Raw genomic sequence first — 55,135 nt, 5'->3', positions numbered from 1 at the left:
GCCACCATCGCCGCCATGAAGATGGCCGGCGCCGACGAGATCTACCTCCTCGGCGGCGTGCAGGCCGTGGCCGCCATGGCCGTCGGCACCGAGACGATCGAGCCGGTCAACATGATCGCCGGCCCCGGCAACGCCTACGTCGCCGAGGCGAAGCGCCAGCTGTTCGGCGAGGTCGGCATCGACCTGTTCGCCGGGCCCACCGAGATCCTCATCGTCGCCGACGAGCACGCCGACCCCTTCTTCACCGCGGTCGACCTGCTCTCCCAGGCCGAGCACGGCCCCGACTCCCCCGCGGTGCTCGTGACGACCTCGCAGAAGCTCGCCGAAGAGGTCATGGACTGGATCGAGAAGATCCTCCCCGGCATGCCGACCCGCGACTACGCCGGTCCCGCCTGGCGCGACTGGGGTCAGGTCATCGTGGCCGACGACCTCGACGAGGCGTACCGCATCGCCGACGACTTCGCGTTCGAGCACGTGCAGATCTTCACCGAGAACCCCCGCGAGGCCCTCACCAAGATGCACGACTACGGCGCGCTCTTCCTCGGCGAGAACACCTGCGTCTCCTACGGCGACAAGGTGATCGGCACGAACCACGTGCTGCCGACGCTCGGCGCCGCCCGGTACACCGGCGGCCTCTGGGTCGGCAAGTACCTGCGCACCGTCACCTACCAGGAGGTGCAGAACACGGAGTCGTCGGCCGAGCTCGGCACCGTCTGCGGTCGGGCCGCTCGCGTCGAGCTCTTCGAGGGCCACGCCCGCTCCGGCGACGCCCGCGCCTGGCGTCACGCCGGCAAGGAGTTCGCCTGGATCGAAGACAGCCAGGCGGCGTTCGCGGAATCGCGATGACCGACCTCACTGGTCGCACGGCCGTGGTGACCGGCGGCGGCAGCGGGCTCGGAGCGGCCATCGCCCGCTCGCTGCACGCCGCCGGCGCCGACGTCGTGCTGGTCGGCCGTGACGAGACGAAGCTCGGCGCCGTGGCATCCGCTCTCGGTTCGCGAGCCCGTGGCTTGGTGTGCGATGTCTCGGATGCCGCCTCCGTCGACGCTCTGCGCGACGCGCTCGGCGACACGGAGGTGTCGATCCTCGTGAACAACGCCGGCATCCCCGGCCCGGTCGCGGCGCTCACCGACATCGACGTCGACGACTGGGACGAGGTGTTCGCCGTGAACGTGCGCGGCACCTTCCTGCTCTGCAAGGCGCTGCTGCCCGGCATGATCGCGCGGGGCGACGGCGACGTCATCAACATCGCGTCGGTGTCGGGCAAGCGCCCGCTCGCCCATCGCACCCCGTACTGCGCGTCGAAGATGGCCGTGATCGGACTGACATCGACCCTGGCGTTCGAGGTCGGTCCGGCGGGTGTGCGCGTGAACTCGCTCTCTCCCGGCCCGGTGCAGGGACCACGGATGGAGCGGAACTTCCGGCTCGAGGCGGAACGCTCCGGCACGACCATCGACGACGCCGAGCAGGTGTTCGTCTCGCGCGCCGCGCTCGGACGCATGGTCACCGAGGAGGAGGTCGGTGCCGCGGTCCTCGCGATGCTGGCGATGCCCGGGATGTGCGGGGCCGACGTCGACCTCTCCGCCGGTATGGTCGCCTGATGACGTCTTTGCGTGCGCGTGCTCTGGCCGGAGACAAGCTGCTCGGCGCCCTGCTGCGGATGCCGGCGGAAGAGCTCGTCGAGATGCTCGCGGTCGCCGAGTTCGACTTCGTGCTCATCGACTGCGAGCACGGCCCGGCCGACATCACCGCCCTCCGCAACCACATCGCTCTTGCGGCGGCGCACGGCGTGCCGGTGATCGTGCGGGTCGGCGAGAACGACCGGGGTCAGATCCTGCGGGTGCTCGACCAGGGCGCCGAGGGCATCCTCGCCCCGCACCTCGACACCGCGGCGGATGCCGCCGCTCTCGTCGACGCGTCGCTGTATCCGCCGGTCGGCAACCGCGGCTTCGCGACCTACAGCCGTGCCGGTCGCTTCGGCGAGGTCGATCCCGCCGAGCACCTCACCTGGTACCTCGAGAACACGCTGGTGCTCGGCATGATCGAGTCGGCGGGCGGTGTGGCCGACGTCGAGGCGATCGTCGCGACGCCGCGGCTCGACGGCATCATGGTGGGTCCGGCGGATCTCGCCGCGAGCTCCGGGCCCGACGACCAGTCGGTGCCCGACGCCATCGCCGCCGTGCACAGCGCGCTGGCTGCGGCGGGCTCGCTGCGGATGGACATCGTCGGCACGCGCACGGCGGCCGAAGCGTCCTTCGCCGCCGGCGCCGACCTCGTCGTCTACAACCTGGCGTCGTCGCTCATGCGGCACCTGCGCGACCTGGCGTCGCCGGAGCGCTGAGCCGCCGGCATCCGCTCACCAGCGTCCGCGCACGGCATCTATCCGCGTCCGGAGGAGTTCTCGCTGTTGGGCGGATGCTGACGCCGCAGGTCTCCGCCCATGACGGAGTCCTCCTCCAGAGGGCGTGAGCCGCGCGGGAGCTCAGCGCTTCCAGATGTCCCGGTAGACCGGGAGGAAGGCGAGCAGCGCGGCGAGCACCGTCCCCACGGAGAGGATCGGCAGGGCGGGCTCCATGATCCAGGGCGAGTTCGAGCTCAGGCCCATGCCCATCACCATCCAGGCTCCGAGCGTGCCGGCGATGAGCAGCACGACGAATGTGAGCGTGATCCGCTGCGTGAGGGGCGAGATGTCGCTGCGTGCGAGTGACGGCAGGAAGAGCAGCGCCCCGATGATGACCACGATCAGCACGATGAAGGCGACACCGAACGGGGCATCCCCGGAGGAGACCTCGCCCGACTCGTCCGGGCCGAGGAGTCCTCCGACGAGCCCGAAGAGGTTCACGGTCTGCTCCTCGCCATCGACCTTGTCGGTGACGAACGGCACCAGCAGGCCCAGCACGAGCAGGATCTCGGTGACGATGACCGGGAAGACGAGCACCGCCGCCTCCAGCGCACGCACCCTTCGCTCGAGCAGCCGCTGAGCCGCTTCGGTCGTGGTTCCCGTGGCATCCTGCGTCATGATTCCGCCCCCTTGTTCTGGCGAGTGTACCGATCTCGCGCGCACAGTCTCAGGAGGAGTTCTCCCTGAGGGGCGGATGCTGGCGCCCCAGGGCTCCGCCCAACACCGAGTTCTCCGCCTGACGCGGTGGGCCGAGGGCGTGCCAGCGCCCTCAGCGCCGCGAGGCCCCGGACGCGGCATCCGCCAGCTGCGTCTGCCACGACCGCAGCAGTGAGCCGAAGGCCTGCGGACGCTCGAGCGGCAGCAGGTGTCCGGCATCGAGGGTGACGAGTCGGGCGTCGGGCATCCGCGTGACGATCTCGGTGTGGAAATGCGGCGGAGTGATCACGTCGTCGAGCCCCGACACGACGAGGGTCGGCACAGACAGGCCCGACAGCCGCGCGAGCAGGTCGCCCCGGCTGAGTTGCAGCTGCAACTGCGTCCGCAACCGCGCCTCGCCCGTGGCGTCGCCCATGGCCAGCGTCCGCTCGACGAGTTCGGGGCGCTCGCGCACGGCCTCCTCTCCGAGCAGCGCCGGAAGGATGCTGCGCTGCAGCTCCCGGGCATCCGTCCCGGCGTCGAGCAGCGCGAGCCACTCCTGCCACGCCCCGCGCTGCCCGACGGTCGGCGCCTTGGCGTTCGTCGACACCAGGCAGAGTCCGGCCACACGGTCGGGAGCCGCCAGCGCGAGCGACATCGCCACGATCGCGCCGAGCGAGTGCCCGACGAGCACGAACCGCTCCGGCAACGCGTCGAGCAGCGCCTCGACCTGCAGGGAGATGGTCGGGCGGTCCAGCACAGGCTGGACCGCCCCGTCTAGTCCGGCATCCGCCCACAGATCGGCGGTGCAGTTCATGCCGGCGAGCAGGACCAGCGACACGTCAGCCCTTGACGGCGCCGTCGCTGAGTCCCGCGACGAGATACTTCTGGGCGATGAACGCGATCACGAACACCGGGATCGTGAGCAGCATCGACGCGGCTCCCGCCTGTTGCAGCATCGGCAGGGTCTGCCCGAGCTGGGTGGCGATGAAGACCGGCACGGTCTTCGACGATGTGTCGGTGAGCACGAGCGCGGTCAGGTACTCCTGGAACGCGAACAGGAACACGAAGATGCCGGCGGTCAGGATGCCGGGGCCCATCAGCGGGATCATGACGCGACGCAGCATCCCGATCCTCGTGCAGCCGTCGATCATCGCGGCCTCGTCGAGCTCCTTGGGGATCTCGGCGAAGAAGTTGCGCAGCAGCCAGATCGTGAAGGGCTGATTGATCGCGACCAGGGCGATCGCCAGGGCGAAGGTCGTGTCGTAGATGCCGAGTGCCCGACTGATGTCGTACATCGGCAGCACGACCGCGAAACGCGGCAGCGCACGGAAGATCAGCGCGAGCACCAGCAGGATCGCCGAGACGTAGCTCGGGAACCGCGACAGCGCGTAAGCGGCCGGGATGCCGATCGCGAGGGCGATCACGGTCGACACGACGGCGACGACCAGGGTGTTGACCAGGTAGTCGGCGAAGTACGTGGTCTGCCACAGGTCGACGAACGCCTGCAGCGTCGGCTGGTAGTCCCAGAGCACCGGTGGGTTGGAGAACGCGACGTCGGTGGGCTTGGTCACCGAGAGGGTCATCCAGATGAACGGGCTGAGCACGACGATGCAGAGGATGCCGAGCAGCAGACCGGTGATGTACGGCGGGCGGTTGACCCCGCGACGCTTGCGCTTCGGTGCACCCTTGGTGACGATGGCCCTCGTCGAGAGTTCTGCGGAGGTGAGACTCATCGTTCGGCCTTCGCTTCCTTGAAGATGCCCCGGATGAACGGGATCAGCATGATGAGGATCAGGAGGATGGTGAGCACGTTGATCGCACTGCCGAGACCGAGGTTCTCGGCCCCGTCGGCGAATGCCACCGAGTAGACGTAGAGCATGATCGACTCGTTCCCGATGTTCTGCGCCTGTGGCGACAGCGGGATCAGGTTGTCGAACATGCGCAGCACGTCCATGATCGTGATCAGCGTCACGAAGCCGAGCACCCCGCGGATGGTCGGGATGATCACGTTGATGTGCGTCTGGAAGCCGTTGGCGCCGTCGATCTTGGCGGCCTCCTTCAGCTCGTTCGGAACTCCCTGGAGCCCCGCGAGGATGATGAGCATCGCGAACGGCAGCATGTGCCACACGGTGTTCGCGATGACGAGGATCGCGTTCGGCACCTGGTCGGTGAACCAGAGCACCTGCGAGCCGCCGAAGAAGCCGATCAGCCGGTTCACGACTCCGCCGAAGTTGTCGTCGAAGAGCCACGAGAACGCGACGGCGCCGACGAGGTTCGGCAGCACGTACGAGACGAGCATGATGCCGAGGACCAGCGGGCGGGATGTGGTGATGCGGTTGATGCCGGTGGCGATGATGTAGCCGAACACCAGCAGGATCGCGGTGGTGACCACGGTGACGGCCACCGTGAAGAGGACCGCCTTGTGGAAACGAGGATCCGTCAGAGCGTCGGTGAAGTTCTCCAACCCGACGAACGTGCCGGGTGTGCCGTAGCGGACCTGCTCGAAGCTCCACTGCACCGTGCGCACCAGCGGGAGCACGAGGAGTGCACCCATCACCAGCAGGCTCGGAGCGAAGAGCAGCCAGAATTCGCGTGCCTTCATGTGCGTCCTCCCTTGGACGGACTGTGGCCTGAACTCGCGCTCAGGCCACAGTCATGGACGTCGGTCAGTGGTCAGCCGGCGACCTTCTCGCCGGCGGCCTGCATCTGGGCGAGTCCGTCGTCGACAGACACCTGGCCGTTGAGGATCGAGACCAGGATCGGACGGATCTCGTTCGTGATGTCGGCGATGACCGGCGACACGATCGGCGGCATCGCGCTGGCGATCGAGTCGTTCGCTGCAGCGCCGTAGGGAGAGTTCTTCTCCGTCACCATTCCCTCGCGGGCCGGGTAGGCCGCGGGGACGGATGCCTTCGAGGCGTCTTCGCTGACGGCCGAAGCCATCATCTGGAACAGCATGTCATGGTCGAGCTTCGTGTTGAACGGGATCGACCAGCCGTCGATCGAGAGGCGGTTGTACGAGTACGCCGCATCGTCGGTGAGCTTGGGCGCACCGGCGAAGCCGAACGAGTCGGCGAGCTTCGAGTTCGCGTCGAGCGTGAGGTCGAACATGCGACCGGAGAACATGATCGACATGGCCGCGGTGCCGTTGAACATCTGCTGCTGCACCTTCGGCTGGTCGAAGGTCGTGACCTGCGGGTCCATGTAGGGCTTCAGCGAGAGCATCGCCTCGACGGCCTGCTTGGCCTCGGGGGTGTCGAGCGTGACGTCGCCGTCGGGGTTGACGAAGTCGGCGCCGAGCGAGTTCATCGCACCTTCGAAGCCGGTGGTGACGTCGGCGGTGGCGAGCCACGGCAGCGCGATCGGGTAGTCCATGAGCCCGGCGCCCTTGATGGCCTCGGCGGCGTCGATCATCTCGTCGAACGTGGTGGGGACCTCGAGGCCGAGGTCGTCGAAGATGTCGGTGCGGTACGCCATCACGAACATCTGCGCCTGCATCGGGATCGCGTAGATGTCGCCGTCGTAGGACATGCCCTCGACCATGGACTCGCTGATCTCGTCGAGGCCGTAGTCGGCGGCGTACTTGTCCCAGAGGTCGTTCAGCGGGATGAGCTTCTCTTCTTCACCGAAGCCCGGGATGACGAAGCCGTACGTCTCGATGATGTCGTACGTGCCGGTGTCGCCGGAGAGCGTCGCGGTCGTCTTCGTGACCTGGCCGCCGAAGTCGATCGGGTCGTGCTTCAGCGTCACGTCGTCGGTCGAGCAGCTCGAGACCATCGTGTCGGTGAAGGGGTCGATCGCGGAGGAGTTGTAGGCGAGGACGTTGACCGTCGTCTTGCCTTCGGGTGCCGTGTAGTCACACGTCACCTTCGTCGAGTTCGCGTTGTCAGTGCGGGATCCCGCTCCGCAGCCTGCGAGGGCGACGATGCCCACGGCTGCGATGGCGAGTACCGGCAGTGCTCGATGCTGTGTGTGTCCCATACGGGTGATGGTATACGTATGCAGTCAACTTAGGGAAGCCTATTTTTTGCGAATGTATTCCCTCTGAATACGTATACGTAACGATTCGTCGCGGGCTCTTGCGGGCGATCCCCCGGAACCGGGGCTTGCGGCGGGTTCAGGCCTGCTCGGCGGCTTCCAGCCACCGCAGCCCCGGCATGTTCAGCGAGCTCCTGCCGCCGCGCTCGACCACGACCATGAGCACATCGTCGCAGTTGCGGCAGCGCACGACGTATCCCATCGGCTGACCGTAGACCGCCGCCTGCGCGAGCACGGCCACGTCGCCGCAGCCCGCGCACTGCCCGCGGGCCGTCGTGGGCTCGAACGAGAGGAGGTCGCCGATCGGTCCGGCGAGGACATTGCCGTCGAGAGTGCCCATCAGATCCCTCCGAATCGTTCGGTGCGGACGCGGTCGCTCGCGTGGCCGAGGGCGATCATCGCCCGAGCGACGACCTCCACGAAGCCGTTCGGGCCGCAGATGTAGATCAGCGGCCGGTCCGCGGGCGGCACCGTCGCCTCCGCCAGGTCGTCGGCCGTGAGGCGGCCGGGTGAACGCGACCAGTCCGGTGGCGTCGTCCGCGTGTAGTGCCAGGTCGTCTCGACCGTGGCCGTGGGGGCGGAGAGCTCGTCCGAGAAGAACGCGTCCTCCGGAGAGCGCAACGAGTACAGCAGGCGCATCGGCGCGGCGCTTCCGGACCGCGCGTGCGCTCGTGACATCGCGATGAGCGGGACGACGCCGGAGCCGCCGCCGATCAGCTGCACGGGAGCCATCTCCTGCGGCTTCCACACGAACCATCCGCCGAGGGGTCCGCGGAGCTCGACCGTGTCGCCGATCTCGAGCTCGTCCACGAGGAAGGGCGACACCTCGCCGTCGGGCAGGAGATCGACGGCGAGCTCGATCTCCTCGGATGCCCCGACGCTCGCGATCGAGTAGGAGCGCACGGCCTGGTAGCCGTCGAGCGCGGTCAGCCGCACGTCGACGTGCTGCCCTGCCTCGTTCCCGGGCCAGCCGTCCACGGCGAACACAAGGCTGCGCGCGGTCGGCGTGAGGCCGCGGGCACGAGTGAGCGTGCCGCCGTACCAGCCCGATGCGGGGCTCGTCACGCGTAGCGCTCTTCTCGCCAGGGGTCGCCGTGCATGTTGTAGCCGTTCTGCTCCCAGAAGCCCGGCTCGTCGTCGTCCTGCAGCACGAGGCCGCGGACCCACTTCGCGCTCTTCCAGAAGTAGAGGTGCGGAACGAGCAGCCGTGCCGGCCCGCCGTGCTCGGGGTCCAGCCCGTCCCCGTCGTACTCGTACGCGATCCACGCCTTCCCGTCGAGGATCTCCTCCAGCGGAAGGTTGGTCGTGTACCCGCCGTAGGAGTGCGCCATCACGAAGTCCAGGCTCGTCTCGACATCGGCGAAGAGGGTGTCGAGCGAGACGCCGCGCCACGAGGTGCCGAGCTTGGACCAGCTCGTCACGCAGTGGATGTCGACGGTGATGTCCTCGGCCGGAAGAGCCTGAAGCTCATCCCAGTCCCAGCGGTGCGTCGTTCCGGTCTCGGTGCGGATGAGGAAGTCCCAGTCCGTCGTCTCGACCTGCGGTGTCGGCCCGGCCGACAGCACCGGGAACCCCTCCGTCAGATGCTGACCGGGCGGGAGAGCAGCGTTCTCCTCGCGGCGGCGACCTCCGAAAACAGCCATGGCTTCTCCTTCCGGCGCGACCGGGTCCGTCGCAGACAGCGCTCCGATGTCGATCGCGCAGCGCCACTCCCATTGCTAGCGCTCTGGCGCCGAAATAGCCAGTGGCTTTGCATCGAGCACGGGCGGCACGGTCGCGCTGTGCCGGATCAGGCGCTCATGGCTCGCAGACGGGGACCACGCGAGAGCTCGGCGGAGAGGAGCGGCGAGGTCAGATCGAGCCCGCGGGAGGACGATGCCTCCGCCATCATGGCGGTCAGGAGCTCCCGATCGAGAGCGACCTCGTCGGAGACGTCGAAACGCAGCGGGATCGAGGCGTTGATCCACAGCGTCGCGCTCGTCTTCTCGTGCTCGGGGAGGGTCAGGGCGAATGACTCGCCACGACGGAGCTTCGTGAGGGCGACGGTGCGGACGTGCGCGAGCAGACGGTCGTCCAGTTCGATCGGTTCGGTCGAGCTGGCGTAGTTCATCGTTCCCATGACTGTCCCTTCGATGCGAGAAGTAGTATGAGAAATATATTACTAGTCTAACTAGCTAAATCTCATCTCTCACTCGGGAAGGGAGTCGATCTCCTCCGTGAGACGTCGGAGGAAGCGCGCGACATGGGCCGCCTGATCGTCGGTGAACTCCTCGGCCACGCTCTCGATACGACGCGAGAGCTCGTCGACGGGCGAGTTGATGTCACGGAGGGAAGGACGCAGGATCTTCGATCGGGCGTCGTCCGGATGCGGTGCGACCACGATCTGTCCGCGATCCTGCAACCGCCTGATGAGACTCGTGATGGCCGCGGTACTGACGCCGAGGTGCGCGGCGAGGTCGCCCGGGGTGGCCGGGTAATCGGACGGCGCCTCGACGATGAAGCGCATCGCTGCGCGGTCGGTGTCGTTCGGCGCCCGCATCGCGAGGAGGCGACGCGTGAACTGCGCGTCGGCACGACGGAGATCCTCGACAGTGCGGACGAGGGATGCGTTCGCCACCTGAGTTCGGGTCGTCATCACACTCCTCGCGTCGTTCACGCGTCCATGCTACTCGATCGTCGGATAACGAGATCGTCTAGGAAAGCCGGTGCGACCTGGCGCTCTCGTGCGCGACTCGCGAGCGGGGATGCGATGATGGATTCAGGTCTGCCGTTGGGAAAGGACGCCATGGCTGAGCGAGAAACCTTCGAGGATGCCGGATACATCCGGTATTCCGACATGCTCGACAGGCTCCAGCAGCGGTTCCCCGATATCGCGACCCGGCGCGTCGCCCAGATCGTCGCGGCCGAGATCGACGCCATCACGGGTGGCGTCCCGCCCATCGTGCCGGCGGAGGTCGAGACCGGCGCATCCGAGATGCTGGAGCGCGAGCATCTGCGCGCCCGGCCGGACGGGGAGGTCGCGTGATGCAGCAACCCGAGGAGTTCGGCCGTTCCGGCTACTGGTACCCCGATTCCGAGAGTGCGACCACGGTCGACGTGCTCAACATGCTGCGCCGCTACCGCGGAGCCGAGACGGCGATGCGCGCTCGCACCCGCGTGTCGATGGGCATGAACGAGACCGACCTGCTGGCGCTGCGCTTCCTTCTCCGCGAGCAGAGAGCCGGGCGCATCGTCCGCCCGATCGACATCGCGCGGGCGCTGGACATCTCGACGGCGTCGACGACGACACTGATCGACCGACTGGAGAAGGGCGGACACGCGCGGCGTGAACCGCACCCCACCGACCGGCGCGCCGGTGTCGTCGTTCCGACGACGCACAGCGACGACGAGGTGAAGTCGACGCTCGGCGCCATGCACCGACGGATGCTGACGCTCGTCGACGAGCTCTCCGATCAGGAGCGCGCCGTGGTGACCCGATTCCTGGCGGGCATGACGTCGGCGATCGAAGAGGCCTCCGATCTCGACGAGGAGCTCCGCGACGTCATCCGCTCGCACGAAGAGGACTCGACCGACCGGTAACCGCTCTGGAGACACGGCGAGGGGGAGACGATCGCGGATCGCCTCCCCCTCGCGGTTCACCCGAAGGATCCGTCAGCGCTTGAACGCATCCTTGACGTTCTCGCCGGCCTGCTTCACGTCGGACTTGGCCTGGTCGGCCTTGCCCTCGGCCTCGAGCCGCTCGTTGCCGGTCACCTTGCCTGCGGCCTCCTTCGCCTTGCCGGCGATGTCTTCCGCAGCGTTCTTGATCTTGTCATCGAGTCCCATGGGGGCTCCTCCCTTTTCTTGTCGGCACGAGGAGGCGCATGAGCATGGCGACGAACGGTCCGGAGCGCAAGGGGATGAGCCGCATCCCGGAGCCCTGACCGATGGCGCGGTGCGCGGGCAGCGGAAACGCCGAGTGTTGCTCGGCGATCGCCGTATACGCGTCTTCAGCCGTCGACATGACAACCTCCTCGCGAGAAAGATTACTAGCCTAGCTAGCAATACATCGAACTCGCGATCGACCCTTGACAGCGCGCGGCGTCGCGCCCTATGGGCGACGCTTCTCCAGCGCGAAGCAGAGCAGCACGGCCACCAGCCCCGCCACCGGGGCGATGAGCAGCCCGGCGCGCAGGCTTTCACTGTCGGCGATGTACCCGACGAACGGTGGAGCCAGCAGGAATCCCACACGCAGAAGCCACGACACGATCGTGAGTCCGACGCCGTGTCGGAGCCCGGGCAGCTCGTCGGCCGCGTGCATCGCCGCAGGGATGAGCGTGGCGATGCCGAAGCCCAGGGCGGCGAACCCGAGGATGGTCCCGAGGATGCTGGGGAAGGCGAGCGCGAGCCCCATCCCGGAGGCCGCGATCAGCCCGCCGGCGCCGGCGACGAAGCGCTGACCGAACCGGTCGGTCAGGCCGTCGCCGAGGATGCGGCCGATGAACTGCGCGAGCATGAGGGCGATGAACCCGAGGGGAGCGATCGCGGCGGCTGCCTCGAGCGAGTCTGCGAGGTACAGCGTCGCCCACGAGTTGCCGGCATCCTCGCCCACCGCGCCGGCCATCGCGATCAGGGTCAGGGCCGCGAGCGTGAGGATCGTGCGCAGGCTCGGCCCTCGGCGCACGGCCGCGCGGATCTCGCCGCCGTCGGCGACGGCATCCGTCTCGCCCGCGTCATCCGCCGGCTCCTCGTCGCGACCGGGCAGGCAGAAGCGCAGCGCGCCGATCGCGACGGCGGCGAACACGGTGGTGGAGATCGCGAGATGGATGCCGACGGGCAGACCGACCGCGATCGCGACGGCGGCCATCGCGCCGCCGAGCACCGCGCCGATCGACCAGATCGCGTGGAAGGAGTTGATGATCGAGCGTCCGTACCGGCGCTGCACCCGCAGGCCGTGCGCGTTCTGCGCGACGTCGGTGATGGCGTCGAACGCCCCGGTGAGGAACAGCGCGCCGGCGAACAGCAGCGCCGACGGCGAGAGTCCGGCGAGCAGGTAGCCGATGCTGGTGAGCGCGGTGCCGAACACCGCGAGGCGGCCCGAGCCGAAGCGGCGGATCAGCACGGCGGCCGCGAGACCCGCCACGATCGCCCCGGCGGGGAGTGCGGCGAGCGACAATCCGTAGGCGGTGTTGTCGAGTCCGAGCGCGGCCTTGATCTCGGGGTAACGCGGCAGGATGTTCGCGAATAGCGCGCCGTTCGTCAGGAACAGTGCCGAGACGGCGATGCGGGCGCGGCGTGCCGCGGCATCCGGGCCGGGTCTCGCGGCCGTGGCCGTCTTGTCGCTCGGATCGTCCATCGCGCCCATCCTTCCACGGGCGCCCGACTCTCCGTGATCGGCCTGCTCTGTGGTCGGCCTGATGCCGCGGTCAGAGGCCTTCGGCGATCTCCTTGATCGCCGCGAGACGACGGTCCCACTGCCGCCCGATCGCGTCGAGCTTCGCGGCGGTGGCGGCGAGCTCGGTGCCGATCACCCGGTAGCGCACCTCACGACCGACGGGCACGGGCTCGACGAGCCCGACCTCCTGCAGCACCGCGAGGTGCTTCGCGATGGCCTGACGGCTGACGGGCAGGCGCCCGGCGAGGGCGGATGCCGAGGCATCACCCTCGCCGAGAGCCGTCAGGATGCTCCACCGCGTCTCGTCTGCGAGCGCCGAGAACATCGGGATCAGGGTTCCGGTGGTCATGCGTCGCTCTCGACCGTCTCCGATTCGACGAGCGCGACCATCTTGTCGAGCTCGGCGTCCCAGCCGGTGCGGTGGCTCTCGAGGTTCTCCCGCGGTGCGGAGGTGCGCTCGAAGCCGCTCTCGACGACGGTGAGCTGCGTGCCGCCGTCGACCTCGTCGAGGGTGAACGTGAAGACGGTCGAGGTGCTCTCGTCGATCGCGTCGGGCAGTCCGTCGGCCGCGTCGTCGTTGTTCCACCGGTAGCTGATGAGACGCGGTTCGTCGTAGGCCTCGACCCGCAGCGGGATGACGTCGTAGTCGGGGAAGCTCATCGTGCCCGTCGCGCCGACGCCCGCGCCGTCGAGCACCGTGCGCCCGAACCAGCGGGAGATGTGCTCTGGTTCGGCGACGGCGCGCCAGACCTTGTCGATGGATGCCGCGATGCGGATCGTACGTCGAACCGAGAAGGTCTCCTCGTCGACGACGGAGCCTGCGTTCTCTGTCATGTTGACCATGATGCGTCCTTTCGTCGCGGAGCGGTGGGATCACCACTCATCTGCAATTCAAGAGTTGCACATCGATCTCCGCAATGCAACCCCGTAGTTGCATAAAGTCGGGCGCCCTACATCCCCGACCGGCCGCGCGCCACCCGCTTCTTCCTGTCGCTCCCCCGGCATAGCCTCGACCCATGACCGAGCTCACCCAGCCCACCGGACAGGAAGAGGCGCTGCGCGCCGTTCCCCGCGAAGACGGCACCGCACCCCGCGCCCTCGTGCTCGGAGCGACCGGCTACATCGGCGGTCGCCTGACCCCGCGCCTGCTCAACGCCGGCTACCGGGTGCGGGTGCTGGCGAGAGACGCCGTGCGCGCGGCATCCTTCCCCTGGGGTCCCGACTGCGAGATCGTCGAGGGCTCGGCCGACGATGCGGATGCCGTCGCCGAGGCCGTCGACGACGTCGACGTCGTCTATTACCTGATCCACTCGATGACCGCCGGCAAGGGATTCGAGGAGAGCGACGAGCGCGCCGCGACGACCGTGGCGGAGGCCGCGGCCCGCGCGGGCGTGCACCGGCTGGTCTACCTCGGCGGCCTGCATCCCGACGACGTGAAGCTCTCACCGCACCTGCGCTCGCGCGTCGAGGTCGGAGAGACGTTCCTGCACTCCGGGGTCCCGACGCTCGTCCTCCAGGCCGGTGTCGTGATCGGGTCGGGGTCGGCGTCGTTCGAGATGATCCGGCACCTGACCGACGTGCTGCCGTACATGCCCGCGCCGAAGTGGGTGCGCAACCGCATCCAGCCGATCGCCGTGCGCGACGTGCTGCACTACCTGCTCGGCGCCGCGCGGGTCGACGAGAGCGTGAACCGCGCGGTCGACATCGGCGGCCCCGATGTGCTGCGGTACGGACAGATGATGAACGGGTACGCGGTCGAGGCCGGATTGCGGCAGCGGGCGATCGCGTCGCTGCCCGTGCTCACGCCGTGGCTCGCCTCGCACTGGGTGAACCTCGTGACGCCGGTACCGCGATCGATCGCACGTCCTCTCGTCGCGTCGCTGCAGAACGAGTGCGTGGTGAAGGACCGCACGGTCGACGACCTCATCCCCCGGCCTGACGGCGGACTCACCCCGTACCGCCGCGCGGTCGCCCTCGCCCTCGGCCGCGTCAATGCCGACAACATCGAGACCAGCTGGCAGGACTCCGAGGTCTCGGGAGCACCGAGCGACCCGCTGCCCAGCGACCCCGACTGGGCGGGTCGCACGGTGTTCACCGATGCGCGATCGCTCGAGACGAAGGCATCCGTCGACGATCTGTGGCGCGTGATCATCGGCATCGGCGGAGAGAACGGGTGGTACTCGTCGCCATTCCTCTGGGCCGTGCGCGGGGTGATGGACCGGCTGGTCGGCGGCGTCGGACTGCGGCGTGGGCGACGGAACCGCACCGCGGCGCGCATCGGCGACGCGATCGACTTCTGGCGCGTCGAGGCCGTGTCGCAGCCGCATTCGGGAGACGAGGATGCCGGACTCCTGCGGCTCCGCGCCGAGATGAAGGTGCCCGGCGAGGCGTGGCTCGAGCTGCGGGCGATCGCCGACGGCGCGAGTGCCCGTTACGAGCAGCGGGCGGTGTTCTTCCCGCGCGGACTGAGCGGGCGGCTCTACTGGCTCGCGGTGCTGCCGTTCCACGGCTTCATCTTCGCGGGCATGGCGGCGCGCATCACGGCCGCGGCCGAGACGGGATCAGGTCACGGTCCATCGTGACCCGGGGTAGCCTCCCGACCAGCAGTTGTACCGATCTCCGCCTGCACCAGAGCCGCGAGAACAGGAAACGCCGTCGTCACTGTGCGCCAGAGCAGATCACCGTCGAGCCGATCGTAGTGATGCACGACGAAGTCGCGGCTGCGGGCCGCCTGACGCCACACCGGGTCGGTGAAGCGATCCTGATCCGCGTGCAGGAGGCGCTTCGCGAGCTCGCCGATGCGATTCGACAGCGCTTCGAAGGCCAGGGGGAGAGCGGCATCCTCGTCGAACGCGTCTCGCCCACGATCGACGAGCCGGGCTGCCGCGGCGAGCGTATCGCGAAGATCGCCGAGCCATCGATCCACGCGATCTGCGGAGTTCACAACCTCACCGCATCGTGCAGTATCGCCGCATCGTGTTCCGGATTCAGAGCGGCCGCGCTCACGACGGACACGGGTACCCCCAGCAGCATCTCCATATCGATCTCGAACTGAGCGATATCGAACATCGTCGCTTCCGCGCGCGGAGTGACCAGCAGGTCCACGTCGCTCAGCTCGGTCTGCTCCCCTCGAGCGACGGAGCCGTAGACCTGCACGTCTTCGAGGTGGGATGCTGCGGCCAAGCGTTCGATGAGAGGCCTGAGAGAACGCAACCGGTCGAGTCCGATCACCGTCGGGCTCGCCTTCGTGAGCGCGCGATAGCGATCGAAGGGGAGGAGGGCGGCTTCCGGCCGACGGTGGGATCCGATGATCACCGGCGCGACCGATCCGTCACGGAACGTCGCGATGATGCGTGAGAGGCCGGCTCGCGCATCCGAGACTGAAGTCACTTCCATCGCCACTCCTCAAATCTGTACTGATTATTGTACAGAAATGAGGCCGCGACCGAGAGCTCTGATCGTCGGGCGCGCGGATCGCTGGGCTCAGCGAGACGACCAGCCGGCGTCCCGCAACCGCTCGAACGCGTCCAGCAGCAGGTCCAGCGTGAAGGCGAACTCGAAGTCCTCGTCGCAGCGCCCGGCCGTGACATCGTCTCCGTCCGACGAGGCGAGCGCGATCGTGAGGATGTGCGGGTAGACCGCGCGCACCTGCTCGATCATCTGCGCGCGGAGGGCGGGATCATCGGGCACCGGCAGCGCGTCGTCGTCTTCGAAGGCCTCGGGGCTGAACCCCCAGATGCGGTGGCCGAGGGCGTGCATCGCGTGGTGGGTCAGGTCGGCACTGAATCCGCCCTCAAGGAAGAGTCCCGTCATGTCGTTCATGTACTCGAGCACCGCGGGCGTCCGGGTGCGTCGAGTCTCGATGACCGCGCGCGCCCACTGGTGCCGTGACAGCACGGAGCGCGCCGAGAGGATGCGCGTCCGCAGGGCGTCGCGCCACGGCTCCCCGGTGCCGGCAGGGTCGTACTCGGCGATCAGCAGGTCGATCATCCCGCTGAGCAGATCCTCCTTGTCGGCGACGTGCTTGTAGAGCGCCATGGGCACGACGCCGAGCTCGGCGGCGACGTTCCTCATGCTGACCGCGTCGATCCCGCTCATGTCGGCGAGATCGACAGCGGCACGGAGCACGCGCTCACGCGACACCCGGGTGCGCGGTACGGCAGGCATGCCCCTCCTTCTGCGGTCGCATAGTCGTTGACGGGTTTACACCGTACACCTATGCTCGAAGGCCAGAAGGTATACACCGTACACCTCACGTCGAAGTCAGGATGCTGCCATGAACCCGTCCCGTCGCACCGCCCTGCTCGCCGGCATCCTGTATCTGCTGACCGTCGCGACCTCGATTCCTGCGCTCGCGCTCAAGGAACCCGTCCTCACCGATCCCGCCCTTCTCGACGCGGGAGGCGGTCCGGCATTGAGCGCGGCGGCGGCGCTCGAGGTCGTCATGGCCGTGGCCTGCGTCGGCACAGCCGTCGTGCTGTATCCCGTGCTGCGGCGCGTGAGCGATGGAGCCGCCCTGGGCTTCGTCGCTGCGCGCATCGTCGAAGCCGGCCTGGTGATGGCCGGAGTGATCGGGATGCTGTCGCTCACGGCCCTGCCCACCGAGGAGCGGACCGGCACCCTCGCCGACGTGCTCCGCGCCGTGCACGACAGCGCCTTCCTGTTCGGGCCGGGACTCATCCCCGCGGTGAACGGCCTGCTGCTCGGGTACGTGCTGCTCCGCGCCCGTCTGGTCCCCCGCGTGCTGCCGGTATTGGCGTTCATCGGCGCCCCGCTGCTGGTCACCTCGGCCGGTGCGACACTGTTCGGCGCAGTGGATCAGGTGTCCGGACTCGCCGGTGCCGCGGCCCTGCCGATCGCCGCGTGGGAGATCGGACTCGGGCTGTGGCTCACCTTTCGCGGGTTCCCGCGCGATGTTCCGGAATACGATCTCGCGACTCGGTGAGCGCGGGCGTTGCTCGCCTTGGCCGGCTCCTAACCTCAGCCCATGGCATTCACGACACGTGCAGGAAGGACCGTGGCGATCGGAACGGGAGCGATGACGACTGCCATCGTCTTGAGCGTCTTTTCACTGCTCCTCCTCCTCATCCCCTTCGCCGTTGCCGTGGCTCTGCTCGCGTGGTTCGTGCTGCCCGATGCACGGCCCCTCGTAGAGGAATCCCTCCCCGCCGGACTGACGTTCGCGATCAGCGCCCTCGGCGCACAGATCGTGCTGCGGGCAGGAATGGTCACGTGCTGGCTCGCGGCCTTCGTCGGACCGAAGAACCTCGTCCGCGATCACCTGGCTGCGTCGATCGGATCGCGGACAGCTGCCTTCGCCGCATCCGCCGGGGTGCTCAGCCTCGTGCTGATCGTCGTGATGAGGTTTCCTTTCGGGGAGGCGCGCGGCCCGATCATCATCGTCTTGACCGCCTCCCTTCTCACCCTCGATCTCGCGACGCTCCGAGGCGTGCGCAGGATCTCGCGGACGAGTCGATCCGCCGCGTTCTTCTCAGGCATGTCGGAGAAGGAGAAGAAGGTGGCGGACCGGCCATGGCCCGTACGTCAGCGGCCGAGCTTCGCCGACCCGAGCACCATCGAGTCGATCGACGACGCCTGGCGGTACAGCCGCCGAGCGACGGATGCCGCCGAGCTCCACACCTGGATCGGCGCCGGCATCATCGTCATCTTCACCGCGTTCATCGGCTCGTCGATCTCCGCAAGCTGGGAGGAGCCAGGGCCACTCTCGATGATCTCGGTATATGCCGTTCTCGGGTTCGCCGCCCTCGGCTTCTGGATCCAGCGACGTGCTCGAAGCTATCGATCGCTCGCGAACGAGTTCTCGGTACGCGCCCGGGTCCTGGAGGCCCGGCGAGAGGCAGCCAGCCGGATCGATCAGAAGCCTCAGCGCTCAGCTTCGGGATTGTGGAATCGCCTGCGACGGCGGTTCTTCCGGCGACGCGGCTGAGACCGGCATCCGCAGCAGCAACGGCATCCGCGCGGTCCGCGGCCGCCGTTGGCGGCATCCGCGTACGCCTCGCAAGGAGATGTGCGCTTCCGAAGGACGGAATCACGGATTTCGTCCTTCCGGAGCGCACATGCCCTCCTCGGATGCCGTTCAGCGCGGGCCGCGCCGACCGATCCCCGCGAACGCGGAGTGCAGGAGCGGCAGGGCCGAGACGCAGATCAGCGTGATACCGAGCGGCGGCAGCGGAGCCACGAGCAGCGCGCCACCGACGAGCATCGCGGCGAAGAGCACTCCCGAGGCGATGCGGCGGGCGATGCCCTCGAGGCGGTCGAGGCGGCGCTCCAGGCGCGAGGTGTCGAACGACACGTTGCCGTCGTCGATGCGCGTGATGATGTCGTCGATGCGCTTCGGCAGGCGCATCGTGATGGCCGCGGTCTCCATGGCCTGCTTCGCCATGTCCTGGATGAGGTTGCCCGACTCGTCGCGCAGCAGGCGCCCGGCGTAGGGCTCGGCAGCATCCCACACGTTGAAGGACGGGTCGAGGCCGCTGCACATGCCTGAGGTCAGCGACACGGCGCGGATCAGCAGCAGCATGTTCTCGGGCAGCTGGAGCGGCAGCGAGCGCACCATGTCGCCGAATTCGTCGGCGAAGTCCTTGAACTCGCGCGGATCGACCTTGCTCAGCTCGGCGAAGCCCATGCCGCCGAACCGTCCGAACAGCGCGGTGAGCGCACGCTCGAGCTCATTGGTGTCGGCGGAGGGCAGCAGCACGCCGATCTCCTTCGCCGCAGCCACGAGCCCCCGGCTGTCGCGCCCGGCGACCGCGATGAGGAGAGTGCGGAGGCCGTTGCGCAGACTGTCCGGAACGTCGGCCATCATCCCGAAGTCGATGAAGGTGAGGCGGAAGTTCACCCCGACGGCATCCGGCGTCGCGTTCGGGACGGGCGTCACGAAGATGTTCCCGGGATGCGGATCGGCGTGCACGAAGCTGTGCGTGAAGACCTGGTCGAACATGACCTCGGCGAACACGGCCGCGACCTCGGACGGATCGATGCCCGCGGCACGGAGCGCGTCCGTGTCGTTGATCTTGATCGCGGTGACGTCCGACAGGGTCAGCACGCGGCGGGTCGACCGCTCCCAGACGATCTCGGGAGCGTCGACGCGCGGGTCGTCGACGAAGTTCTCACGGAACCGCTCGGCGCTCGCGGCCTCGTGCAGGTAGTCGATCTCCTCGAGGCTCGTGTGCGCGAACTCCTCGACGAGCGCGGGTGCGTCGACCCGGTCGGCGACGAGCCGCACCCGCGTCAGCCACCTGCCGACCCGGCGGAGCGCCGCGAGGTCGACGGCGACGATCTCATCGATCCCCGGACGCTGCACCTTCACGACGACGTTCTCGAGGCCCGTGTCGGACGCGTCGATCTCCGAGAGCCGGGCGCGATGCGCCTGCCCGAGGGATGCCGCGGCCACCGGAGTCTCATCGAACCAGGCGTAGGCCTGCGACAGCGGCATCCCCAGCTCGGCCTCGGCGACGACGCGGAGGTCGGCGAAGGGCACCGCGGGCACCTCGTCCTGCAACCCCTCGAGCTCTGCCGTGATCTCGGGCGGCAGCACGTCGAGGCGCGACGACATGAACTGGCCGACCTTGATCATGAGGCCGCCCAGTTCGATCGCCAGTACATGGAACCGGCGAGCGAACTTCTGCATGCGCGGACCGCGCGTGCGCTCCGCGATGGACGTCATCCCGAAGCGCGGCAGGACGAGCTCGAACCACCAGATCTTGACGAACTCGCGCGCCGCGAACGACAGGATGCGGCGATAGCGGGCTCGGTGGACGCCTTGTGCCGCAGCATCCGTCATCGGTGGGTCTCCTTCTTCACCCCGGCGTCAGTCCTGGGCGAGGATCGAGTAGAGCTTACGGCGCGCGTCGTCGAGGATGTCGATGGCGCTCTGCACCTGCTCGGGCGAACCGCTCCGGCCGACCGCTGCTGCGGCGCTGGCGAGGTCGACGCCGGCCTTGGGCAGGGCGGTGAAGCGCGGGTCGTTGCGGTGCCCGTCCTTGCCGGCGGTCGGCTCCCACGGAGCCTTCGACTCCGACGACTCGGCGGCCACGGCGCGTCCCGCCTCGGTGAGCGAGTAGGTCTTGCGACCGTTCTGCTCCTCGGCGGAGATGAGGCCCTCGTCGGCCAGCAGCTGCAGGGTCGGGTAGACCGATCCGGCGCTGGGCTTCCACGATCCGCCGCTGCGCTCGGCGATCTCGTTGATGATCTGGTACCCGTGCATCGGCGCCTCGGCGAGCAGCGAGAGAACCGCGGTGCGGACGTCGCCGCGAGCCATGCGCGAGCCGCCGGACGGACGCTGCTCGAAGGACTTGCGGAGCTGGTCCATGGCATCGAAGAGCGCGCCGGCGGGGCCGTTCGCGCCACCGAGGCCGCCGGTGCCGAAGATGTTGCCGAGCGGGTTGTCGGCGTTGCTGCTGCCGGATCCGCCGAAGGGGAATGAGTTGTTCATGATGACCTCCTGGGTCTGCGGTGAACGATAGTCAACGATATATCGTTCAGCCTGGAGGTTGGGTGGGAATTCGCGCAGCACACGCCCGGAGGAAAGGCAATCCCCGTGAAGCTCACAGCCGCAGATGATGCACTCGTGGAGATGTCTCCCTCTGCTGAAGTCCGCCCGCCGTCCGTCCGGGTGAGTGTCGTCGTGCCCGTGTTCAATCCGGGCCCCAGTTTCGACGACCTCATCGCCTCTCTCGAGCGGCAGAGTCTCGATGCATCGCAGTTCGAGGTGCTCCTCTGCGACGACGGCTCCGACGCGCCCACGCAGCAGCGCCTCGAGCAGGTGGCCCGCGCGCATCCGAACGTGCGGGTGCTCGCGCTTCCGCACTCCGGGTGGCCGGGCACGCCGCGAAACGAAGGCGTCGCCGCCGCGCGGGGAGACTACGTGCAGTTCGTCGACCAGGACGACTACCTGTTCGACACCGCTCTCGAGAAGCTCGTCGAGTATGCCGACGCGCACGCATCCGACGTCGTCGTCGGACGGGAGGTCGGGATCGGGCGCCCGCTGCCGTCGCGCATCTTCCGCAAGGACATCCCCGACGCGAAGCTCGGCGAGGATCCCCTGCTCGAGATGCTCACGCCGCACAAGCTCTTCCGCACCGCGTTCCTCCGCGAGAACGGCATCCGCTTCCCCGACGGCCGGGTCCGGCTGGAGGATCACCTCTACGTGATGCAGGCGTACTTCGCGGCCCGCACCATCTCGATCCTGGCGAGCGTGCCCTGCTACGCCTGGGTCAAGCATCCCGGCAGCGCGAGCTCGTCGCGCATCGATCCGGAGAGCTATTTCCCGCACCTCGAAGCGGTGCTCGACATCGTCGAGGAGAACACCGAGACCGGCAGGATGCGGGACCGTCTGCTGCGGCACTGGCTTCGCGGCAAGATCCTGAAGCGACTGAGCGGAAAGCGGATGCTGCGCTATCCGGCCGAGTACCGGACGCGCCTGCTCGACGTGGTGACGCCGCTGGTGGAGACACGGTTCGGCCCGGGCGTCGATGCCGGGCTGGCGTTCCCGCAGCGCATCCGCGTGGCGCTGCTCCGCGCCGGGCGGCGTGACGACCTCGTGCGGTTCGCCGAGTTCGAGGCGGGGTTGAAGGCCCGGGTCGCGGTGACTTCTGCGGAGTGGTCGCGCGGCGGCGGGCTGCATCTCGCGATCAAGACCGCCGTGACGCAGGGCGGCCGGGAGGCCCTCGTGTTCGACGACGAGACGGGGCGCCTCTCCTCGCTGCCTCTGGAGTCGCTCGACGAGTTGCCGCCCGCGGTGCTGGTCGCCGGTCGCGAGCTGCGCAACGACAGGATCGAGGTGTTCCTGGAGGGCGAGAAGCCCGGGACCGAGCGGCGCATCGTGAACGAGAAGCTGCGCGACGGCGGCACGGTCCGCGTGGCCATCGACCCCCTCAAGGTGTTCGGTGGCGAGGGCGCACCCTCGGCGCTGCGATTGACGGCGAAGGTGCGTCGGGCGGGATGGACCTTCGCGGTCCCCGTGACGGCGGATGCCGGTGCGCTCGCGCGCGCCGGGGCGTCTCCGCTGCTCGCGGGAAGCGCGGTCACGATCACCGCCGCCGATGGAGGTGCGGTCGAGGTGCGTCGATCGGGCTCGGGGCGGCTGCGCGACCTCGCCGGCAAGTCCGTGCGCCGGATGCGGCAGCTCGCTCGCGGGTAGCGCCGGCCTGGCGTCAATTCCGAGGCAGGGTCAGGATCTCGGCGCCGTCCGCGGTGATCGCGATGGTGTGCTCGGTGTGGGCGGTGCGGCATCCGGTGGCGCTGCGGAGGGTCCACCCGTCGGCATCCGTCACGAGCTCGTCAGTGTCGGCCATGATCCACGGTTCGAGGGCGAGGAGCAGGCCAGGGCGGAGCTTGTAGCCGCGACCGGGTCGGCCGTCGTTCGCGACGTGCGGATCCTGGTGCATGGTCGAGCCGATGCCGTGACCGCCGAACTCGAGGTTGATCGGGTAGCCCGCAGCGCTCAGCACCGTGCCGATCGCGTCGGAGATGTCGCCGATGCGCGCACCGGGCCGGGCGGCGGCTATGGCGGCGGCGAGCGCGCGCTCGGTCGTGTCGATCATCGCCTCGTCGCGCGGATCGCGGGCCGTGCCCACGATGAAGCTGATCGCGGCGTCGGCCGAGATCCCGCGCAGCGTGACGGCCAGGTCGAGGGTGAGGAGGTCGCCGTCGGCGAGGGCGTAGTCGTGCGGCATGCCGTGCAGGACGGCGTCATTCACGGCCGTGCAGACATAGTGGCCGAAGGGTCCGCGGCCGAAGGACGGCGCGTAGTCGACGTAGCAGGAGACGGCTCCGGCATCTTCGATGAGCTGCTTCGTCCAGCGGTCGAGGTCGAGCAGGTTCACGCCCACGACGGCGCGCTTCTTCAGTGCCTGCAGGATGTCGCCGACGAGCGCGCCGGCGTCTCTCGCACGGGCCAGCTCGGCGTCGTTCAGGATCTCGATCATGTCTTCTTTCGGAGCTTTCGTCGGGAATGCCGATAACTATCCCGGTAATACTATCCCGGGATTAGTATGGGCATCATGATGGTCCGGATGCCGCTCACCCCCGCCGAGGTCGAACGCGGCGAACGCCTCGGCGCCCTGCTGCGACGAGCGCGCGGCGAGCGGTCGATGCTGGCCGTTGCGCTGGACGCCGGCGTCTCTCCGGAGACGCTGCGCAAGATCGAGTCCGGCCGCGTCGCGACGCCCGCGTTCTCGACGATCGCCGCGATCGCCGACGTGCTCGGCATCTCGCTCGACGCCGTGTGGGCCGAGATCGGGGCGGATGCTGCGTCGCGCACGACCGGCCGGCGCATCGCGTCGTAGGGACTATTTCGCGAGAGCCGGCTCACTCGCCTCATCGCGCAGGAGGCTCGGTACCTTCGCATCGATCAGCAGGTACACGAGAGCGAGCACCGCGGCGAGCGCGAGCACCAAGACGGCGTTCACGAGTGGGGAACCGAGGCCGATCTTCGTGACGTCGAGGAACGGATAGGGGTACCAGAGCGAGAACTGGCCCTGGATGAAGATGTAGATCAGCCAGAGGACAGGCAGGATGAACGCCCCGGCGATGGTTCTGGCTGTGAACCGATGGCGCGGACCGAAGAGCAGCCAGCCCAACACCATCGCCCATGGTGATACGTAGTGGAACCCGATCGTCGCCACGAGCGCCCAGCCGGTGAGGTGCACCATCGGCGCCAGGATGATCGCGTAGACGAGCCCGGTGATGGTGATCGCCAGGAGGGCGTTGAGTCGCGCGACCTCCCACCATGGCCCCCCCCGCAGCGGGTTCGCGACGAGGAGCAGGCAGACGATCATCACGACGATGTTGCTCTCGATGGTGAAGAAGCTGAACAGCCTCCACAGTCGGATGCCGATGCTCAGCGAGTCTCCGCTCTCGCCGGAGTTCGCATCCGCACCGCCGGTGAAGAGCAGGGCGATCTGGATGATGAGCGAGCCGAGGATGATGGCCGCGATCGCGCCGTACCACCATCGAGCGGCGGTCTGCAGAGCCGTGTTCTCGCGCTGTGTCATGCCGATATTCTGGCGCAGACGAGGTGCGCTACGACAGAACTGCTCGCAGCACGGGCTCCGCATCCGTGTCGACGACCACGATGCGGCCCGCAGGGAGATCGTCGAGTTCGTCGGGAGACACGAGTACGACCGGCACCCGCACGCCGTAGATCTCGGCCGCCACCAGAGCGCCCGTCACGACGATCGCGTCCCGCGTCTCCAGCAGTAGCGCCGCAGGGGCGACACCCGCGCGGATGAGTTCGGCGAGCACACTCGAGGACGAGCTCGAGCCGCGACCCGCACTCATCGCGAGCACCGCACCCGCGACACTCGCCCCGCGATCGGGGTGATGCCCGTCGATGATGGAGCCGTCCGGGCCGACCCCGCCCCAGAACGAGAGAGGGGCGCGCAGCCGCTGCAGCGGACCCGTCCCGTGTCCCTCCAGGAGCACCTCGCTCATGAGGCCGACCCCTCGAGCACGACGCGTCCGGCTCGAGCCGAGGCGACGCATTCGCGCATCGAGCCGAGCAGCACGTCGACCCCGATGTTCGCGGGCGCGTAGTGCGCCCACTTGCCGGAGTTCGTCATGACGCGTCGCACCCGCGGCGACAGCATGGCCGTGACGTAGGTGCAGGTGTCGACGACGATCCGCACCCCGGCGTCGCGCATCGCCTGGGCCGCACCGTTCTGCTCGGCGAGGGCGAGCTGTGCACGGCTGGTCGAGACGAAGAAGTCGACGTCCGGATGCAGGGGCGTGCCGTCGCGCAGCAGGTCGGCGAGCAACGTGAGCTCGTCGATCGATGCATGCGGAGTGCCGATGCTCACCGCGTCGATGGTGCCGGTCCCGAAAGTCGACAGCTCGCGCCGCGCGGCATCCAGCATGTCGGTCGTCAGCACGTGCGTCTCGTCGGCCGCACCGCCCTGGAGGGCTGCCCGCAGGGTGGGCGCCTCGGGCGTCCTGCCGACGACATGGAAGAGACCGACGCCGCCGGCGGATGCCGCGGCGGCGCCGAGCGCCTTGAGCTGATCCTCCGTCGCGTCGACGCGCAGGCCAAGGAAGACCGGGTTGCGCGTGCCGCTGAGACCGCCGGCGAGATAGCCGAGCGTCGGCCAGAACGTCTCCGCGTCGATCACCGCCGCCGGCAGCGCGGTGCAGTCGACGATCACCTGCCCTCGTCGCGCGGATGTCGCCTGCAGCCCCGAATACGGCGCGCGACCGGTGATCGCGGCCGCGATGTCGAGGAAGTCACCGTACCGGTCGGTGCGCGCCCCGAGCACGCTGTTGGCGAAGACGATCGCGTTCGACTCGGCCCAGGCGACGTGCTCCCCCAACCCCGGCCTGCTCGGCAGCTGATACGGCGCGCACGTCCAGCTGGCGGAGCATCCCATCGCCAGATAAGCCGACATCAGCTCGCGCCCGCCCTGCGCGACGGCACGCTGCTCGTCGGAGTCGGTGCGGACGTAGTGCGGATGCAGCAGATCCATCGAGCCGACGTTGAGCGTGGTGGGAATGCGCACCTTCGCCCCCAGCTCGACGAGCCGGTTCGCGAAGTCGAGGCTGACCTGCCCGTGGAACAGCGCCGAATCGACGTGCGCCGACGTCACCTCGACGAGACGCGGCGCCTGCAGGGTCTTCGCGAGCTGCACGACGACGCGCATCGCGAGCGCGACGGCCTCGCCGTCGACGCCCGCGAGCATCGACTCCTCGTCGGGGGTGAGCTCCAGCGTGGTCGTCTCCGTCATGCCGCGTCGTAGTCGGTGGCCGCCACGAGCCGCTGCGTGTATTCGTGCTGCGGATCGTCGAGGACGGATGCCGTGGCACCCCGCTCCACGATCTCACCTCTGAGCATCACCACGACGTTCTCGGTCACCTGCCGCACCACGCCGAGGTCGTGCGTGATGAAGAGGAGCGAGGTGCCGAGCTCCTCGTTCGCCGATCGGAGGACGGCGAGGATCTGCGCCTGCACGCTGACGTCGAGGGAGGCGACGGGTTCGTCGCACACGATGAGGTCGGGGTTCACCGCCAGCGCGCGGGCGATCGCGACCCGCTGGCGTTCGCCGCCGGACAGCGCCCGCGGACGCCGCGACGCGTACGACGCCGGCAGCCGCACCAGCTCCAGCAGCTCGGCCACCGTGAGCGAGCGCGAGGAACCGGACTTCGACAGCGCCTCGGTGAGGGCACTGCCGACGCTGTGCGCGGGGTTGAGCGAGGTGTAGGGGTCCTGGAACACGCACTGCACCGCCCGGCGCACGGCATGACGGTCGGCGCGGCTCATGTCGGTGTACGAGGTGGCATCCTTCCCGCCCACGATGATGCGTCCCGACGACGGTGTCTCCAGTCCGAGCACGCAACGGGCGAGAGTCGTCTTTCCCGAACCCGATTCACCGATGATGCCGACGCTCTGTCCGCGTTCGACGACCAACGAGGCGTCGATCACCGCCCGCTGACCGGGACGACGGCGCGTGCCGAACGTCTTGCTCAGCGATTCGATCACGAGCGCGGGGACCGTCGAGCTATCAGCGACGACGAGAGCGGGATTGGTCTGCACGGCGAGCTCTTCGCCGATCCGCTCGTCGGAGAGGACCTCGTCGCGGATCTCCTCGATGCGGATGCAGGCGCTCTCGTGATCGGCGTCGATCTCGCGCAGCGGCGGCGAAGCCGCGAGGCACTCCGGGCTCACCCACCGGCATCGGTTCGAGAACGCGCAGTGACCGACCGTGTCCCTGGCCGGCACGATCGAGCCGGGAATGCTCTCCAGCACAGTCAGCCGCTCACGGCTGCTGGGGATCGATCGCAGCAATCCCTCCGTGTAGGGATGGGCCGACCCCGCACGCAGCGCGTCGCCGCTCGCCTTCTCGAGGATGTTCCCCGCATACATCACCATGACCCGGTCGCTGTAGGTGAAGCCGAGCTGCAGATCGTGCGTGACGAGGATGACCGACATCCCGCGCTCCCGCTGGATACGGCGGATGAGGTCGAGGATCGCTCGCTGCGTCGTCGCGTCGAGCGCGGTGGTCGGCTCGTCGGCGATGAGGATCTCGGGGTCTTGCGCCATCGCGGCGGCGAGCGCGATGCGCTGACGCATGCCGCCGGAGAGCTGGAACGGATAGCGGCCGAGCACGCTGTCGTCGGTGATCTGCACCTCGGCGAGCATCCGCCGCACGGTGTCATCGAGATCGCGTCGACGGCGACGTTCGGGGGGCAGCGACTCGACCAGGTGCGTGCGAATCGTCTGCAGCGGATTGAGGATCGTGAAGGGATCCTGCAGCAGGAGCGCCACGTTCTTGCCGCGGATGCCGGCGACCTCGCGCTCCGGTGAGCCGATCAGCTCGCGTCCGCCCACCCGCACCGATCCGGTCGCGAGCACCCCGGCCGGCAGCAGACCCGCGATGGTCCGCACCGTGATCGACTTGCCGCTCCCGGACTCGCCCACCAGACAGAGCGTCTCGCCGCGGTACAGGGTGAGGTCGGTGCCGAACGTGAGCGGTATGCGCTCGCCGTCGCGCTCGAACGAGAGCGACAGGTCGCGCATCTCGGCGACGACCTCGGGCTGGATCATGGTGGTCATCGTGCTCCTCCGTCCTTCGACACCTTGCCGTACCAGCGGTCGGCCGCGAGAGTGGCCGCGAGACCGACGAGGATCAGTGCGATCGAGGGAGCCAGCGACCCCCAGATGTTGAGCTCGAGGATCGAACGGTTCTCGTTGATCATCAGCCCCCAGTCGGGCACGCCCGGAGGGACGCCAAGGCCGAGGAACGACAGCCCGGACAGGCCGACCAGCGCACCGACGAAGCCGAGGAGCAGGTTGGCGACGACCGTCGGCAGCACGTTCGGCAGCACGTGACGGAACGCGATGACCGGCTCGCTCACATCGAGCGTCCGCGCCGCCTCCACGTACGGAAGGGTGCGCTGCACGAGGGTGACGCTGCGCACGATGCGCGCTTCGATGGGCCAGCCGAAAAGGATGAACATCGCCACGGCGACCCAGTAGCCGCCCGAGAAGACGCCGACCACGACGAGGGTGGTCAACAGCGACGGGAACGCCCACACCAGGTCGGTGATGCGCATCAGGAACCCGTCGAGCGCGCCGCCGCGGAAGCCGGCGATGAGGCCGACGACGGTGCCGAGCAGCGTGGCGCCGATCGCCACCGCGACCGCGCCGATGATCGCGGTCTGGCTGCCGGCGATCAGGCGCGACAGCACGTCGCGTCCGAGGTCGTCGGTGCCGAGCAGGTGAGCGGCGCTGGGCGCGGTCGCGCCGAGCACGATATCCTGCGCGGTCGGATCGAGCGGTGTGATCATGGGCCCGATGGCCGCGCACACCCCGGCGATCACGAGCACGACGATGCACGCGACGGTGACGACGGTGATCCTCGGCCGCCGTGCCCGCTCCTTCGCCATCTGGGTGACGATGCGCTGCGTGGTCATCGCTGACCTCCTGCCATGCGGATGCGGGGATCGACCACCGCGTAGAGGATGTCGACGATGAAGTTGAAGACGAAGACGATCGCGGCGAGCAGGATCGCGATGGCCTGCACCACGGGCATGTCCTTCGACTGGATCGACTCGACGAGCAGCGAGCCGAGTCCGGGTATCGAGAAGATGTTCTCGATGAAGACCACGCCGCCGAGGCTGCCGGCGAGCAGCAGCCCGGTGACCGTGAGCACGGGCAGCATGCTGTTGCGGAAGGTGTACGCGCTGAGCACCCGGATCCGGGACAGCCCTCTGGCACGGGCGAAGGTGACGTAGTCGGCGCTCTCGACTCCGAGAACGCTCGCTCGCATCTGCCGCGCGACCACGGCGAACTGCGCGATGGCGAGGGTGATGGCGGGCAGCAGCAGGTGCCACAGCCGATCGGCGAACCCGTTGCCGGCGCCGAAGACGGGGAAGATGCCGAGGGCGATGCCGAAGACGTAGAGCAGGATCGTGGCGGTCGCATAGACGGGGGCCGCGAGGAAGACGACCGACATCCCGCTGATGAGCGCGTCGGCGGCCTTGCCTTGGCGCAGACCTGCGACCATCCCCAGCGGGACGGCGGTGATGAGCACCAGCACGATCGCCATGAGGGCGAGCGTCGCGGAGATCTCTAGCCGTCCGCCGATGACCGTGGTCACGGGCTGGCGCTCGACGATCGACGAGCCGAAGTCACCCGTGATGGCGCCGGTCACCCAGCGCCAGTACTGCGCGATGAACGGGTCGTTGAGATGGAACTGTTCGCGGATGGCCGCCAGGGTCTCGGGGGTCGCGGGCTGCCCTTGCAGGAGGGTGCGCTCCACCGACCCGGGCGCGAGGTAGAGCAGGGCGAAGACGAGCACTGACACCACGAGCAGCAGCGCGACGGTCTGACCGAGCTTTCTGAGGAGATAGAGGGCCACACTGACTTCCTTCTTCTACGTCGGAACCGGGAGACGACGACGGAGCGGGACGCTGTCGCGCCCCGCTCCCTGCCGTCACGGGGCGACGGTGACGCGGTGGATCCAGTCGGCACCGCGCGGCGCGAAGTCCTCGTAGGCCCAGTCGTTCCCGAGTACGAGCAGCTTGTCCTCGGTGTACAGCGGGATGTAGGGGACATTCTCCGCGAGATCCTGCGAGATCGCGACGATCGCCGCCTTGCGCTCGGCCTCGTCGAGGGTCGACGACAGGATCCCGAGGTTCTCGTCGGCGACGGTGCTCGTGTATCCGGCGGTGTTCGAGTCGGTGAACACGTTGCGCAGCGTCTCCCACGGATCGAGCGACCCGTAGCCGGTGTAGATCAGACGCAGGCCCTGCGGCTGATCGATCTGACCGGTCTCGTCGTAGAACTGCTCCGCCGACACCGAGGTCCCGTTGAGCGTGATGCCGATCTCGGCGAGGTCGGCCTGCAGCACCTGGAAGACCACGCTGTCGTACTCGGCGAAGGTGGCGTCGATGGCGAGGCCGTCGGGGTAGGCCGACTGCGCCAGCTCCTTCTTCGCTGCGTCGACGTCGTTGTCGTAGACCTCGATCTCGTCGGTCAGCTCCGCACCGTCTTCACCGAACATCGCCACGAGCTGCGGGCGCGTCATGATGGCATCGGCGGGGTCTCCGTTGCCCTTGAGCTGCGCGGTGACGAGATCGTCCTTCGACACCGCGTAGGCGATCGCCTTACGCAGGTGGACGTCGTCGAACGGCGCTTCCCGCACATCGAGCGAGAGGTACTCCATGCCCAGGCCCGGGGCGAGGGTCGTCGTCACGGCGTCGCTCGACTCGTATCGCTCGGCGTCGGAGAGGCTGGCTTCGAAGGTGCCGTCGATCTGGCCCTGGGTGAGGGCGATCCGCATCGTCTCGGCATCCGTGATGGTCGTGAAGGTGACGGTGTCGGCGGCGGGTGCTTCACCCCAGTAGCCGTCGTACCGGGTGAGCACCGTGTCTCCGGTCTTGGAGTACGACTCCGGCTGGTACGGGCCGGTGGCCATCGTGAGGGCATCGGGATCGCCGAGGCCCTCACCGGCGTCTTCGGCGAACGCCTGCTGCACGATGAAGCCGTTCGAGGCGATCGCGACCGGGAGGAACAGGGGGTCCACCGTGTTCAGCGTGACGGTGACCTCGTTGTCCCCAGTCGCAGTGGCCTCTTCCATGGCGGTGAAGTTGTAGCTGGTGAGGGATGTGTCCTCGGCCACGCGATTGAGCGAGAAGGCGACGTCCTCGGCGGTGAGGGGGTCGCCGTTCCAGAAGGTGACATCGTCGCGGAGCGTGAAGACATAGGTCGTGTCATCCGGCGTCGTCCACGACTCCGCCAGCCACGGCTCGATCTCACCGGTGCGGCTGGCGTGCACGAGGGTCTCGAGCATCGCCGCCTGCACGGTGTAGGAGACGGCGGAGATGGCCTTGGTGTTGTCCAGGCTCTGCGGCGCGGACACCAGCGCCCAGGTGAGCTCTGCGTCGGCCGTCGACTCCGGCGACGAGCCGGAGCAGCTGGACAGCGCGAGGGCTGCGACGATACCGACCGCAGCGATGGCGGAAGCCCTTCGGGCAGGCATTGAGGTTGTCATGAGCAGACGGTAACACGATTGGGTGTAATACCTCACTCTTTTTTTCGAATCATCCAGACCGTTACAGGGCTGCAATATTCCGTGAGAGGCGCGAAATATTCGACGACTAGCGCAGAGAGGGCGCGTCCGTGATACCGTTCGAGGCGTAAGGCCTCACCAGACTGACGGCCTGACGGAGATGTGGAGGACAGGGTGGCCATGACACTCGACTGGTCGGACGCGACGGCGGGCACCGAAGTACGCCAGCAGAGCTATCGCGCACAGGCGGCGGCGATCCTCCGCTCGCAGATCGTGTCCGGACGCCTCGAAGCCGGCACGCTCCTGTCGATCGGCTCGGTCGCCGAGCGCCTGAAGGTGTCGATCACGCCGGTGCGCGAGGCCCTGCACGACCTCGCGAAAGACGGCCTGGTCGAGATGCGGCGTAACCGCGGATTCATCGTGCGGCGTCCCACTCCCGAGGAGCTCGACCAGATCAACGAGGTGCGCGCGCTGCTCGAGATCCCCGCCATCCGCACGATCACCGAACGCGGGCTCATCGAGGACTATGAGCCGCACCGTGAGCTGTGCCTCCGCACCCGCGGCTACGCGATGGCGCGAGACTGGGCATCGTTCGTCGCGACCGACCGCGAGTTCCACCTGGGTCTGCTGCAGGGGCTCGGCAACGACGAGCTCGTCTCTCTCGTCGGAACTCTTCGTGACCGCAGTCGCCTGCTCGGCCTCGACAAGATCGCCGACACCGTCACGTTCGAGCGGTCGCTGCAGGAGCACGACGACCTGATCGAGGCCATGGCCGCCGGTGATTCCGAGCGCGCCGCCGAGATCATGGCCGTGCACATCCGTCACGTCCGCGGCCTCTGGGCGGGCGTGGACGAGGGCGATCAGGCACATGACGCATGATGCCCTCGTCGAGAAGGGCGACCCGCTCACGCTGACGGCGGTCATCTCCGCAGTCCGCGAAGCGTTCATCGACTTCCACCACGGCGACTTCGAGTTGCCGGTGCGCGTCTCGTTCGGCGACGGTCGGATCCTGACCATGCCCGTCCATCACCGGCCGAGCGGCACCGCCGTCGTGAAGGTGTTGCGCATCGAGCCGGACCGCGACCCCGCCATCTCCGGGGTCATCGTCTGGACGGCCGAGAGCGGCGAAGCGGTCTTCGACGCCGCCGAGCTCACCGCCATCCGCACGGGAGCGGCCAGCGGCGTCGCCACCGATCTACTCGCCGCACCGGATGCCGCCGTGATGACGATCATCGGCGCCGGCGCGCAGGCCTATCACCAGGTCGCCGCCGTGCTCGCCGTGCGGCCGATCCGCGAGGTGCGGATCAGCGTGCGCACGCCCTCGCGAGCGGATGCCCTCGTCGCACGGCTGCAGGAGACCCACCCCGACGTGCGGACCACCGTGGTGAACGATCTGGCGCTGGCGCTCCGCGACTCCGACATTCTCACCTGCGCGACCTCGGCGATGACTCCTGTCTTCGACGCGGACGATCTGCCCGCTCGCATCCACATCAACGCGGTCGGCTCGTACCGACTCGACATGCGCGAACTGCCTGCCGAGGCGTTCGCCGACGCCGACGTCGTGATCGACAGCTGGGACGCCGTCCGCGAAGAGGCCGGAGACCTGATGCCGGCGCTCGCGACGGGCCATCTGCACGAGGCCTCCGTCAGCGAACTCGGCGCGCGCCTTTACGACAACACCGGACCGCGCGCGTCGCGGACCATCTTCAAGTCGGTCGGACTCGCGATCCAGGACTGGGCCGCAGCGTCCGTCATGGCCGGGCAGACCGCGACGACCTCTCTGGAGCAGACCGATGACGACCCCTCCTTCCTTCGATGACGTCGCCGCCTGGATCGCCGGCGTCGACGTCGACCACCGCTTCCTGCAGGTCGACGAGATCGACGAGGGCTTCGCGGAGCTCGCGCAGCAGCATCCGTCTTCTGTGCGCACTCGCCGCGTCGGCACCTCGCGACTCGGCGAACCGCTCCTGCTGACGACCGTCGGCGCCGGGTCCCGCGATGCGCTCGTCGTCGCCGGCGTGCACCCCAACGAGGTCACCGGATTCCGGACCGCGGCGAGCCTCGCCCGTCTGGTCGTCGACGACGAACGATTCCGGGCGCGCTACGACTACACCTGGCACTTCCTGCACAACCTCGATCCCGACGGGGCACGCCTCAACGAGACCTGGTTCGACCGACCGGGAGATTTCGAGGCCTACGCGCGGGGGTTCTTCCGGCCCGCACCAGAGGAGCAGCCGGAGTGGACGTTCCCGACCGACTACAAGGACGCCTTCTTCGATCGGATGCTGCCCGAGACGCAGGCGCTCGCACGGGTGATCGACGACATCCGGCCCGAGCTCTACGTGAGTCTCCACAACTCCGAATCCGGCGGCGCCTACTGGTACGTCTCGCACTGGGACGCCCAGCTGCTCGACGACCTGCACCGGGTCTCCGAGACGGCCGGAGTGATCGTCGACCGCGGTGAGGCCGAGTCCCCCCACCTCACCCTCCTGGCTGCCGGGGTCTTCCGCGCCCCGCGGTTCGCGGCCGAGTACGACGCCGCCGAGGCCGCGGGCGAAGACCCTGCCCAGGGGTTCCTCGGCTCCCAGTCGTTGGAGTACGCCGCCGCCCGGGGAGCGGTCACGCTCATTCCGGAGGTGCCCTACTGGAGCCCCGCTGCCCCTTCGACCGCCGAGACCGATGAGTCGCACTCCGCCATGATCGACCGCACCGCCGGCCAGCTGGGAGCGGTCGCGGAGCGCCTCGACGAGCTCCGCATCCGGGTGCGGCCGTCCATGACCGTGGTGTCCCCCTTCTGGCTGGCGGCCGAGGCGTTCCTTCCGTTCCTGGTCGCGGATGCGAAGGCCGACAGCGTCCGCGCCGGCTCGTCGGCATCCGATCGGCCCGCCACGGTCGCCGAGACTGTGAGCCGGGAGACGCGGGTGCGCGGATTCATCCTGCGATACGGCGGGATGTTCCGTCGGGCCCTTCAGGCGCAGGTCGACGCCGGCCTGGCCGATCCCGCCGTGCGCGCGGCGACGGCCGAGGCCACGGCGATCGTCGAGGAGTGGCTGGCGAAGAGCGACCCGGTCGACACCGAGCTGCTGCCCGTCCGTGCGATGGTCGGGCAGCAGCTGGGCTCGATCCTGGTCGTCGCCGACGAGATCGCGCGCCGCCGGGCGTGACGGCGGGAGGCAAAGCGGCAGGAGGCGGACGACGCCAAGAAGGCCGCGCGCGATGCATACGTCGCGTGGAAGGTGGAGCGGACGAGGGAGGACGGCGTGATTCGTTTCGACCCGCGCGAAGACCCGCTCCCCCCGCTCCCACTGTGGGAGGCACGATGGATGCCCAACGAGATTGCTGCTGCGCTCGGCCAGCCAGGCGTGAAGCCGGACGCGCTTCAACTGTTCACCGGCGACCTCACGCTGGAAGAGATTGCCCGATTCGCGCCGTTCGGGGCAACGAACCCGCTTGAGGTGCGTCAGCTCATCGAGGACAACACTCCTGACGCGCTCGCGCAGGTGATGTGGAAAGAATGAAGGCACCGACATCGAAAACTGGAGCGCCCGAGTGAACCGTTTCGCGCAGATATTCCTTTTCCTTCTTGGGTTTGCGGGAATCGTCGTCGGCTTGTGCGTCGGATTGAACAACCCCGTGACGACGATGACGTGCACGATTCCGGCACCAGCGGCTCTCCTCTCGTTCGGGACGGGCACGGACTACCAGTGTTCGTTCTCCGACGGAATCCTGTTCTGGAGTTCATCGGTTATGGCCTCCGGGGCTGTGTTCGTCTCGCTGGCTTTCACTGACATCTGGAAGGACAAGCGCCGACCCAGCGAGAAGTTGCAAGAGCCGGTGACGGAGCAACCAAACATGTTGACCGAGACAAGGCTCGCCGCGATTGAAGGTCAACTTGCGGACGTGGTGCAGAAACTCGTAGATATTGCCAAGTCCTCCCCGAAAGACCTAGAGCCACTCCGAGCGGAGATAGCAAGTCTTGCCGCGGAGGTCGGTTCCATGCCGAGAAGTGGACGAGAGATGCTGTTCGGCAGAAAGCCGAAGGCGAGCACCGCGCCAAGCGCGTCGACCGATACGACGGTCCTACCCACATCACAGCCGGCGGATGTCGTTCGAGCACATCCAGACACCGGCCAGCCCGAGGCATAGCCTCCCATAGACCACACCGGCCCCGACCCGTACGCCTTCCCCCGGTCGGAGCGGCGATAGTAAAACCGTGCGGACTCAGGCAACAAGCTCACCAGCTTGTTTGCGTCCCGCTGTCCGCGCATCGGTATCCTGTTCCAATGACAACGCCCGTCTACATGAGCACGGACATCCCGGACCGGCTTTGGGACGCATCCGCGCGAGAAGCACGTTTTGTCGTCACCAACTACACAAGGACGGATGAACATTCGGTCTTGAAAGTTGCGCTCTCTTTCGGTCTGGCGACGGAGTATCTCATCATGTCGGCCTTGGCATCGCTCGATGTTGCCCTCCTGGCGGACCACACCAGCACCTACTCGAAGTTGGCGCTATCGACGGCCAGGGCGGGTCTAGGCCTCAACATCAAACAGCTCAAGACCGTGAACTACGGAACTGCACTGAAGGTGCTCCTAGAACACCGTCCCTACGTCGTCAACAAAGACGTGGACAGTGTGATGGGCATTAGAAATGCTGCGGCGCACATGGCAATGGGGACTCAGCAGGACAACTCTGATGCGATGTCAGCGTTCCTCAAGGTGGTCGAAGGTCTGCATCGTTATCGTCCAACGCTTGTCGAGGACGACTACTGGGGCGCAGATTGCCTGGATGTCGTTCAGAACCTTCGGGATGAACAAGTCAACCAGCAGAAGGCGGACTTTGACGCGCTCGTATTGGCGGCAAAGACCCGCAAGCAGGCTCTAGACGAGCAGGTGCCCGCGTCGGAACGAGAGCATGTCTACTCGGGTCTAGAGAGCCGACTCGTCGAGGAAGCACAGAAGTGGCCTTCTGAGTCGCGAAGCGCGTCAGAACACCCCTGCCCAGCGTGCGGGCGAACCGGAAGAGTCGGATGGACCCGTCACCTGTGGGATGACTTCGAACAGGTCGCGACTTATGACTCCGTGACGGACGGCTCCGCACCGGCAATCTTGGTCACAGCGGAGCGCGAGGCTACCGACTTCAAGTGCCTCGTCTGTGGGTTCGAGATTGGCAAGAGCGGCATTCATCTTCTGCCGAATCTCGGCGATGTCTGGGTCGTGGAGGAAGAGCGTCACGAACTCAGAGACGATGAGCTATCGGACTATTACGACTCACTCGAAGCTTACGAGCCGGACCCAGACATCTGGCTGGGGGAGCGATGACGGAAGCTCACGAACGACCGCTGGAACGTCATACGAAAAATCAACGCGTTGTCTGACACTTCGCTCACCGCGGAGCGCATTCTCAGCCCTGCATCGCTCCACGCGGTTGCAGAGGTGCGCAGCTCACCGACCTGCCCCGGTATCTATGGGTGGTGGATGAAGAGGGGCGCACTCGACATCCCTGATGCGCCGTACCAGGAAAAGGACGGTCACCAGCTCCTGTATGTGGGCATCTCGCCCAGAAGACCAAGCGCCGCAGGACGTACATCAAAGAGCACTGTGCGAGACCGGCTAGTCACGCATGCAACCAAGGATGCCTCGCGTTCCACGCTGCGGCGCACGCTCGGCGTTCTCCTCGCCGACGACCTTGGACTAACCCTCGGGGTGCACCGCGGACGTGAGCACTACGGGTCTGAGGGGGAAGCACTCATCACCCAATGGCTCGTTGCTAACGCACGCGTCGCTTGGGCGGTAGACCCCGCACCGTGGGAGGCGGAGGAGGAGATGCTCGCGCAGGCGACGCTCGCGCTGAACCTTGATGGCCGTTCCGACGCGTTCGCGAGGTCCATCTCGGACCGAAGAAAGGCGGCCATGGCCGCGGCTCGTGCGGCCGTGAGCTCATGAGCGAAGTCGCTGATGTCACGCTCGCTCTGCTCGGCCGTTTTGCGCTCACGCAGTACGTCATCGACGAAATCGCGAGTCGAGGCAGCGGTGAGGACGCAGCCTTACGCGATGCACTAAGCGGAAGATGGGATGTTGAGAAGGTCATTCAAAAGTGGGAGGCGAGAAATCAGCAGCTCCTTCACCACATGCAGCGGAAGGGCTGGTTTGATGTCAAGACCTGGCATGCGAGCGTCCTCGCTGGAAAACTCAACGACGACATCAGACCGGTCTACTTCGAGTTCTATTGCGAACGCGAGCTAGGTGAGTCCGGCAAGCATCGCGCGTTCGCAGCGAGCTATGAAGAAATACGACGGCTACGCAACTTCGTCGCCCATAACATTTCACTCCGCGCTGCCACTGACCCCGAAAGGCTCGCAGTCGGCTGGTTCCGGGACGAACCGTTCGGACCGTGGCTTGACGCAAATCGCGGCGGACTCGACCTCGCCTTCATGACGAAGGCGTTAGAACTCGCCGACTGGCTCGCGGACGTCGTCCGGTGGACGAGCTGGCGGGCCAGCGGCGGATACTTCCGCGAGAAAGATGTTCGCGGTGTTCCATTCTCGGACGAGAACGAACCGCCCTCGGAGCCTCCCCACACTCTCGGACTACCGTCCTACTCGCCATCTGGCGAAGACTGAGCGCGCCTCCTCGATGTCCCTCACTCAGGCCATTCGAACGTGAACGGGGACTGCGCGCGGAACGCGGTAGTAAGACGCGACGCCACATCAGGTACCAGGCCTTCATCCTTCAAAATCTGCTGCGTCGCGGCGACGATGAGGCACTGAATGAGTTGGTGCGCTTCGAGGTCCGGGTCCATTTGGTCGGGCCGCCCAGAGCCTAAGTGCGAGTTGTCATGCGTTGGAGCGTACTGCCCGGCAAGAGCACCCGACGGGTGCGCATACGCCGTCTCCTGCCGCCACATCGCGTACAGCGACCACGGCTCCGATTCGCTGCCTACAACGGCGGCACGCAGCTTGCGTACCTGCTCCTGGAGTGTTCCCTTCGTAGGAGTATTCAACTCGAACGCATTCATCTCGGCCGGGTCGAACGGCGCTTCCTGGCCTTTCCTCTCCAGATAGGCGAGCGTCTCGTTCGTGTCCTTGCGGTCCGCGTCGAGCATGACGGATGCGGCTGTGTGGCGGTCGGCCTGAGATAAACCACTCAACCAGATGAGGCGGATGGCGGCCTCCAGTACCAGGCGTCGGTTCGGGGCTGCCGAGGACGCCTGACCAGCGCGCGTCAACGTTGCCAAAGCAATGCTCTGCGCGGCAGCCGCGCGGCACAAGCCGACGGCGACCTGCGGCACGAAATCGCGCAGCACTACGTCCGACATGTCCACCGCGAGGACTGCACGAGCGGTTCGTTGAACGATGGCCGCATTCACCAAATGAGGCGACGTGCTTCGCCTTGGGTGGGGTTTGGCTTTCGACCTCTTGCCGCTCATGCCCCAACGTTACCGGCGGGGTCGCGAGGCACTCGGTTGAAGCCTCGCCGGACGAGCATGCTGACGAGTGCGTCGGTGGCTTTCATGGTGAAGTCCACCACGTCAGCCAGTTGGTCAACGTTGGTCTCGACGTTCAGCACTCCGCCGTCGGGTGAATCGACGTGCGTGCGGACTCCGCGCAGCATCACGGTGAGAGTCTGCGCGTGTGTGTACCGCGAGCAGATAGTCCACCAGTAGAAGAAATCATCGCCGTCCCGGCCCAGGTACTCACGTGCCGTGCTCACAACCTTCGTCGGGGCCGCACCCTTCTTCGCGAGCGTGTTGAAGTCGAAACCCATCCGCTCACAGACCCGCTCAATGACCAGCCGTTGCTCCTCGTGCATCCGAGCGGCGGCCTCGTCGACCTCACCAGAGAAGCGACGTATGGGCTTTGACTTCTCCCACTCGTAGATGGCAAGACGGGTTGCGTGCTCGATGCGCTCCTCCCGTCTGTCCGGGCCTAGCACCCAAATCGCTGACGCCGCCGCCTCCAGAACTGCTCGCCACATCGTGTGGTCCGCGTAGATGTAGATGAACGGACGTGGGTCATCGTTGGTTGGGGAGGTCGCGCGGTACCAGGCGCGAATGTGGTCCACGGCTGACGCCACGAATCCCTCCACCACCCGATTAGGGATGTGGTCGCTCCCGGCTGCGTCGGCGTCTCCCTCGGCATCGCCGCCAGGTTCGACACGAGGAGTCGAGTCGAAGTAGAGGTTGACAAAGACCGCGAAACCTTGTCGGGCAAGCAAGATTCGGCGGTCGGCGACGGAGATGACGGGGTCTCCGCTAACGGCCCCGATGCGCTCGACAATGGCTGCTTGCAAGGCGCTTAGCGCGTCGCTCTCGGTAGCCCCGAATCGCCGAACTACCTGAACGTCGCTGCCGTCCAGCGGGCGGACGCGAGCGTGCGCGACGAACGCGCCGCGTGCGCGCAGAGCGTCTGTTGTCGGCGCGACGGCGATGTGGCCGTGGGTACCGGGCTGGAGCGGTGGTCTGGGCACGGTTTCATCATAAACGTGTCCAGGAGCTTGCGGTGGAGACGTTTAATCGATACCGTATCCATTGTGCCAGGAACGCTACTAAAGGTCAGCCCGTTCTGACAGCGGGAACTGCCAGTCCATAAAAACGGGGACGGTCAGACCGAGACAGGAGCGCTGATGCCCGCTGTCTCGCCAGCGTCGATGTACTCCTGAGCCTTGTCGCTCGGCTCGCCGCTCGGGCGGAACAGATACGTCGCGCTCCCCTTCTTCCCGAGGGCACGCCAGGCGTCCGACGTGAACGTGAGTCCGCGAAGGTGACTACTTCCGGGAGGGCTGAGCTTCAGAAGTTCGGACTCTGCGATACCCAGCTCGGCTGCCCTCTCAGGTGACATCGCGAAATATTTATTGTTGCCCGTGACCATGCCGAGGGTGGTGTCTCCCCACGTTTCCAGCGTAGTGAAGTCGCCGCTCTGGAGCAGACCGCTGTAGACGCTGAGCGCATCAGCCGAAAGCAGTGAAGGCGTCCACTTCTCGGCCGGGTCAGTCGGTGTCCAAGTGGTCACAGCGAGCGTCTCGGACAACGCTGCTGCGTTCTGCGCTTGGAAGATAGAGGCGTGCTTAGCGCTCCCCTCCTCATACCCATCCGCGAGTAGGAGGACGACCTCTTCCTGCACCTCAGCGAACACGCGCTCAGTGAAGAGCACCAGGTCCACCCGCGCGAACCTTTCGAAAAGGAAACGGCGCACCTCGGCGGCGTAGTTCACGCTCAGCAACTCCGCGGGAACGACGAGGGCGAGGCGTCCGCCCTTGCGCAACATGAGTGCCGAGTGAACGGTGAACGCGGCCCACGACGAGGCCAGGCCCGACATGTTCACGCCCGCCTGAAGCGCGGCCTCGCGGCTGCGCGTGCGCGCCTCGCCGGAGAAATCTTGGTACCGAATGTAGGGCGGGTTGCCGATGACGGCTGTGTACTTCGGCTCCGGCTTCACCAGGAAGAAGTCACTGGTGAAGATGCGTGGGTCGCCGCCCGCAGCACGCACGAGACGTTCGGCCTCGGCTGCGCTGGCATCGTGTATCTCGACGCCATCCACGCGAGGGGGCACCGTGAGGGTGCCGGTTGCGGCCTGAAGCTCGGTGAGTCGACGAACAGCTTGCGTCAGGAACGCGGCCTCGCCGCACGAAGGTTCGAGGACCAAATCGTCGGCCGAACGGACAGCCCAGTTGGTTGTGAACTCGGCGATGGCGTCGGGGGTGAAGAACGCCCCGCGCGCTTTCCGTAGCGTCGCGGTGTCGGGGACGACGGCAAGGTTCGGACGCATACTCCTATTGTGGGGTGAAGGTCTGACACGGCGGACCAGCGCCGCACCCTCCCATCTGGTGGGGCTACGGTCAGACCGCTACATCTTGTGGGACGGCCTCCGGGAGGAGTTCCGGTCCCATCGCCCACGCGCATCACCGCGCTGGGCGCATGTCATCTCGTACGTGGAAGAGGCCTGGTATCTGAGCGAGTCGTAGCTTCAAGCGCGGCATGATGAGCATATGAAGAGTGACCGCATACTGCCGAGCGACGGTTGGGTCTGTGTAACACACCTCGTTGACCCGTACCTTCGCCAGGACTTGAGCGCTAGTTCCCGCACCACCGACTGCTCGATATGCCCTGCCGAAGGGTCCGATGCTGTCCCGCTGGAACGACTCGCGTCTGTAGTGCTCGCGGCTGCCCGGAAACGCTATGACCACGAGGGCTTCGTTCCCGACATGAAGCAAGTACTCGCCAAGGTTGCGCACAGCGAAGTCGTGGATTCGACGCTCACCGGAGCTGTCACGGATGATGCACTCGAAGTCCTGCTCGCTGAGGTGACATCGCTGATTGTCCCGGCGGGGTCGTGGTACGAAATGTTCGATGAAGGCACAGCTGTGGGGATGCAGTTCTCGTGGCGAGATTTCGACTATCGCGTCAAACATCAGTCTCGATTGTTGATTCCGCCGACAGGTGAGAAGCCCGTCACGGCGCCTGAGTGGAACTACGTCCTGGCGCGGGAGATGCTCGATTTTGCATCCGACAACTGCGAACCTCTGATACTCGCCCCTGGGACGTTGCTTTACCGTGCGCGTATCGAGCGAAACGTTCGGGAGTTGGAAATGCAAGTCCGACGCAATCCGAGCAAAGAGATGGGGCCGCCGCCGCCCGAGTTCGCATCGGCGGGGCGTCTCAGTGCGGCCGGTATGCCCATTCTGTACACGGCGCGCAAGGCGAAGACCGCTTGTGCTGAGGTCGCCTCGCACAGTCCGTACGACGAATGTGTCGTCGCCACTCTTGAGGTCAGGCAGCCGCTTCGGCTTATCGACCTGACTGTCATTCCCGACCTTCCGAGCATCTTTGACCCTGCGTACAGCGACTTCGCGAGCCGTCGCGCCTCCTTCGAGTTCTACCGCGACCGCATGATGGAGTACATCCCCGGCGACGACCGACAGGCAATGGAGTACCTGCCTTCACAACTCCTCACGGAGGCGTTCCGATGGCTAAGCGTCCCCACCATCCATGGCATCGCTTATCCATCGGTGGCTGGCGTTGGCGGAACCAACGTCGCATTGTTCTTCGACGACAACGAGTGGATTACTGAGCCGGGTGAGCGGCCGAACTACCTCGCGTCTCCCAGCAAGCCGAACTCGCACATTCCGGAAGAGTTCGAGTTCAGGGGGGTTCTTGAAGTGCGGCCCGAGTCCGTGAGGCGGTACAAGGTGGAGCGACGCGCCATCATCCACCGAGCACGCTGAAGCGCGGCCTGCGCTTCGTTGAACCTGATAGGTGTGACTATAGGTGTGACCAAAGCATCTTCCGACAGAGAGCGCAACCACAATCCGCAAAAAACGGGGTCAAAACCACGCAGGGCGTCCCGAACGATCGAATCTCCTAGGCTCCACACTGTGTTGAGACAGTAAAGACGAAAACCCTCGGAATCCTTGGATTACCGGGGGTTTTCTGTCATCGGTGGCAGTGCCTGACGAGCAGGCCGAGCGAGCGCAGAAGCCATACGTGGACTACGCCCGAACGTGGAGACGGAGGCCTCAGCCAGACTGTAGTCAAAGGGAAGGAGGAAGCCCGATGGATGGTCTCTCTCGAGCTGGGCCTTCGACCCGGTGAGGCACTTGGCCTCTGCTGGAGCGCCATCACCGGGGTGCTCGATGACGAGCGACCGTTCCTGAGGGTCAAGCGGCAGCTCAAGTGGAAGCCCGCCGCCCACGCTCCTGCGTGCCAGCGCCTCGCGGACGGGAAGCGGTGGTCCTGCGGCAAATCCTCAGCGAGTTGCACTCTCTGGCCGGAAGGCGCTGTCGAGAAGGGTGGCAAGGGTCGCATCTACCTTGAAGAGACGAAGAGGAGCAGCCGCGTGCGTGTGATTCCACTCGCCGAACCGCTCATCACTCTGCTCCGTGAGCAACGCGCGCGACAGGACGAGTGGCGTGAGGCGAACCCGCAGGCGTGGGTGCGCAACGCGTCCGAGAGACCGGACCTCTCGGACCTTGTCTTCACCATGCCAAACGGCGCTCCTCGACGGCAGCAGACCGACTCGAAGGCGTTGGCGGACATCCTCACCAGGTTGGGTGAGAAGGGCATCAGCGCCGAGTTCTCGCCACATGGTGCAAGACACATCGCTATCACCCGCATGGCGTTGGCCGGAATGAACGAAGCGCTCGTTCGTCGAATCGTCGGACACATGGACCAGGCCACGACTGAGCTGTACCTCCACTTGAAGGCGGAAGACAGCCGTGATGCGCTGACAGCCCTCGGTGAGGAGAGCGTGAAGGCCTATCTCGCGATGGAATCTGAACGTGCTGACGATGCACGGCGGGCGAGACGGCGGCGGGCGTCAGCCCGAGACGTGCTGCGCGAGGGCGAGCAGCGTGCGACCGCCCACGCCCGTGCCGCCCAGCGGGGTGAACCCGTAGGGCTTCTTCCGGTTGATCGCCGGACCGCAGATGTCCAGGTGCGCCCAGCGCGGCACGTGCTCGGCCCGCGAGACGAAGTGCTCGAGGAAGAGCGCGGCCGTCAGCATCCCACCCGGCCGGTCGGCCTTGTTCGCGATGTCGGCGACCCGGGAGCGGAGGCCTTCGGCCAGATCGACCGTCAGCGGCATCCGCCAGACCCGCTCATCGGCCGAGGTGGCGAGGCCGGCGAGATCGTGAGCCAGGTTGTCGTCGTTGGCCATCAGGGCGCTGACACGATCGCCGAGCCCGATCTGCTGTGCACCGGTGAGCGTGGCGATGTCGACGACGATGTCGGGATGCTCTGCCGTCGCGGCCACGATCGCGTCGGCCAGCACGAGGCGCCCTTCGGCGTCGGTGTCACGGACCTCGACGGTCGTCCCGTCGAAGAGGGTGATCACGTCACTCGGACGCTGGGACGTTCCGGAAGGCACGTTCTCGGCCAGTGCCATCCAGGCCGTGACGCGGACCGGCAGCCGCAGCCGAGCGCACGCGAGCACCGCCGCCAGCACGGCCGCGGCGCCCGACATGTCGAAGTTCATGTAGTCCTGCTCGGACAGCTTGAGGTTGATGCCGCCCGCGTCATAGGTGATCCCCTTGCCCACGAAGGCGAGGTGGGCGCGGGCAGGAGCCTCGGGGACGTAGTCGACGCGCACGAGCGCGGGCTCGTGCTCGCTGCCCTGACCGACGCCGATCAGTCCGCCGAAGCCCTCCGCGCGCAGCGCGTCGGCATCCCGGATGTGCACGTCGAGACCCTCGGCGCCGGCCAGCTCTTCCGCCACTTTCGCGAACGACGAGGGGTAGAGCAGGTTCGGCGGCAGGTCGATGAGCGTGCGCGCGAGTCTCGTCGAGCGGGCGGCCACGATCGCCGCCGTGACGTCGGCGTCATCCGCCTGCGTGCTTCCGACGATCACGTCGATCTGGACTGTGCGCAAGGTCGACGCATCGGCGCCCGGACGGTGGATGCCGGGATAGGAGTAGCCGCCGAGCAGCGCGCCTTCGATGATGGCCCGCACCTCTGCGGCGGAGTCGACCGGCAGGGCGAAGGTGAGCGCGGCGACCCGGGTCGAGGCGCGTGCGGCCGAGCCGGCGGCGCGTCGCAGGCGAACCGTGGCGTCCGCTGCCGGATCGGCGTCGTCGAGGGCGGTGAGGGTGAAGAAGTCGTAGAGGCTGCCGGCCGGGGCGGCGACGATGACGGCTACGCCTTTCCAGTCTTCGGCGAGCGTCTCCAGCGAACCGGTGAGCGCCTCACGTGTCGCGGGATCGAGTCGCGCATGCGGGTCGACGACCACCGGACGTCCGCTCTCGGCACGGACTCCGATGACGAGACCCCACGGTCCGGTCGGTTGCTCGCCGCCGTCGTCGCCGCCGTCGAGGGTCACGGTCGGCAGGCGGTCCGCCTCGGCGAGGATGTCGAGAAGCGAGGTCATCGTGGTCCGTTCTTTCGAGGGCTGTCGTGGATCATGGCGGTGGCTCCGACCATTCCAGGGAACTCGATCTGGTCGTCGGTGTCCAGCGCGTCCGACTTCGCCGGGCGCTGGGCGATGTAGGCCCCGGCGATGACGGCCACCCCGCCGATGATCTGCGCGGGCCCGAGGTTCTCACCGAGAAGCAGCCAGGCGATCACTGCGGCGAAGACCACCTCGACGTAGGCGATGGCGCCGGCGATGACAGCGGACAGGCGACGCACCGCCGCCCCCTCCAGCAGGAACGCCAGGATCGCGCAGACGATGACCAGCCACAGGAACGGGAGCCAGCCGGAGATCTCAGCGCCGGCCAGCGTGACCGTGCCCCCGATGGCCTGCCACGGCAGCGTCCACGGCAGCGTCACGACGGTGAGCACGCACGCGCCGACGACCGCCCCGGAGGCGGTCATGACCAGCACGTCCGCCGACCCCTTGAGGTCTTCGATGACCAGGAAGTACGCCGCCTGGCACACGGCCGAGCCGAGGCCGGCGAGCACGCCCGACAGGTCGAAGGCGAGACCCGCCCACACCTCGACCACGATCATCAGACCGATCAGCGAGATGATGACGCCGATCGCCGCTGAGCGAGGCACGAACCGCCGGCGCACGAACTTGGTCCAGCCGATGATGAGCAGCGGACCCGAGAACTGCAGCAGCACCGCGACGCCGATGGGCAGGCGTGAGGCTGCGTAGAAGAAGAGCGTCTGCGAGGCGGCCATGCCGATCGCGCCGTAGGCGACCAGCAGCCGCCATGAGGATCGCCAAGCGGCGATGAGCGCTCTGCCCCTCAGCAGCAGGACGACCGGGAGGAGCACCGCGGCGGCGCCGGTGACGCGCAGCCACGAGACGTGCTGGGGCTCGATCCCGGCCTCCATCAAGGTCTTGCCGACCGGCCCGGAGGTTGCGAAGATCGCGCAGGCGACCACCGCGAGAACGAGTCCGACGCGGCGAGTGCTCTGCGCGGTCACGCCCGTGCCGCCGCGCGCACGCGGCTGCCGCGCTCGAGAAGCGGCGCCATCCAGGCCTCGATGTCGTCGATCGTGCGGGGTAGGGCGGCGCTGAGGTTGATCGGGCCGTCATCCGTCGCGACGATGTCGTCTTCGATGCGCACGCCGATCCCGCGGAATTCCTCGGGAACCGACAGGTCGTCGGCCTTGAAGTACAGGCCGGGTTCCACCGTGAACACCATGCCGGGGCGGATGACCGCTCCGCGGTAGTTCTCAGGTCGGGATGCTGCGCAGTCGTGCACGTCGAGTCCGAGGTGGTGGCTCGTGGCGTGCGGCATCCACCGGCGATGATGCTGTCCGTCGTCGGAGAGGGACTCGGCGGCCGTCACGGGAAGGATGCCCCATTCCTCGAGGCGCTGGGCGAGCACCGTGACGGCGGCATCGTGGGGGTCCTGGAACGGGCGCCCGACGACGGCGGCCGTGATGGCGGCATCCGTGGCGTCGAGCACCGCCTGGTAGATCCGCCGCTGCGCGTCGGTGAACGTGCCGGATGCCGGAACCGTGCGGGTGATGTCGGCGGTGTACAAGGTCTCGAGTTCCGCGCCGGCGTCGAGCAGGACGAGATCCGTCGCGCGGACGGGGCCGTCGCAGGCATCCCAGTGCAGCGTGGTGGCGTTGTCGCCGGCGGCGGCCGTCGAGCCGTAGCCGATGTCGTTGGCCTCGGTGCGTGCCCGGCCGAGGAACGCCGCCTCGACGACCCGCTCGCCCCGTGCGACCTCGACGGCGCGGGGAAGGGACTCGACGACGTCTTCGAAGCCGCGGATGGAGATGTCGACGGCCTTCTGCATCTGCGCGATCTCCCACGGAGTCTTCGTCAGACGCAGTTCGTCGAGGGCGGTGGCGAGGGCGCTGTCGAGGGCGCGGTCGAGGTCGCTGTCGAGGTCGCTGTCGTCGGCAGGGTCGCTCGTGCCGTGCAGGCCTTCGGCGGAGAGCAGCTTCTCGACGGCGGGGGCGGCATCCGGCACGACGCGCAGCGGGCGGGCGAGGCCGCGCAGGAAGTCGACGAGTTCGCTGGTCGGCCGCACCGAGATCCCGAGCGCGGCCTCCAGCTCGGGCATCGACGGGCGGCGACCCGTCCAGTACTCGCCCGCGCCGCCGTCGAGGTAGAAGGCCTCGGTGCCCGGGCCCATCGGCTCGCGCTGGAAGAGCACGGTCTCTACCGCGGCGCCGCCCACCACGACGAGCACGGCATCCGCATCGCTGCGCGCGCCGAGACCCGTGAGCTGCGCGAACGACGTGTGCGGACGGAAGACGTAGGTGACGTCGTTGGAGCGGATCTTCGCCGGCCCGCTCGGGATGACGAGAGCCGCGTCGGGGAATCGCTCGGCCAGGTCACGGCGCCGCTCGCCCGCGAGCGCGATCGCGTCGGGGTCGAAGCCCCAGTCCTTCGTGGTCTCGCCCCAGCCCTGCGACATCATCGCCGAGAGGGCGTCGGTCCGGCGGGGATGCGTGCGTCGCGGTGATTCCGGTGATTCCGGTGATTCCTTCGCGGTCTGCTCTTCGCCGTCGGTCTGCTCTTCGCCGTTCTCGCTGAAGATCTCGTCCGTCATGGCACACCTCTCGTCGCACACCTCTGTCGCCGCATGTCGCTTGCTGAGTAAGGTATCACACCTTTATCGCGAATGATCCGCGGTACAAGGCGGTAGGTGCGGCAATACCTCACCACGCGCGGTGAGCGACAGCGGACATGACATGATCTCGAAGACAACCCTGCGTCGAAGGAGTTCCCCATGGCCCACGCCCTCGTCACCGGCAGCTCACGCGGCATCGGTCGTGCCGTCGCGCAGGTCCTCGCCCGGCGGGGAGACCGCGTCGTCGTGCACTACGCCTCGGATCGCGCGGCGGCGGAAGAGACGCTGGCCTCGCTCGACGGCACCGGGCACGCTGTCGTCGGCGGCGACATCGGCGACCCGGCCGAGGCGCAGCGCGTCGTCGTAGAGGCTCTCGCCGCGGTGGGAACGCTCGACATCCTCGTCAACAATGCGGCGGTCGCGCCGAACGAGGCCAACGCTCATCCGGTCGCGTCGACGTCGTACGAGCACTGGCAGGAGTCCTGGGCGCAGATGGTGGCGGTGAATCTGCTCGGGGCGTCGAACGTGACGATGCTCGTCGCGCAGCACCTGATCGAGCGGGGCGCGGGCGGGTCGATCGTGAACGTCGGCTCGCGCGGAGCGTTCCGCGGAGAGGCCGAGCACCCGGCGTATGCCGCGAGCAAGGCCGGGTTGCAGGCGTTCGGGCAGTCGATGGCGCTCGCGCTGGCCCCGCACGGGATCGCGGTGACGTCGGTCGCGCCCGGAGTGATCTCGACCGATCGGCAGACGTCGCTCCTGGACGGCGCGTCGGGCGAGCGGGTCCGAGGTCAGAGCCCCTTCGGCCGGGTCGGGACGCCCGAGGAAGTGGCGGATGCTGTCGCCTACCTCACCTCGCCGCAGTCGACGTGGGCCTCAGGCAGCATCCTCGATCTGAACGGGGCGTCGTACTTCCGCTGATCTCGCAGGCACCGAGACGGCGCGGGGCGGCTCGCCGCCAGTCACGAAGAGCTCGCGCGGGTCCCGCAGGTCGGGCAGCGAGACGATGTCGCGGCCGAAGAGCACGCCGGGGATCCAGCCCAGCAGCACGCGCACCTTGCGGTCCCACGTCGGCACGGCCAGCACGTGGTAGCCACGGTGCATGACCCAGGCGAGGAAGCCCTTCACGACGATCCCGCGCCACTGGAAGATGCCGCGGCCGAGACCGAGGGTAGCGACGACCCCGAGGTTGTGGTGCACGTAGTCGACCGGCTGCCTACCGCGCAAGGTGCGGACGAGGTTCTTCGCCAGCCGTCGCCCCTGCCGCACCGCGTGCTGCGCGTTCGGGACGGTGCGCGCGCCCGCGGCATCCTGCGTCAGGTCGGGAACGGCGGCGTTGTCGCCGGCGCCCCACGCATCCTCGACGACGCGTCGTTCGACGTCGTCGAACACGCGGAGGTCCGCCTGCACGGCCAGCAGGCCGCGCTGATCGATCGGCAAGTCGGTGTGCCGGGCGGTCATCGGATTCGCGGCGTTGCCGGCGGTCCAGATGAGCAGGCCGGTGTCGTATTCCTCGCCCGTGGAGAGCACGATGTGCCGACCCTCGGCTGCGCGGAGCTGGGTGCCGAGATGCACGTGGGCGCCGCGGCGCTCGAGTTCCCGCACGACCCAGGCGCCCGGGCCGTCGCTGACCTCGGGAAGGATGCGCTGTGCCGCCTCGACGAGGTGGAAGTCGAGGTCGGCCGGAGAGAGCATCGGGTACTTGCTCAGTAGGAAGGTGGCCAACGAGAGCAGTTCGCCGAAGACCTCGACGCCCGAGAATCCGCCGCCGACGACGGTGACCGAGAGGGTGCGGCGTCGCTCTTCACCGGGTTCCATGGCGGATGCACGTTCGAACGCACCGAGTAGCGACTCACGTATGGCGACGGCCTCTTCGGCGGATTTGAGGCCGATCGCCTCGTCGAGGATGCCGGGGATCGGGAAGGTGCGGGTGACGGCCCCGGCGGTGACCACGACGATGTCGTAGGGGTATTCCCGGTCCGGTCCGTCGATCGGACGGATCACGGCGACCTTCTCGGCGTGACGCACCTGCACCACGCGTCCGGTGATCACGTTCGTGCGGGTGAGCTTCCGCCGCAGCGACACCGCGACGTGGCGGGGTTCGACCGAGCCTGCCGCGGCTTCGGGGAGGAACGGCTGGTAGGTCATGAACGGTCGGGGCTCGACCACGGTGACCTGCGCTTCGCCCGGACGGAGCTTCTTCTCCAGACCCCAGGCCGTGTAGAAGCCTGCGTAGCCACCGCCGATGATCAGGACGTTCTTCATCTCTCTCTTCTCTCTGCCTTCACTTATCCGACGACGCAGCGCCCTCGAATGTGAGGTCGGATGCCCGATTCTCGAGCTCTCGGAGCTGCTCGCGCTCTTCAGCGTCGAGAGGTTCGAGACGCTGCTCGAAGAACAGGTGCGCGAGCGCGGCGCGCACTCGCTCGCCCGGCATCCGTCGGCCTGTGAGGGCAGGCTTGTCCGTGGTCGAGAGGGCGGGGTTCTCGTCGATGAGCCGCCAGCGCTCGTGCGGGGTGAGGGGCGCGTGGACTTCGACATACTCGCCGCCGGGCAGGCGGACTATGCGGCCGGTCTCGTAGCCGTGCAGCAGGATGTGCCGGTCCTTGCGCTGCAGCGCGATGGCGATGCGGCGAGTCAGGATGAACGCGAGCACGGGACCGGCGATGACGGCGGCCTGGAAGAAGTGGATGGTCGTCTCGAGGCCGATCGAGAAGTGGGTGGCGATCAGGTCTGCGCTCGCGGCGCCCCAGAGCGCGCAATAGAAGACCATCGCGGCGACGCCGATTCCGGTGCGGCCCGGTGCGTTGCGCGGGCGGTCGAGCAGGTGATGTTCGCGGGTGTCCCGGGTGATCCATGCTTCGAGGAACGGGTAGGCGACGATCAGCAGGAGGAAGAGCCCGACGACGGCGAGGGGGACGAGCACGGCGAAGGTCCAGGTGCGTCCGAGCCATTCGACCTCCCAGCCGGGTGGGACGAGGCGCAGGGCGCCGTCGAGGAATCCGGTGTACCAGTCGGGCTGGCTGCCGGCCGAGGCATCACCGGGTGATGACGGTCCGTACGCCCAGATCGGTGCGATCGTGACGGTCGACGAGATGGCGACGAGGAGTCCGCAGACGATGAGGAAGAGTCCGCCGGCGCGGGCGGCCATCTGCGGGAACAGGTGGATGCCGACGACGTTCTGCTCGGTGCGGCCGGGGCCCGCGAACTGCGGCGCGCGGTGGCGGAGCGAGGAGCGGATGCGCAGGACGAGGAAGAGGACGAGGGCGGCCGGGAACACGAGGATGTGCAGCGGGTAGAGGTTCTCGATGATCCGTCCCGGGAACTCGCCGCCGAACAGCAGGCTCGACAGGGTGGTGCCGATGAAGGGGATGCCGAGGACGATTCCCTCGACGATGCGCAGTCCGGTGCCGGAGAGCAGGTCGTCGGGCAGCGCGTAGCCGCTCCAGCCTGCGGCGAGGGCCATCACGAAGACGAGGAACAGCAGCACCCAGCCGGCCCGGCGCGGGCGTCGGAAGGCTCCGGTGAAGAAGCTGACGAGCATCTGCAGGATGAGGGCTGCAGGAAGGAGGAGTCCCGCCCAGTGGTGCGCGTGGCGCATGAGCAGGCCGCCGGGAATCTCGAAGGAGATCGCGAGCGTCGAGGCGTAAGCCTGCGACATCTCGATGCCGACGAGCGGCGGGTAGGTGCCGGCGTAGCGCATCTGCTCGCTGGAGGGGACGTAGACGAACATCAGGAAGATGCCGGTGATGAACAGGACGACAAGGGCGGCCAGGGATACGACGCCGAACAGGTTGGTCCAGTGCAGGGGGATCGATCGGCCGCGGAGGTCGGCGATGACTTTGCTGGCGCGTCGGCCACTCCGGCTCTGACGTACAGCGGTGGACAGTCGTTCGGTGACGGAGACCCGGCGGCCCTCCGTCGTCGCTCTCAGCATCACGTTCTCGTCTCTCTCGGCCCTCACTATGTCGACGATGTCGGGCACACGAATGTGAGGTGCGCGACGGATGTCTTCACCAGCTATGACCGGACAGCCCGCGATTCTGCGACAGATCTGAGCGAGGTATCGAGGAGGTCGGAGCGGAGCGCGTCGCGGCGGCCCGGTTCAGGCGCGGCTGCCGTCGTTGCGGAGGCGATATTCAGGCGCTGCTGCCGTTGTTGCCGAGGCGATATTCAGGCGCTGCTGCCGTTCATATCTTGCGCGATCTGGGTGTCGTCGACGCGTTCATGCGGCGATGTCGAATCGGTGGCGACCGCCGGTGCGGGGTGTGCGGGCGGGGTCGACGTACGCGGGCGGGATGAACCACACCCGGGCAGTCACACCGGTCCCGTCGACCCGGATCTCCCACCCGTTGTCATGGATCCGGTGATGACACGTCTCGCACAGGAGCACCCCGTTGGACAGGTCGGTCGGCCCGTGATCTCTCGTCCACCAGCGGATGTGATGCGCTTTCGTCATCCCGGGTGGGAGCCCGCACATCGCACACCCACAATCCCGTTCGGCCAGGGCCAATCGTTGCGCGCGGGTGAACAAGCGTTTCTCCCTCCCCCAGTCCAATATCTCGCTCTTTCCGCCGCACACCCACGGGATGACCCCGCCGGCGGCGGCCATCCGTCTCGCAGCACCGATGTTCACGGGGTGGTCCATCCCGTCGATGGTCGCGGACCCTGACCCGGACTGCAGGTCATCCAGGGTGAGACGCACCACGACGGTCGCCCCGGCGAGAGGGACCCGGGACTCGCAGTCGAGGACGTGCGCGCAGAACATCGCGAGAGCATCGGCCTGCAGCATCGGTACGGTGCGGCGGTCCGCATCCGGAGCATCCGGGTTCGGGGCATCCTTCCGGGCGGCGAACGCCGCGGACACGTATCCGCGCAACGCGGTCACCACGGGGGCGGCGGTCTCCGCGTCGAGGACCGCGTGCAGGTGCACCATCCCGTCGCGTTCGACGATCGTGCACGACCGCTTCGCCCGGCGTTCCTCATCCTTCGGTTCCACCCCGTCGGGGTCCAACCACGCCTCCGCCCGAGCAATCAACTTCCGGACGTCATCCAACCCCAACCCGGCACACCGAGCCGCCAAGGTTTCTTCCGCCAGGCCGATCCGCTCCACCCCAGCCACCACCCGACACCGATCCAACAACCCCACGATCGACCCCGCGGCAGCGACACTCAACGCCCCCGATGCGAGGGCTTCTCGCAGAACCTCGTAGCGGGCCGGCAGCTTCGCCCCCAACAGGTCCGTCCGTGGCGCGGTCGCCTCCCCCACCCTCACCAACCGCATCGCATCACCCGACGACACGCCCCCGGTCGCGGCGAGCAGTTTCGCCGCCGTCCGGAACCCGTGCTCTTTCGCCAGGCTCCCCGCGCCGAGCTCGGTCCGCGACTCGTACGCGATGCGCGCCGCAACATCCGCATGCGCCGCATCCAACCGGCGCCGCAGCACCCCGATCGCCTGATCCACGGCGATCAACTGCTCCCGCGACAACCCCGTCGCGTCATCCGCGCCCGCCCACACCTGATCGAGGCGGGAGACCGCCTCGATCAGACCAGGGAGCTTCGACATACCCACAGTTTACCCGCAGACCACCCGACATTCGAAGATATGTTCGATGTCATTCCGGCATATCGCGGGAAACCTTAGAGAGGCACGACAGACAGCGTGGAGAGAGTAGCGGGCAGCGCGGAGCGCCCGTCGCTTCGACGTCCGCATCCGCGCACTTCGCGAGCCCCTCATCCCTCGCAGCGGCGAATCCCGCAGCCGACAAGCCGTGTCGTGGCCACCGCTCGCGACATCGGCATCCGTCGCCCCATGACGTCCGCCTCGGCAGCACACCGGATCACCGCACCCACACGACACCGCACCAACGCCGCACTTCGGAGCGCCGGCACCCGCCGCCGCGGCACGACCCCCCTCGAGACCGAACGTTCACAGCCCTCAAGACACCGCGCCAGCGCCACCCCTTGCTGCGCCAGCACCAGGGCTTCTACTTCCGCAACACCGAATCCAACAGCCCCGGAAACAGCATGTCGAGATCGTCGCGCCGGAGCGTCAGCATCCGTCGACGTCCGTTCGGTTCGTTGCGGATGACACCCGCCTCGCGCAGCACCTTCATGAAGTGCGACTTGGTCGACTTCGGGAGGTTCGGGTCGGTGGCGTGGCAGGCGGCCATGTCGAGAGGCCCGTCGACGAGCTGACGCGCGATCGCCAGGCGCTCGGGGTCGCTGAGCGCGAAGAGCACGTCCGTGAGCTGGATCTCGGATCGCTCCGGGTGCGGAAGATCGCCTGGCATAGTTCGAGAATAGTTGAACAATCGCTGATTCGCGAGTACGCTCCGATAGTTCGATGATTCTCGAACCTCAGAGGAGCGCGCATGACCACCACCCAGCCGATCGCTGCACCGCCGGTCGACCCTGCCCTTCGACAGGCTCAGGGACCCACCGCCCGTCGCGCCCGGTTCGGGTTCGTCCTCGCGATCGTCGCCCAGATCGCCATGATGACCGGAGCGAGCGCGCCATCGCCGTTCTACCCCGTGCTCGCGCAGAACATCGGCTTCGACGCGATCGTCATCACCGCCGTCTTCGCGGTCTATGCCGTGGCACTGCTGCTGACACTCCTCACCGCCGGCTCGCTCTCCGACCACATCGGCCGTCGCCCGGTCGCGATCGCCGGCTTCCTGCTACTCGCGGCGAGCATGTTCCTCTTCTGGCACGCGGATGCCGTGCCGCTGCTGTTCCTCGCCCGGATCCTGCAGGGCGTCGCGAGCGGTCTGCTCATCTCGGCCCTGTCCGCCGCCGTGCTCGACCTCGCCCCCGGCGGACGCACCCGCACCGCCGCCCTGTGGAACGCGCTCAGCCCGGGCATCGGCCTCGCGGCGGGTGCGCTGCTCTCGGGCATCATCCTCGATCTCGCGGATGCTCCACTCCTTGACGTCTTCGCCCCGCTGACGATCGCCTACGTGGTGCTGGCCGCGCTGTTCCTGCTCGCCCCCGAGACCGCACCGCGCAAGCCGGGCGTCTGGGCATCGCTGAGCTTCCGCCTGTCGATCCCGACTCCGATCCGCGCGGACTTCTGGCGCGCCGCCCCCGCGGTCGTCGCCGGATGGGCGACCGGTGGACTCTTCCTCTCGCTCGGCGCGAACATCGTGCACAACGAGCTCGGCGGCGACGCGCACCTCTGGCAAGGACT

General features: G+C 67.6%; 58 protein-coding genes and 1 pseudogene (2 of these 59 cut by a window edge). 22 read left to right on the top strand and 37 right to left on the bottom strand.

Annotated features, from left to right (window positions below; all coding sequences use genetic code 11):
• The 3 genes in view from hisD to LC452_RS08605 are tightly spaced (each overlapping or abutting the next) and all read left to right on the top strand, a layout consistent with a single transcriptional unit that may run on beyond the window.
• A protein-coding gene (gene hisD, locus LC452_RS08615) for a histidinol dehydrogenase (protein WP_223624162.1) crosses the window boundary here: on the top strand, positions 1–846 show its 3' portion. It extends 483 nt beyond the left edge of the window; only the last 846 of its 1,329 coding nucleotides appear in the window; its start codon lies off the left edge, out of view; it ends in the stop codon at positions 844–846.
• Positions 843–1,601, top strand: coding sequence for an SDR family NAD(P)-dependent oxidoreductase (locus tag LC452_RS08610; RefSeq protein ID WP_223624160.1), 759 nt, complete (start codon positions 843–845; stop codon positions 1,599–1,601). Before hisD ends, LC452_RS08610 begins: the two co-directional genes overlap by 4 nt.
• Positions 1,601–2,341: an HpcH/HpaI aldolase/citrate lyase family protein gene (locus LC452_RS08605; RefSeq protein ID WP_223624158.1), complete on the top strand. Its 741-nt coding sequence runs from the start codon at positions 1,601–1,603 to the stop codon at positions 2,339–2,341. Before LC452_RS08610 ends, LC452_RS08605 begins: the two co-directional genes overlap by 1 nt.
• Positions 2,342–2,482: 141 nt before the next feature.
• Here LC452_RS08605 and LC452_RS08600 read toward each other — a convergent pair whose 3' ends face one another.
• The 10 genes from LC452_RS08600 to LC452_RS08555 all read right to left on the bottom strand — a co-directional run bounded on the left by LC452_RS08600 (position 2,483) and on the right by LC452_RS08555 (position 9,713).
• Positions 2,483–3,019, bottom strand: a complete 537-nt coding sequence (locus LC452_RS08600) for a hypothetical protein (RefSeq protein WP_223624157.1) — start codon at positions 3,017–3,019, stop codon at positions 2,483–2,485.
• 151 nt (positions 3,020–3,170) lie between these two features.
• The gene (locus LC452_RS08595; protein ID WP_223624155.1) at positions 3,171–3,878 is read right to left on the bottom strand and encodes an alpha/beta fold hydrolase; all 708 of its coding nucleotides are present in this window, start codon (positions 3,876–3,878) and stop codon (positions 3,171–3,173) included.
• 1 nt (position 3,879) lies between these two features.
• Complete coding sequence (locus tag LC452_RS08590) at positions 3,880–4,773, bottom strand: carbohydrate ABC transporter permease (protein ID WP_223624153.1); 894 nt, start codon at positions 4,771–4,773, stop codon at positions 3,880–3,882.
• Positions 4,770–5,642 carry a carbohydrate ABC transporter permease gene (locus LC452_RS08585; RefSeq protein ID WP_116636121.1) on the bottom strand — a complete coding sequence of 291 codons (873 nt, stop codon included), beginning with the start codon at positions 5,640–5,642 and terminating at the stop codon, positions 4,770–4,772. Before LC452_RS08585 ends, LC452_RS08590 begins: the two co-directional genes overlap by 4 nt.
• Positions 5,643–5,713: 71 nt before the next feature.
• Positions 5,714–7,021, bottom strand: coding sequence for an ABC transporter substrate-binding protein (locus LC452_RS08580; RefSeq protein WP_223624152.1), 1,308 nt, complete (start codon positions 7,019–7,021; stop codon positions 5,714–5,716).
• Positions 7,022–7,157: 136 nt separating this feature from the next.
• Complete coding sequence (locus tag LC452_RS08575; protein WP_223624151.1) at positions 7,158–7,418, bottom strand: DUF6510 family protein; 261 nt, start codon at positions 7,416–7,418, stop codon at positions 7,158–7,160.
• On the bottom strand, positions 7,418–8,143 hold the full coding sequence (locus LC452_RS08570; RefSeq protein ID WP_223624150.1) for a ferredoxin reductase: 726 nt from the start codon (positions 8,141–8,143) through the stop codon (positions 7,418–7,420). The genes LC452_RS08575 and LC452_RS08570 overlap by 1 nt, the downstream gene beginning before the upstream one ends.
• Positions 8,140–8,721 (bottom strand): sulfite oxidase-like oxidoreductase, encoded by a 582-nt coding sequence (locus tag LC452_RS08565; protein WP_223624149.1) that lies wholly within the window; start codon positions 8,719–8,721, stop codon positions 8,140–8,142. Before LC452_RS08565 ends, LC452_RS08570 begins: the two co-directional genes overlap by 4 nt.
• Positions 8,722–8,867: 146 nt before the next feature.
• Positions 8,868–9,197: a hypothetical protein gene (locus LC452_RS08560; RefSeq protein WP_223624148.1), complete on the bottom strand. Its 330-nt coding sequence runs from the start codon at positions 9,195–9,197 to the stop codon at positions 8,868–8,870.
• A 69-nt stretch (positions 9,198–9,266) separates the two neighbouring features.
• Positions 9,267–9,713 carry a MarR family winged helix-turn-helix transcriptional regulator gene (locus tag LC452_RS08555; RefSeq protein ID WP_223624147.1) on the bottom strand — a complete coding sequence of 149 codons (447 nt, stop codon included), beginning with the start codon at positions 9,711–9,713 and terminating at the stop codon, positions 9,267–9,269.
• 150 nt (positions 9,714–9,863) lie between these two features.
• On the opposite strand from LC452_RS08555, the gene LC452_RS08550 reads away from it, so the two are divergent.
• Together LC452_RS08550 and LC452_RS08545 are read left to right on the top strand one after the other, a co-directional pair.
• Positions 9,864–10,103 carry a hypothetical protein gene (locus LC452_RS08550; protein ID WP_223624146.1) on the top strand — a complete coding sequence of 80 codons (240 nt, stop codon included), beginning with the start codon at positions 9,864–9,866 and terminating at the stop codon, positions 10,101–10,103.
• Entirely contained in the window at positions 10,103–10,657 is a 555-nt protein-coding gene (locus LC452_RS08545) for a MarR family winged helix-turn-helix transcriptional regulator (protein WP_223624724.1), read from the top strand. The genes LC452_RS08550 and LC452_RS08545 overlap by 1 nt, the downstream gene beginning before the upstream one ends.
• A gap of 72 nt (positions 10,658–10,729) precedes the next feature.
• Here the strand turns inward: LC452_RS08545 and LC452_RS08540 are convergent, their stop codons facing one another.
• The 4 genes from LC452_RS08540 to LC452_RS08525 form a co-directional block, all read right to left on the bottom strand.
• Positions 10,730–10,903, bottom strand: a complete 174-nt coding sequence (locus LC452_RS08540) for a CsbD family protein (RefSeq protein ID WP_223624144.1) — start codon at positions 10,901–10,903, stop codon at positions 10,730–10,732.
• 265 nt (positions 10,904–11,168) lie between these two features.
• Positions 11,169–12,413 (bottom strand): MFS transporter, encoded by a 1,245-nt coding sequence (locus LC452_RS08535; RefSeq protein WP_223624143.1) that lies wholly within the window; start codon positions 12,411–12,413, stop codon positions 11,169–11,171.
• A gap of 70 nt (positions 12,414–12,483) precedes the next feature.
• Positions 12,484–12,801, bottom strand: coding sequence for a helix-turn-helix transcriptional regulator (locus tag LC452_RS08530; RefSeq protein ID WP_223624141.1), 318 nt, complete (start codon positions 12,799–12,801; stop codon positions 12,484–12,486).
• A complete protein-coding gene (locus LC452_RS08525; protein ID WP_223624139.1) occupies positions 12,798–13,286 on the bottom strand; it encodes an SRPBCC family protein in 489 nt (162 codons plus the stop codon). The genes LC452_RS08530 and LC452_RS08525 overlap by 4 nt, the downstream gene beginning before the upstream one ends.
• Before the next feature lie 182 nt (positions 13,287–13,468).
• On the opposite strand from LC452_RS08525, the gene LC452_RS08520 reads away from it, so the two are divergent.
• Positions 13,469–15,034, top strand: a complete 1,566-nt coding sequence (locus LC452_RS08520; RefSeq protein WP_223624137.1) for an SDR family oxidoreductase — start codon at positions 13,469–13,471, stop codon at positions 15,032–15,034.
• Here LC452_RS08520 and LC452_RS08515 read toward each other — a convergent pair.
• The 3 genes from LC452_RS08515 to LC452_RS08505 all read right to left on the bottom strand — a co-directional run bounded on the left by LC452_RS08515 (position 15,019) and on the right by LC452_RS08505 (position 16,619).
• Positions 15,019–15,378 carry a HepT-like ribonuclease domain-containing protein gene (locus LC452_RS08515; RefSeq protein ID WP_223624135.1) on the bottom strand — a complete coding sequence of 120 codons (360 nt, stop codon included), beginning with the start codon at positions 15,376–15,378 and terminating at the stop codon, positions 15,019–15,021. The genes LC452_RS08520 and LC452_RS08515 overlap by 16 nt on opposite strands.
• A 14-nt stretch (positions 15,379–15,392) precedes the next feature.
• Positions 15,393–15,848 (bottom strand): nucleotidyltransferase domain-containing protein, encoded by a 456-nt coding sequence (locus LC452_RS08510; RefSeq protein ID WP_223624133.1) that lies wholly within the window; start codon positions 15,846–15,848, stop codon positions 15,393–15,395.
• 87 nt (positions 15,849–15,935) lie between these two features.
• On the bottom strand, positions 15,936–16,619 hold the full coding sequence (locus tag LC452_RS08505) for a TetR/AcrR family transcriptional regulator (RefSeq protein ID WP_223624131.1): 684 nt from the start codon (positions 16,617–16,619) through the stop codon (positions 15,936–15,938).
• Between the two features lie 109 nt (positions 16,620–16,728).
• Here LC452_RS08505 and LC452_RS08500 point away from each other — a divergent pair, with 109 nt between their 5' ends.
• Positions 16,729–17,397, top strand: coding sequence for a DUF4386 domain-containing protein (locus tag LC452_RS08500; RefSeq protein WP_223624129.1), 669 nt, complete (start codon positions 16,729–16,731; stop codon positions 17,395–17,397).
• 42 nt (positions 17,398–17,439) lie between these two features.
• Positions 17,440–18,399 carry a hypothetical protein gene (locus LC452_RS08495; RefSeq protein WP_223624127.1) on the top strand — a complete coding sequence of 320 codons (960 nt, stop codon included), beginning with the start codon at positions 17,440–17,442 and terminating at the stop codon, positions 18,397–18,399.
• A 150-nt stretch (positions 18,400–18,549) separates the two neighbouring features.
• Here LC452_RS08495 and LC452_RS08490 read toward each other — a convergent pair whose 3' ends face one another.
• Both LC452_RS08490 and LC452_RS08485 read right to left on the bottom strand, forming a co-directional pair.
• A complete protein-coding gene (locus LC452_RS08490; RefSeq protein ID WP_223624125.1) occupies positions 18,550–20,256 on the bottom strand; it encodes an AarF/ABC1/UbiB kinase family protein in 1,707 nt (568 codons plus the stop codon).
• 27 nt (positions 20,257–20,283) lie between these two features.
• Positions 20,284–20,907 carry a PadR family transcriptional regulator gene (locus tag LC452_RS08485; RefSeq protein ID WP_223624123.1) on the bottom strand — a complete coding sequence of 208 codons (624 nt, stop codon included), beginning with the start codon at positions 20,905–20,907 and terminating at the stop codon, positions 20,284–20,286.
• A gap of 141 nt (positions 20,908–21,048) precedes the next feature.
• Between LC452_RS08485 and LC452_RS08480 the strand changes: the two genes are divergently transcribed.
• Positions 21,049–22,614, top strand: coding sequence for a glycosyltransferase family A protein (locus LC452_RS08480; RefSeq protein WP_223624120.1), 1,566 nt, complete (start codon positions 21,049–21,051; stop codon positions 22,612–22,614).
• Positions 22,615–22,627: 13 nt separating this feature from the next.
• On the opposite strand, the gene map is transcribed toward LC452_RS08480, so the two are convergent.
• Positions 22,628–23,401, bottom strand: coding sequence for a type I methionyl aminopeptidase (map, locus tag LC452_RS08475; RefSeq protein ID WP_223624118.1), 774 nt, complete (start codon positions 23,399–23,401; stop codon positions 22,628–22,630).
• Positions 23,402–23,479: 78 nt separating this feature from the next.
• Between map and LC452_RS08470 the strand changes: the two genes are divergently transcribed.
• Positions 23,480–23,761 carry a helix-turn-helix domain-containing protein gene (locus LC452_RS08470; protein ID WP_223624722.1) on the top strand — a complete coding sequence of 94 codons (282 nt, stop codon included), beginning with the start codon at positions 23,480–23,482 and terminating at the stop codon, positions 23,759–23,761.
• Between the two features lie 3 nt (positions 23,762–23,764).
• On the opposite strand, the gene LC452_RS08465 is transcribed toward LC452_RS08470, so the two are convergent.
• The 7 genes from LC452_RS08465 to LC452_RS08435 form a co-directional block, all read right to left on the bottom strand.
• Positions 23,765–24,469: a Pr6Pr family membrane protein gene (locus tag LC452_RS08465; RefSeq protein WP_223624116.1), complete on the bottom strand. Its 705-nt coding sequence runs from the start codon at positions 24,467–24,469 to the stop codon at positions 23,765–23,767.
• Positions 24,470–24,497: 28 nt separating this feature from the next.
• Entirely contained in the window at positions 24,498–24,908 is a 411-nt protein-coding gene (locus LC452_RS08460; protein ID WP_223624114.1) for an aconitase X swivel domain-containing protein, read from the bottom strand.
• Complete coding sequence (locus tag LC452_RS08455) at positions 24,905–26,191, bottom strand: aconitase X catalytic domain-containing protein (RefSeq protein ID WP_223624112.1); 1,287 nt, start codon at positions 26,189–26,191, stop codon at positions 24,905–24,907. Before LC452_RS08455 ends, LC452_RS08460 begins: the two co-directional genes overlap by 4 nt.
• Positions 26,188–28,017 (bottom strand): ABC transporter ATP-binding protein, encoded by a 1,830-nt coding sequence (locus tag LC452_RS08450; protein ID WP_223624111.1) that lies wholly within the window; start codon positions 28,015–28,017, stop codon positions 26,188–26,190. Before LC452_RS08450 ends, LC452_RS08455 begins: the two co-directional genes overlap by 4 nt.
• A complete protein-coding gene (locus tag LC452_RS08445) occupies positions 28,014–28,877 on the bottom strand; it encodes an ABC transporter permease (RefSeq protein WP_223624109.1) in 864 nt (287 codons plus the stop codon). Before LC452_RS08445 ends, LC452_RS08450 begins: the two co-directional genes overlap by 4 nt.
• Positions 28,874–29,824, bottom strand: a complete 951-nt coding sequence (locus tag LC452_RS08440) for an ABC transporter permease (RefSeq protein ID WP_223624107.1) — start codon at positions 29,822–29,824, stop codon at positions 28,874–28,876. The genes LC452_RS08445 and LC452_RS08440 overlap by 4 nt, the downstream gene beginning before the upstream one ends.
• Positions 29,825–29,899: 75 nt before the next feature.
• Positions 29,900–31,459, bottom strand: coding sequence for an ABC transporter substrate-binding protein (locus LC452_RS08435; protein WP_223624105.1), 1,560 nt, complete (start codon positions 31,457–31,459; stop codon positions 29,900–29,902).
• 198 nt (positions 31,460–31,657) lie between these two features.
• On the opposite strand from LC452_RS08435, the gene LC452_RS08430 reads away from it, so the two are divergent.
• From LC452_RS08430 to LC452_RS08395, 8 genes are all read left to right on the top strand, one after another.
• Positions 31,658–32,356 (top strand): GntR family transcriptional regulator, encoded by a 699-nt coding sequence (locus tag LC452_RS08430; protein WP_223624721.1) that lies wholly within the window; start codon positions 31,658–31,660, stop codon positions 32,354–32,356.
• Positions 32,346–33,296 (top strand): ornithine cyclodeaminase family protein, encoded by a 951-nt coding sequence (locus tag LC452_RS08425; protein WP_223624104.1) that lies wholly within the window; start codon positions 32,346–32,348, stop codon positions 33,294–33,296. Before LC452_RS08430 ends, LC452_RS08425 begins: the two co-directional genes overlap by 11 nt.
• Positions 33,271–34,641, top strand: coding sequence for a M14 family zinc carboxypeptidase (locus tag LC452_RS08420; RefSeq protein WP_223624102.1), 1,371 nt, complete (start codon positions 33,271–33,273; stop codon positions 34,639–34,641). Before LC452_RS08425 ends, LC452_RS08420 begins: the two co-directional genes overlap by 26 nt.
• Positions 34,642–34,800: 159 nt before the next feature.
• Positions 34,801–34,995 carry a hypothetical protein gene (locus tag LC452_RS08415; RefSeq protein ID WP_223624101.1) on the top strand — a complete coding sequence of 65 codons (195 nt, stop codon included), beginning with the start codon at positions 34,801–34,803 and terminating at the stop codon, positions 34,993–34,995.
• 31 nt (positions 34,996–35,026) lie between these two features.
• Positions 35,027–35,623 (top strand): hypothetical protein, encoded by a 597-nt coding sequence (locus LC452_RS08410; RefSeq protein ID WP_223624100.1) that lies wholly within the window; start codon positions 35,027–35,029, stop codon positions 35,621–35,623.
• A 137-nt stretch (positions 35,624–35,760) separates the two neighbouring features.
• Positions 35,761–36,798, top strand: coding sequence for a hypothetical protein (locus LC452_RS08405; RefSeq protein ID WP_223624099.1), 1,038 nt, complete (start codon positions 35,761–35,763; stop codon positions 36,796–36,798).
• A 48-nt stretch (positions 36,799–36,846) separates the two neighbouring features.
• Positions 36,847–37,422, top strand: a complete 576-nt coding sequence (locus tag LC452_RS08400) for a GIY-YIG nuclease family protein (RefSeq protein WP_223624098.1) — start codon at positions 36,847–36,849, stop codon at positions 37,420–37,422.
• Positions 37,419–38,099, top strand: coding sequence for a hypothetical protein (locus LC452_RS08395; RefSeq protein WP_223624096.1), 681 nt, complete (start codon positions 37,419–37,421; stop codon positions 38,097–38,099). Before LC452_RS08400 ends, LC452_RS08395 begins: the two co-directional genes overlap by 4 nt.
• 20 nt (positions 38,100–38,119) lie before the next feature.
• Here the strand turns inward: LC452_RS08395 and LC452_RS08390 are convergent, their stop codons facing one another.
• From LC452_RS08390 to LC452_RS08380, 3 genes are all read right to left on the bottom strand, one after another.
• Positions 38,120–38,905: a hypothetical protein gene (locus LC452_RS08390; protein ID WP_223624094.1), complete on the bottom strand. Its 786-nt coding sequence runs from the start codon at positions 38,903–38,905 to the stop codon at positions 38,120–38,122.
• The gene (locus LC452_RS08385; protein WP_223624092.1) at positions 38,902–39,945 is read right to left on the bottom strand and encodes a hypothetical protein; all 1,044 of its coding nucleotides are present in this window, start codon (positions 39,943–39,945) and stop codon (positions 38,902–38,904) included. The genes LC452_RS08390 and LC452_RS08385 overlap by 4 nt, the downstream gene beginning before the upstream one ends.
• A gap of 134 nt (positions 39,946–40,079) precedes the next feature.
• On the bottom strand, positions 40,080–41,243 hold the full coding sequence (locus tag LC452_RS08380; protein WP_223624090.1) for an N-6 DNA methylase: 1,164 nt from the start codon (positions 41,241–41,243) through the stop codon (positions 40,080–40,082).
• 436 nt (positions 41,244–41,679) lie between these two features.
• Between LC452_RS08380 and LC452_RS08375 the strand changes: the two genes are divergently transcribed.
• Positions 41,680–42,699 carry an RES family NAD+ phosphorylase gene (locus LC452_RS08375; RefSeq protein ID WP_374197763.1) on the top strand — a complete coding sequence of 340 codons (1,020 nt, stop codon included), beginning with the start codon at positions 41,680–41,682 and terminating at the stop codon, positions 42,697–42,699.
• Positions 42,700–43,031: 332 nt separating this feature from the next.
• Positions 43,032–43,667 (top strand): annotated as a pseudogene (locus LC452_RS22175) (tyrosine-type recombinase/integrase); the annotation flags it as partial.
• 123 nt (positions 43,668–43,790) lie between these two features.
• Here the strand turns inward: LC452_RS22175 and LC452_RS08365 are convergent.
• Genes LC452_RS08365 through LC452_RS08355 form a run of 3 tightly spaced genes read right to left on the bottom strand, consistent with a single transcriptional unit; the run spans position 43,791 to position 47,928 of the window.
• Positions 43,791–45,335 (bottom strand): leucyl aminopeptidase, encoded by a 1,545-nt coding sequence (locus tag LC452_RS08365; RefSeq protein ID WP_223624086.1) that lies wholly within the window; start codon positions 45,333–45,335, stop codon positions 43,791–43,793.
• The gene (locus tag LC452_RS08360) at positions 45,332–46,339 is read right to left on the bottom strand and encodes a DMT family transporter (protein ID WP_223624084.1); all 1,008 of its coding nucleotides are present in this window, start codon (positions 46,337–46,339) and stop codon (positions 45,332–45,334) included. The genes LC452_RS08365 and LC452_RS08360 overlap by 4 nt, the downstream gene beginning before the upstream one ends.
• On the bottom strand, positions 46,336–47,928 hold the full coding sequence (locus LC452_RS08355; RefSeq protein WP_223624082.1) for an aminopeptidase P family protein: 1,593 nt from the start codon (positions 47,926–47,928) through the stop codon (positions 46,336–46,338). Before LC452_RS08355 ends, LC452_RS08360 begins: the two co-directional genes overlap by 4 nt.
• A gap of 180 nt (positions 47,929–48,108) precedes the next feature.
• Here LC452_RS08355 and LC452_RS08350 point away from each other — a divergent pair, with 180 nt between their 5' ends.
• Entirely contained in the window at positions 48,109–48,867 is a 759-nt protein-coding gene (locus LC452_RS08350; RefSeq protein ID WP_223624080.1) for an SDR family NAD(P)-dependent oxidoreductase, read from the top strand.
• Here the strand turns inward: LC452_RS08350 and LC452_RS08345 are convergent.
• The 4 genes from LC452_RS08345 to LC452_RS08330 all read right to left on the bottom strand — a co-directional run bounded on the left by LC452_RS08345 (position 48,823) and on the right by LC452_RS08330 (position 54,239).
• Positions 48,823–50,211 carry an NAD(P)/FAD-dependent oxidoreductase gene (locus tag LC452_RS08345; RefSeq protein ID WP_223624078.1) on the bottom strand — a complete coding sequence of 463 codons (1,389 nt, stop codon included), beginning with the start codon at positions 50,209–50,211 and terminating at the stop codon, positions 48,823–48,825. The genes LC452_RS08350 and LC452_RS08345 overlap by 45 nt on opposite strands.
• Positions 50,212–50,230: 19 nt before the next feature.
• Positions 50,231–51,883: a cytochrome b N-terminal domain-containing protein gene (locus LC452_RS08340; RefSeq protein WP_223624076.1), complete on the bottom strand. Its 1,653-nt coding sequence runs from the start codon at positions 51,881–51,883 to the stop codon at positions 50,231–50,233.
• A 288-nt stretch (positions 51,884–52,171) separates the two neighbouring features.
• Positions 52,172–53,512: an HNH endonuclease signature motif containing protein gene (locus tag LC452_RS08335; protein ID WP_223624074.1), complete on the bottom strand. Its 1,341-nt coding sequence runs from the start codon at positions 53,510–53,512 to the stop codon at positions 52,172–52,174.
• A 421-nt stretch (positions 53,513–53,933) separates the two neighbouring features.
• A complete protein-coding gene (locus LC452_RS08330) occupies positions 53,934–54,239 on the bottom strand; it encodes a helix-turn-helix transcriptional regulator (protein WP_223624072.1) in 306 nt (101 codons plus the stop codon).
• A gap of 81 nt (positions 54,240–54,320) precedes the next feature.
• Here LC452_RS08330 and LC452_RS08325 point away from each other — a divergent pair, with 81 nt between their 5' ends.
• Positions 54,321–55,135 carry the 5' portion of an MFS transporter gene (locus tag LC452_RS08325; RefSeq protein WP_223624070.1) on the top strand. Its footprint extends 424 nt past the window's final position, so only the first 815 of its 1,239 coding nucleotides appear in the window; the start codon lies at positions 54,321–54,323; the stop codon falls past the right edge of the window.

Source organism: Microbacterium sp. EST19A, from assembly GCF_019969685.1.
Taxonomy (GTDB): Bacteria; Actinomycetota; Actinomycetes; order Actinomycetales; family Microbacteriaceae; genus Microbacterium.
The sequence above is the reverse complement of the archived record's forward strand: the minus strand, read 5'-3'. Positions and strand labels throughout refer to the sequence as shown.

Bases quoted from the DNA above. Each gene is read 5' to 3' on its own strand.
- LC452_RS08610 (WP_223624160.1), top strand. From the start codon at position 843: ATGACCGACCTCACTGGTCGCACGGCCGTGGTGACCGGCGGCGGCAGC.
- LC452_RS08605 (WP_223624158.1), top strand. From the start codon at position 1,601: ATGACGTCTTTGCGTGCGCGTGCTCTGGCCGGAGACAAGCTGCTCGGC.
- LC452_RS08600 (WP_223624157.1), bottom strand. From the start codon at position 3,019: ATGACGCAGGATGCCACGGGAACCACGACCGAAGCGGCTCAGCGGCTG.
- LC452_RS08590 (WP_223624153.1), bottom strand. From the start codon at position 4,773: ATGAGTCTCACCTCCGCAGAACTCTCGACGAGGGCCATCGTCACCAAG.
- LC452_RS08585 (WP_116636121.1), bottom strand. From the start codon at position 5,642: ATGAAGGCACGCGAATTCTGGCTGCTCTTCGCTCCGAGCCTGCTGGTG.
- LC452_RS08580 (WP_223624152.1), bottom strand. From the start codon at position 7,021: ATGGGACACACACAGCATCGAGCACTGCCGGTACTCGCCATCGCAGCC.
- LC452_RS08575 (WP_223624151.1), bottom strand. From the start codon at position 7,418: ATGGGCACTCTCGACGGCAATGTCCTCGCCGGACCGATCGGCGACCTC.
- LC452_RS08565 (WP_223624149.1), bottom strand. From the start codon at position 8,721: ATGGCTGTTTTCGGAGGTCGCCGCCGCGAGGAGAACGCTGCTCTCCCG.
- LC452_RS08560 (WP_223624148.1), bottom strand. From the start codon at position 9,197: ATGGGAACGATGAACTACGCCAGCTCGACCGAACCGATCGAACTGGAC.
- LC452_RS08555 (WP_223624147.1), bottom strand. From the start codon at position 9,713: ATGACGACCCGAACTCAGGTGGCGAACGCATCCCTCGTCCGCACTGTC.
- LC452_RS08550 (WP_223624146.1), top strand. From the start codon at position 9,864: ATGGCTGAGCGAGAAACCTTCGAGGATGCCGGATACATCCGGTATTCC.
- LC452_RS08545 (WP_223624724.1), top strand. From the start codon at position 10,103: ATGCAGCAACCCGAGGAGTTCGGCCGTTCCGGCTACTGGTACCCCGAT.
- LC452_RS08540 (WP_223624144.1), bottom strand. From the start codon at position 10,903: ATGGGACTCGATGACAAGATCAAGAACGCTGCGGAAGACATCGCCGGC.
- LC452_RS08535 (WP_223624143.1), bottom strand. From the start codon at position 12,413: ATGGACGATCCGAGCGACAAGACGGCCACGGCCGCGAGACCCGGCCCG.
- LC452_RS08530 (WP_223624141.1), bottom strand. From the start codon at position 12,801: ATGACCACCGGAACCCTGATCCCGATGTTCTCGGCGCTCGCAGACGAG.
- LC452_RS08525 (WP_223624139.1), bottom strand. From the start codon at position 13,286: ATGACAGAGAACGCAGGCTCCGTCGTCGACGAGGAGACCTTCTCGGTT.
- LC452_RS08520 (WP_223624137.1), top strand. From the start codon at position 13,469: ATGACCGAGCTCACCCAGCCCACCGGACAGGAAGAGGCGCTGCGCGCC.
- LC452_RS08510 (WP_223624133.1), bottom strand. From the start codon at position 15,848: ATGGAAGTGACTTCAGTCTCGGATGCGCGAGCCGGCCTCTCACGCATC.
- LC452_RS08505 (WP_223624131.1), bottom strand. From the start codon at position 16,619: ATGCCTGCCGTACCGCGCACCCGGGTGTCGCGTGAGCGCGTGCTCCGT.
- LC452_RS08500 (WP_223624129.1), top strand. From the start codon at position 16,729: ATGAACCCGTCCCGTCGCACCGCCCTGCTCGCCGGCATCCTGTATCTG.
- LC452_RS08495 (WP_223624127.1), top strand. From the start codon at position 17,440: ATGGCATTCACGACACGTGCAGGAAGGACCGTGGCGATCGGAACGGGA.
- LC452_RS08490 (WP_223624125.1), bottom strand. From the start codon at position 20,256: ATGACGGATGCTGCGGCACAAGGCGTCCACCGAGCCCGCTATCGCCGC.
- LC452_RS08485 (WP_223624123.1), bottom strand. From the start codon at position 20,907: ATGAACAACTCATTCCCCTTCGGCGGATCCGGCAGCAGCAACGCCGAC.
- LC452_RS08480 (WP_223624120.1), top strand. From the start codon at position 21,049: ATGTCTCCCTCTGCTGAAGTCCGCCCGCCGTCCGTCCGGGTGAGTGTC.
- map (WP_223624118.1), bottom strand. From the start codon at position 23,401: ATGATCGAGATCCTGAACGACGCCGAGCTGGCCCGTGCGAGAGACGCC.
- LC452_RS08470 (WP_223624722.1), top strand. From the start codon at position 23,480: ATGGTCCGGATGCCGCTCACCCCCGCCGAGGTCGAACGCGGCGAACGC.
- LC452_RS08465 (WP_223624116.1), bottom strand. From the start codon at position 24,469: ATGACACAGCGCGAGAACACGGCTCTGCAGACCGCCGCTCGATGGTGG.
- LC452_RS08460 (WP_223624114.1), bottom strand. From the start codon at position 24,908: ATGAGCGAGGTGCTCCTGGAGGGACACGGGACGGGTCCGCTGCAGCGG.
- LC452_RS08455 (WP_223624112.1), bottom strand. From the start codon at position 26,191: ATGACGGAGACGACCACGCTGGAGCTCACCCCCGACGAGGAGTCGATG.
- LC452_RS08450 (WP_223624111.1), bottom strand. From the start codon at position 28,017: ATGACCACCATGATCCAGCCCGAGGTCGTCGCCGAGATGCGCGACCTG.
- LC452_RS08445 (WP_223624109.1), bottom strand. From the start codon at position 28,877: ATGACCACGCAGCGCATCGTCACCCAGATGGCGAAGGAGCGGGCACGG.
- LC452_RS08435 (WP_223624105.1), bottom strand. From the start codon at position 31,459: ATGACAACCTCAATGCCTGCCCGAAGGGCTTCCGCCATCGCTGCGGTC.
- LC452_RS08430 (WP_223624721.1), top strand. From the start codon at position 31,658: ATGACACTCGACTGGTCGGACGCGACGGCGGGCACCGAAGTACGCCAG.
- LC452_RS08425 (WP_223624104.1), top strand. From the start codon at position 32,346: ATGACGCATGATGCCCTCGTCGAGAAGGGCGACCCGCTCACGCTGACG.
- LC452_RS08420 (WP_223624102.1), top strand. From the start codon at position 33,271: ATGACGACCCCTCCTTCCTTCGATGACGTCGCCGCCTGGATCGCCGGC.
- LC452_RS08415 (WP_223624101.1), top strand. From the start codon at position 34,801: ATGCCCAACGAGATTGCTGCTGCGCTCGGCCAGCCAGGCGTGAAGCCG.
- LC452_RS08405 (WP_223624099.1), top strand. From the start codon at position 35,761: ATGACAACGCCCGTCTACATGAGCACGGACATCCCGGACCGGCTTTGG.
- LC452_RS08395 (WP_223624096.1), top strand. From the start codon at position 37,419: ATGAGCGAAGTCGCTGATGTCACGCTCGCTCTGCTCGGCCGTTTTGCG.
- LC452_RS08390 (WP_223624094.1), bottom strand. From the start codon at position 38,905: ATGAGCGGCAAGAGGTCGAAAGCCAAACCCCACCCAAGGCGAAGCACG.
- LC452_RS08380 (WP_223624090.1), bottom strand. From the start codon at position 41,243: ATGCGTCCGAACCTTGCCGTCGTCCCCGACACCGCGACGCTACGGAAA.
- LC452_RS08375 (WP_374197763.1), top strand. From the start codon at position 41,680: ATGAAGCAAGTACTCGCCAAGGTTGCGCACAGCGAAGTCGTGGATTCG.
- LC452_RS08365 (WP_223624086.1), bottom strand. From the start codon at position 45,335: ATGACCTCGCTTCTCGACATCCTCGCCGAGGCGGACCGCCTGCCGACC.
- LC452_RS08355 (WP_223624082.1), bottom strand. From the start codon at position 47,928: ATGACGGACGAGATCTTCAGCGAGAACGGCGAAGAGCAGACCGACGGC.
- LC452_RS08350 (WP_223624080.1), top strand. From the start codon at position 48,109: ATGGCCCACGCCCTCGTCACCGGCAGCTCACGCGGCATCGGTCGTGCC.
- LC452_RS08345 (WP_223624078.1), bottom strand. From the start codon at position 50,211: ATGAAGAACGTCCTGATCATCGGCGGTGGCTACGCAGGCTTCTACACG.
- LC452_RS08340 (WP_223624076.1), bottom strand. From the start codon at position 51,883: ATGCTGAGAGCGACGACGGAGGGCCGCCGGGTCTCCGTCACCGAACGA.
- LC452_RS08335 (WP_223624074.1), bottom strand. From the start codon at position 53,512: ATGTCGAAGCTCCCTGGTCTGATCGAGGCGGTCTCCCGCCTCGATCAG.
- LC452_RS08330 (WP_223624072.1), bottom strand. From the start codon at position 54,239: ATGCCAGGCGATCTTCCGCACCCGGAGCGATCCGAGATCCAGCTCACG.